Here is a 57671-nt window from a genome sequence, read left to right as displayed (position 1 = left end):
CCCATGTCGGGCGCGTCGGGCGCCATCAGGTGGGCGATCAGGTCGTCGGCGTAGGCCGGGTTGGGGTCCGGGTGCAGGCCGCCGAAATCTTCCTTCGGTTCGGCGTTCACCACGGTGCCGGCCGGGGCGCCCAGCTCGCCCTCGATGATGGCCTTGGCGTAGGGGCCACCGACGGCCCACATGGCGTCGTAGCGCAGCCGGAACCCGCCGGCGAACAGGCGGCGGATGGCCGCAAAGTCGAACAGTTCGCGCTGCACCGCGGCGTAGTCGGCCACCGGGTCGATCACCTCGATGGCCATGCCTTCCATCATGTGCGTGCCCAGGGTGTCGAGCGGGATGTCGGCGGCGTCGCTCAGCCGGTACTGGGTGAGCGCCTGCGTGCGCTCGTAGATGGCCTGGGTGAGTTTCTCGGGCGCCGGGCCGCCGTTGGTGGCGTTGTACTTGATGCCGAAGTCGCCGTCGGGCCCGCCGGGGTTGTGGCTGGCCGAGAGGATGACGCCGCCGCTGGCGCCACGGCGGCGGATCACCGCGCTGGTGGCCGGCGTGGACAGGATGCCGCCCTGGCCGACGAGCACCTTGCCGTAACCGCGCGCCGCCGCCATCTTCAGGATGGTCTGCACCGCCGCGCGGTTGTGGAAGCGCCCGTCGCCACCGAGCACCAGGGTCTGGCCCGCCGCGGGTGCGTCGCCGTGCAGCACGTCGAACAGGGCCTGGACGAAGTTCTCCAGGTAGTGCGGCTGCTGGAACACGGAGACCTTCTTGCGCAGGCCGGAGGTGCCGGGCAGCTGGCCGGCGAACGGGGTGGTGGCGACAGTCTGGATGCTCATGAGGGCTCCTGAGGGAATGGCAACAGCGTTCCGGCCGGCACGGGCCGGCCACAGCCGCCAGTGTCGCGCACTTCGGCGAAACGTCTGCGCTCAGGCGCGCCGCAGGTGCAGCCCTCCCCATGGGGTGCAGCGCACCGTGTCCCCGTTCAGCTGCGCGCCTTCCAGGCCGCTGCCGCCGAGCACGGTGGCGCCCTGCCACTCCGCGGGGAGCGTCAGTTCGGCCGGTTGGTCGCTGAAGTTGAAGACGCACAGCAGCGTCTGTTGCTCGTGCTCCCGGGTGAAGGCCAGCAGCTGGGGGTGCGGCGGCAGCAGCGAGAGCCGGCCGCTGCGCAGTGCGGGCTGGTCGCGGCGCCAGTGCAGCAGGCGCGTGACGAAGGAGAGCATCGACTCCGGCGCACCGGTCTGCTGGTCCACCGCCAGCGGCCGGTGGGTCTCGGCCACCGGCAACCAGGGCCTGGCGCCCGTGGTGAAGCCGGCCTGCGGTGCGTCGGCCGACCAGGGCATGGGCGTGCGGCAGCCGTCACGGCCCTTGAACTGTGGCCACATCGTGATGCCGTAGGGGTCCTGCAGGTCTTCGTAGCGCAGCTCGGCCTCGGGCAGGCCCAGTTCCTCACCTTGGTAGAGGCAGACCGTGCCGCGCAGGCTCACCTGGAAGGCAGCGGCCAGGCGCAGCAGGCGCGGGTCCGGGGCTGGTCCGCCCCAGCGCGTGGCCGAGCGCACCACGTCGTGGTTGGACAGGGCCCAGCAGGGCCAGCCATCGCCCACGATGGTGCTGAAGCGCTGCAGGAAGCCGTGCAGGAAGGGCGCGTCGTGCGCCTCGCCCAGCAGGTCGAAGCAGTAGGCCATGTGCAGCTTGTCGCCGCCCGCCGTGTATTCGGCCACGCGGGCCAGGCCGTCGTCGTCGCCGATCTCGCCCACCATGGTGGTGTCGGGGTACTGGTCGAGCAGGGCGCGCAGGCGCTGCAGGAAGGGCAGGTTTTCCGGCCGGCTCTTGTCGTAGACGTGGCGCTGCCAGCCGTAGGGGTTGAAGGGGTTGACCGCCGGGTCGGGGTTGTTCGGGTCGGGCGCGCCGCGGCCGGGGTTGTCGCGCAGCTGCGCGTCGTGGAAGAAGAAGTTGACCGTGTCCAACCGGTAGCCATCCACACCGAGGTCGAGCCAGAACTTCACCGTGGCCAGCAGCGCGTCCTGCACCTGCGGGTTGTGGAAGTTCAGGTCGGGCTGGCTGGTCAGGAAGTTGTGCAGGTAGTACTGGCAGCGGCGCGTGTCCCACTGCCAGGCGCTGCCGCCGAAGATGGAGAGCCAGTTGTTGGGCGGATTGCCGTCGTCCTTCGCATCGGCCCAGACGAACCAGTCGGCCTTGGGGTTGTCGCGGCTGCTGCGGCTTTCCACGAACCAGGGGTGCTGGTCGCTGCAGTGCGAGAGCACCTGGTCGATCATGACCTTCAGGCCGAGCTGGTGCGCGCGCGCCACCAGGGCACGGAAGTCGTCCAGCGTGCCGAACATCGGGTCGACGTCGCAGTAGTCGCTGACGTCGTAGCCGAAGTCCTTCATCGGGCTTTTGAAGAAGGGCGAGATCCAGATGCCGTCGGCGCCGAGCGCCGCGATGTGGTCCAGGCGCTGCGTGATGCCCGGCAGGTCGCCGATGCCGTCGCCGTTGGAGTCCTGGAAGCTGCGCGGGTAGATCTGGTAGATCACGCCGCCGCGCCACCAGCCGTTGTTGGGTGCCTTGTTGCTCATGTTTGCGGAGAAGAAATCAGTTGCTGGAGCCAGCGCGCGCTGGCCTTGGCCGTGCGCTGCTGGGTGGTGTAGTCGACGTGCACGACGCCGAAGCGCTGGGTGTAGCCGTGTGCCCACTCGAAGTTGTCGAGCAGGCTCCAGACGTAGTAGCCGCGGATGTCCAGGCCGCTGGCGACCATCTGCGAGAGCTGCTGCAGGTGCGACTGCAGGTAGCCCAGGCGCAGGCGGTCGTCGCACGCGCCATCGGTCACGGGCGTGTTGTCGGCGGCACCGTTTTCTGTGATCCAGATCGGGGGCAGCGGCCACTGCGCCAGCAGATTGCGCGTCACTCGCTCCAGCCCTTGCGGGTAGATCTCCCAGCCGATGTGGGTGAGGTCGGGGCGCTGCGGGTCGGGCGGCACGAAGCGGTAGCCGCGGCGCTGCTCGTCGGCACTCTGAGGCGCCTGCGCGATGGAGCGCGTGTAGTAGTTCAGGCCGATGAAATCCAGCGGCTGGGCGCAGATGGCGATGTCGCCGGGGCAGCGCTGCTCGGCGAGTGCGCCGATCTGTTCGATCATCTCGGCCGGCCATTCGCGACCGAACAGCGGGTTGAGGAACACATCGTTGCGCTCCAGCTCGGCCAGGCGCGCGGCGGCGATGTCGGCCGGTGCGTCGCTGGCCGGGTCGCACAGCTCGGGATTGAGCACGACGCCCAGCTGGGTGTCGCTGCGCACGCTGCGCCAGGCCTGCAGACCCAGGCCGTGGGCCAGCATCAGGTGGTGCGCGGCCAGCAGCGACGAGGGTCTGTCCTGCACGCCGGGCGCGAACACACCGATGTCGTGGCCCAGGAAGGCGCTGCACCAGGGTTCGTTGAGCGTGGCCACGCGCGGCAGCCGGTCGCCCAGTTCGCGGGCGACGATCTGCGCGTAGTCGGCGAAGCGCTGGGCGGTGTCGCGGTGCAGCCAGCCGCCGTGTGCGCGCTGCAGCTGCGCCGGCAGGTCCCAGTGGTAGAGCGTGGCGTTGGGCGTGATGCCTTTCTCGTGCAGCGCGTCGAGCAGGCGGCGGTAGAAGTCCAGCCCCTCGGGGTTGGCGCTGCCGTCCTCACGCACCACGCGGGTCCAGGCGATGGAGAAGCGGTAGTGCCGGAAGCCCAGGTCGGCCATCAGCGCCACGTCCTCGCGGAAACGGTGGAAGTGGTCGCAGGCCACCAGGCCGTCGCTGGCGTCCCGGATGCGGCCCGGCTGGGCGCAGAAGTCGTCCCAGATGCTGGGCCGCTTGCCGCCTTCGAGGGCACCGCCCTCGATCTGGAAGGCAGCGGTGGCACAGCCCCATTCGAACGAAGGGGGAAATTGGGGGGAGTCGGTCATGGGTTATTTGACGGAGCCTGAGAGCAGGCCGCGCACGAAGAAACGTTGCAGCGAGAAGAACACGGCCACGGGCACCGCGATGGAGACGAAGGCGCTGGCGGTCAGGATCTCCCAGCTCTCGCCGCGCGAACCCAGCAGGTCGTTGAGCTTGATGGTCAGCACCACCTGGTCGGGCGACTTGCCCAGGAACACCAGCGCCACCAGGAAGTCGTTCCAGACCCAGAGGAACTGGAAGATCGCGAAACTCGCCAGCGCCGGCACCGACAGCGGCAGCACGATGCTGGTGAAGATCTGGAAGTGCGTGGCGCCGTCCATGCGCGCGCTTTCGATGATGTCGCGCGGCAGCGAGGCGATGTAGTTGCGCAGCAGGTAGATCGCCAGCGGCAGGCCGAAGGCCGAGTGCGCGAGCCACACGCCCAGGTAGGACTTGGACGCCACGCCCATGGTCTCGCCCACATCGTTGTAGAGCCGCAGCAGCGGGATCAGCGACATCTGCAGCGGCACCACCAGCAGGCCCACCACCACCACGAACAGCCAGCGCCGGCCGGGGAACTCCATCCAGCTGAAGGCGTAGGCCGCAAACGCCGCGATCAGGATCGGAATGAAGGTGGCGGGAATCGTGACCTTGAAGGTGTTGAGGAAGGCGTTGCCCACGCCTTCGGAGTCGACCACCTTCTGGTAGTTGGTGGCGGTGAAGCTCGGTGGCGTCTCGGCCACGTAGAAGATGCGCACGCCGCGGTCGCTCTCGTAGGCCTGGCTCAGCACCAGCCGGTACTGGCCGTCGGCGGCCACGGTGATGGTGCCGTCGGGCTTGCCGTCTTCCTCGTCGAAGATCTGCGCATCGCCGAGCTCGATGGTCTGGCCCACCGGGTGCTCGCCGGGGCTGGACGACTTCATGGAGAAGCGCTGCAGCCGCGTGGCATTGCCTTCGGGGAACAGGCGGCCGGCGATCACGAAGCGCTCGCCGTCCTTGACCACGCTCTGCGCGCCAGCGGTGCGGCGCATGTCGGGGCGGGTCTGGGTGGACAGCGCGGTCCACCAGCCGGAGCTGACGATCTGCTCGCGGTCGCGGAAGCTGGAGACCAGCAGGCCGAAGGTGGGCAGCACCCAGGCCAGCACGATGGCCAGCAGCAGCGCGTGGGCGGCCAGCGTGGCCGGGGAGAACTTGAGTTTCATCGCTGGGCCTCCTCGGCACGGAAGCGGCGGATGTTGAAGGCCATCACCGGGATCACGGCGAGCATGAGCACCATGGCCAGGGTGGAGCTGCGGCCGTAGTCGCCGCCGCCACGGAACATCCAGTCGTACATCAGGTTGGCCAGCACCGAGGTGTCCCACTGGCCGCCGGTCATGGCCATGACGATGTCGAACACCTTGAGCACGGTGATGGTGATGGTGGTCCACACCACCAGGATGGTGGACATGACCTGCGGAATCATGATCTCGAAGAAGATCTGCAGTTCAGTGGCACCGTCGATGCGCGCGGCCTCGATGGTGTCGTTGGGCACGCCGCGCAGTGCGGCCGAGAGGATGACCATGGCGAAGCCGGTCTGGATCCAGATCAGGATGGCCATGAGGAAGAAGTTGTTCCAGAACGGCACCGTCACCCAGGCCTGCGGCGCCAGGCCCAGGCCCTGCACGATGGCGTTCAGGATGCCGATCTGCTCGTTCTCGGGGCCGCGGAAGTCGTAGACGAATTTCCAGATCACGCTGGCGCCGACGAAGCTGATGGCCATCGGCATGAACACCAGGGTCTTGGCGGCGTTGCCCCACCAGACGCGGTCGGCCAGCACGGCCACCACCAGCCCGAGTGCGGTGGACGCGGCCGGCACCACCAGCAGCCACAGGAAGTTGTTGCGGATGGTGATGAGGAAGTTCTCGTCGGTGAGCACCCAGGCGTAGTTGGACAGGCCGACAAAGCCCTCGCCCGTGGCGTCCATGAAGCTCAGGCGCAGGGTCTCGAAAAACGGGTAGACGAGGTACACGCCCAGCAACAGCAGGGCCGGTGCGATGAACAGCCAGGGCCGCACGCCCGCGCGCAGCCGCTCGCGCCGCTGCCGCGGCATGGACGGCCGCGCCAGGATGTTGTCCAGCAGCCAGTTGCTGCCCGCGAAATACAGCAGGCAGACACCGACACTGACCACCACGGCCAGAAGGGTCTGGAAGATTGAATCGCTCATGGTGGTTCGTCCGGTGTCTGCTGCGTGGCGCGGTTTACTTCAACGCGTCCCAGGATTTCTGGATGTCGTCGGCCACGGCCTGGGCGGACTTGCCACCCGAGTAGTCGACCATGCCTTTCCAGAAGCTGCCGGCACCCACGGCGCCGGGCATCAGGTCGGAGCCGTCGAAGCGGAAGGTGGTGGCGCCCAGCAGGATCTCGCCCTGCTTGCGCTGCGCCTTGGTCTTGTACTTGGCCAGGTCCGTGCCCTTGTGCGGCGTCAGGAAGCCGTCTTCGGCCATCCAGATCTCGTGGGCCTGCGGGTGCTGCAGGTACTCCATGAAGGCGCGGGCGCCCTTGCTGTCCTTGGTGATCGTCATGATCGTGCCGCCGCCGAGCACCGGGTTGCCCAGCTTCTTGCCGGCGTAGGACGGGAAGTAGAAGAAGTCGGCGTCGGCCGCCTTGCCCTCAGGGAAGAAGGCCGGGATGAACGAGGCCTGGCGGTGCATGTAGCACTTGGGCGGCGAGCCGAACAGGCCCTTGGGGCTGTCCTTGAAGCTCACCGTGGCCACGGCCTTGGCGCCGCCGTCCACGTAGGCGTCGTTGCGGGCGAACCAGCCGTAGGCCTCGATCGCTTCGACGACGCGCTTGTCGTTGAACTTCATCTTGTTGCTGGTCCACTCGTCGTAGACCTGCGGGCTCTGGGTGCGCAGCATCATGTCCTCGACCCAGTCGGTGGCGGGCCAGCCGGTGGCGGCGTCCGAACCCAGGCCGATGCACCAGGGCTTGCCGCCGTCCGCGGCGATCTTCTTGGTCAGGTCCTGCAGCTCTTCCATGGACTTGGGCACCTTGTAGCCCTTCTCCTTGAAGTTCTCGGGGATGTACCAGACCAGGCTCTTGACGTTGACGTTGAAGAACAGGCCGTAGAAGTTGCTCTTGCCGTCCTTGCCCTTGTAGGTGCCCAGGTCGGCCCAGGAGCTGCCCGCGGCGTAGTTGGTCTTGACCCAGTCGCGCGCCTTGTCGCCCAGCGGCACCAGACCGCCGATGGCGGCCATGTTGGCGGCCAGACCCGGCTGGGGGAACACCGAGATGTTGGACGGCGAACCGGCCTTGATGTCGATCACGATCTGCTGCTCCGAGCTCTGCGAGCAGGAGTGCTTCACCGTGGCGCCGGTGGCCTTCTCGAAGTTGGCGACCACCTTCTTGAAGAAGCCTTCTTCCGCACCCGTCCAGGGGCAGGTGACGGTGACCGTCTCGCCCTTGAGGTCGGGGCCCTTGTAGTCGGCGGCGTGGGCGGTGGCGCCCAGCGTGCCCAGCGCCAGTGCGGCGGCGCCGGCGATCGTGGTGGTCTTGAACATCGTGCTTGTCTCCAGGGTGAAGCTTCGCGGCCCATCCGCAAAGCGGGGTGAAAAGGGGGTGGTCAGAGTCGCAGGCCGGCGGCGTCGAAGCGGTACAGATGCTCGGGCCGGTGGCCCAGGCGCAGCGTCTCGCCCGGCTGCACCGAGACCGAGCCGTCGACGCGCGCCGTGAGTTCGCCCAGCGCGCCGGCGTCGATGTAGGCGAAGGTCTCGTTGCCCAGCTGTTCGGCGTGGCGCAGCGTGCCTTGTATGGGGCCGTCGGCCGCCAGGTGCAGGTGCTCGGGGCGCACGCCCACGCAGTGCGCGCCCAGGGCCTGGGCGTAAGGGCCTTCGATGAAGTTCATCTGCGGGGAACCGATGAAGCCGGCCACGAAGCGCGTGGCCGGGCGGTGGTAGAGCTCCAGCGGCGCGCCGACCTGTTCGATGCGGCCCTTGTTGAGCACCACGATCTTGTCGGCCAGGGTCATGGCCTCGACCTGGTCGTGCGTCACGTAGACCATGGTTGCGCCCAGGCGGCGGTGCAGCGTGGCCAGCTCCACGCGCATCTTGGTGCGCAACGCGGCGTCCAGGTTGGACAGCGGCTCGTCGAACAGGAACACCTTGGGGTTGCGCACGATGGCGCGTCCGATGGCCACGCGCTGGCGCTGCCCGCCCGAGAGCGCCTTGGGCAGGCGCTGCAGGTAGTCGGTGAGCTGCAGGATGCCGGCCGCCTCGCGCACCCGGCGGTCGATCTCGTCCTTGGGCAGCTTGGCGATCTTCAGGCCGAAGGCCATGTTGTCGTAGACCGTCTTGTGCGGGTAGAGCGCGTAACTCTGGAACACCATCGCCACGCCGCGTTCGCTGGGGGGCAGGTCGTTGACCACCTGCTCGCCGATGGAGAGTTCGCCGCCGGAGATGTCCTCCAGCCCCGCGATCATGCGCAGCAGGGTGGTCTTGCCGCAGCCCGAGGGGCCGACAAATACTGCGAACTCCCCGGGCTGGATGTCCAGGTCGACGCCGTGGATGACGTCCACACGCCCATAGCTCTTCTTGATGCCCCGCAAACGCAAACCGGACTGTGTCATGGATGGAAACCTTTCGTGTCGGCCGCCGGCAAACGACGGGCCAACACCCGCCGGCTCACTGGGCCGTCACAAAATTACAGCACCGATGCAAACGATTGCATGATGGGGTTTGCCCTATGTCTCCGGAACAAACCGGTTACGAAGCGAGGGGCGGTCGGAGGGGGGTCAGGCGCTGCTTTCCCGCCGGATCAGCTCGGCGGGCAGCACGATCGAGCGGCGCGGCTGGCCGGCGAGCGCCTCGAACAGCAGGTCCACCAAGGCGCGCCCGGCCTCGCCGGTGGGCTGGCGGATGGTGGTCAGGGTGGGGTGAACGTGCTCGGCCAGTGCGATGTCGTCGTAGCCGACCAGCTTGACGTCGGCCGGCACACTGAGGCCGCGCTCGTTGAGCGAGCCCATGAGCGAGATCGCGGTGACGTCGCTGGAGGCGAAGATGGCGTCGAAGGGCGTGGCCTGGTTGAGCCAGCCGTCGATCACTTCGCGGATGCGCGAGTCGCCGAACAGGAAGGACTGCAGCAGGCGGGGGTCCATCGCGATGCCGGCTTCCTGCAGAGCGCGGGTGTAGCCCTGGTAGCGCTGGCCGGCTTCGGGGTGGGTGATGTCGCCGAAGAAAGCAATGCGGCGGCAACCCTGTTCGATCAGGTGGCGCGTGGCCAGGTAGCCGCCCATGGCGTTGTCGCCGCCGACCACGGGGTACAGGGCATCGGGCAGCGGCGCACCCCAGACCACCATCGGGAAGCCGTTGCGCGTCAGCTCGTTGAGGTAGTCGTGCAGCGTCAGCTGGCCGATGACGATCAGACCGCCGACCTGGCCGCTTTCCACGAGGTCGGAAAGCACGTGCTGGCGGTCGGCCTTCAGGCGCGTCAGCAGCAGGCTCATGCCGCGCTCGTCCAGGGTGTCGGCCACCGAGCCGAGGATGCTCAGCAGGAACGGGTCCGAGATCATCTGCATGCTGTCGCCCAGGATGACGACGCCGATGGTCTGCACGCCACGCTTGCGCAGGTTGGCCGCACCGACGTTGACGCGGTAGCCCAGCGAATTGGCCAGCTCGGTGATGCGCTCGCGCGTGGCCTGCGGAATCAGCGGGCTGCCGCTGAGCGCGCGCGAGACGGTGGAGGCCGACACGCCGGCCAGCCGCGCGATGTCGGCCATCTGCATGCGCTTGCGGCCCCGGGCGGGTGCTTGTGCGGAGGGCGTGGAATCGTCGGGGGTGGGAGCGGCGGGCTGGCGGGGCATCGACAGATTATTTCACCCGATAACGATCGGGCGCTTGGAGAGGAAAAAAAGCCCGGGCGCCTTGCGACACCCGGGCCAACTCTGATTGCCGAGAGGAAATGGGATCGATCACCCTTTCAGGTTCTCTCACCCCGGAAAGATCGGGAACCCCCGATCAAAACGCGTAATTGATGCGCACGCGGGCCGCGGTCTGGCCCTTGGTGCCCGAGCCGCCCTTGGCGAAGCTCAGGGCCGGCGTGATGGTGGCGCCCTTGACGCCGAACAGGGGCAGCGAGTAAGCGGCGTAGAACGTGTTGTTCTTCGCGCCGCTGGCGCCCTTGTCCAGGATCAGGCCGAAACCGGCCGGGCCGAAGGTGCCGTTCAGGCCGACGGACTTGTCGTCTTCCATCTTGGCGAAGTTCAGGTTCATGCTGGCGTCCTTGCCCAGGGCGTAACCCACGGACACGCCGGCACCGTTGGTGCTCTCGGTGCCGCCGACCACCTTGACGGACTCGACACCGACGCGCACGGTGACGGGGCCAGAACCAAAGCTCACAGCCGGGCGGACGCCGCGGGCTTCACCGGCTTCCTTGCTGTAGACCAGGCCGACTTCGATGCGGGCCGGGCCGGCGTTGAAGCCGGGGGCAATGTGCACCGAGTCCTTGCCGAAGCGGCCGCGCAGCTTGTTGGCGCGGTAACCGCCATAGCCGCTGTTTTCGACCAGCACGTCCTTGCCCAGGGGGAACAGGTCCATGGCTTCGAAGCGGCCCATCTTGACGTCCATGCCGGCGTTGCCGAACTGCACCCACATGTCGTCGGTGCCGGTGTCGCCGTCCTTCTTGAGCAGCAGGCTGGCACGGGCGGCCACGAAGGCGTCACCGTTGGTGGCCTTGGCGCCGACGTTGAATTCGACGCGGCCGCCCATGTTCAGGTCGCTGTCGCGGGCGTTGGAGGCGCCTTCCACCTTGTTCTGGTAGGTGGTGTCCAGTTCCAGGTTGGCGTCCAGGGCCACGTCGGCGTGGGCGGCAAAGGCGGTGGCGCAGAGGGCGGCAGCGGCCGCGAGTTTGAAGCTGTGTTGCATGAGGTACTCCGGAGTGTGAATGTTGTGAACCACTCTCTCCTGTACCGATGTTTCATGCCGTGGGGCACATCATCGGTCGGGAAAGCCCCCGAATTCGACCATTGATGCAAACGGTTGCATTTGGTGAAAACCCTGAAGAAGTGCCCCGTAACCGTTACGTAACCGCGCCAAAACAACAGATTGACGGGGTCGGGAAAACCCGTCTGGTGCAAAGGTTTGCATCGTAATAAAGATACAAAAAATGCTAGCAACAGGGTCTTGTCGGCGGGTGCTGTTCCCGCGCATGGCCGACGGCGGTTCGCCACGGTGCCGCCGGGCGCATGTGAGACAATGGCGGGCTTTCCAAGCATGCGCGGCTGTAGCTCAGTGGATAGAGTATTGGCCTCCGAAGCCAAGGGTCGTGGGTTCGATCCCCGCCAGCCGCGCCACTTCAATGACCTGCGTGGGTCGTCCATGACCCGCGGCCCGATGAGTGGCCTTCTCTCATGAGCCAGCTCAGTTTCGAATTCGAGCCGCCGCAGGAGCGCCCCACGGCGCGCACCGACGACGCGGCCACCACGCCGCTCACCCCCGAAGACATGGCCCGGCGGCTGGAGCAGCACCCGGACTTCAAGGTGTTGCGCCGCCTGGTGCCCTTGCTGGACCACGGACCGCCCGCGTCCGCAGATGTCGACGCGCAGCCGCAGGCTGCTGCGGCGCGCGTGCTCATCCTCGACACCGAGACCACCGGGCTCTCCCACGCCAGCGACCGCATCATCGAGCTGGCCCTGCTGCTGGTGTCGGTGGACGTGGCCACCGGCCGTCCCTTCGGCCCGGTGGAGACCTTCGAGGGCTTTGAAGACCCGGGCGTGCCCATCCCGGAGGTGGCGAAACAGGTCACGGGCATCAGCGACGAGATGGTTCGAGGCCAGCGTCTGGACGAACACCGCGTGCAGGCCCTGGTCGACCGCGCCGACCTGGTGGTGGCGCACAACGCCGGTTTCGACCGGCCCTTTGTCGAGGCGCGTTTCCCGGGCTTCGCCGACAAACCCTGGGCCTGCTCGTTTGCCGACATCGACTGGAAGGCGCAGGGCGCCGAATCGGCCAAGCTCAGTGCGCTGGCGCAGGACCGGGGCTGGTTCTACGACGCCCACCGGGCGCTGGTGGACTGCCATGCCTTGTTGCAGGTCCTTGCCGGTGCGCAGACCGACGGGGGCACGACGGGACTGTTCCGCCTGATGGCCGCGGCCGCGCAGCCGGGCTACAGGCTTCGCGCCACCGGCGCGCCTTTCGAGGCGAAGGACCGGCTCAAAGCCCGCGGCTACCGCTGGGACGGCGAGGCCAGGGTCTGGTTCTGCAACCTGGGGAGCGACGCGGCGCTGGCCGACGAGCTGGCCTGGCTCAAGGCCGAGGTCTACGGCGCACGCCGTGCGCAGGTCGACGTGGAGGCCCTGGATGCGCGGACGCGCTATTCGCTGCGCTCGGGGCGCATGGAAAAACGCGCGCTCTGACGCGCATGGCAGCCCGAGGTCCGGCGGCGCCGGACTCAGGCGCCGAAGCGCGGGAACAGGACGTTGTTTTCCAGGTGGATGTGGCTGATCAGGTCGTTGGTCAGCTGCGCCGTGCCGGCGTAGAGCGCGCGCCAGGTGTTGCAGGCGCCTTGCGGTGGCGTGTGGTCGTTCGTCAGCGCGGCCAGCCGTTCCAGGTGTTCGCCATGGCCGGTGTGTTCTTCGCGCATGACGGTGATCGGGCCTTCCACGCCGGCACTGCCGTCCTCGATGGCGGGGAACAGCACCTGTTCTTCCTTCTCCATGTGCTCCAGCAGCTCGACCTCCATGATTTCCAGGTGCTCGGCGAGCCCGTGCGGTGCGTCAGGGTGGTCGCGGTGCACCGCCTCCACGCGGCGCGCCATGCGCACCAGTTCGGGCAGCTGTTCGCGGTGCACCGCGTGGTAGCGGGTGAGGATGTGGTCGATCAGGGCCACGGCGTCCGGCGACTCGGGCGCGGTGTCGTCGCGGCGCAGGCCGGCCAGCTCGGCCACCACGCGCGCCGTGTCCAGGCCCTTGCGCTCGCAGGCCTCGCCCAGACTGATCTGGCCGCCACAGCAGAAGTCCAGTTTGAGTCGGCGGAAGATGGCAGTGGCGCCGGGCAGGTCGACGGCGATCTGGCCAATGGCCTGCTGCTCGATGGGGCGGTCGGTGGTGAGGGTGGTCATGCTCGTCCTTTAAATATGCATTCGCAATGCATGTATTGAGCCATAAAACGCATCACGGGTGCATATTTCCTTCGGACGAGTCCGGGCTTCCGGAAGAACGAGCCGGGGGCCTCAGCGCGGCACGATGAAGACGGCGTCGACGCGCACCGGGCGGCCGCCCGTGTCCTCCGCGCCCTCGGGGATCACCGACACCGTGGCGTGCAGGGTCTGGCCGGCGTGCGCCTGGGCCGCTTCGGCCGGCAGCACCAGGCGCAGCGGCACCGAGGCACTGGCCGCCGCCTCCACCGGGACCGTGGTGGCCGAGTCGATGTGCAGGCCGGGCACGCCCTCCACCGCCAGCCGGAAGCGGCGCGCCACCTCCTGGCTGTTGGTCACCTGCAGGCGGTAGGTGTTCTCGATCGCGCCGCGGTCGACCATGCGTGCCAGCGCCCCGCGGTCCTTGATGAGCACGGCATCGACGTCGCTTCGGTGCCCCAGGCTCCAGAGCCAGGCCCCGGTGAGGCCGGCAAGCAGGGTGCCGTAGATCAGCACGCGCGGGCGCCACACGCGGCGCAGCATCTGGCGCGCGCTCCAGCCCTGGGCCACCGCGTTGCCGGTGGTGTAGCGGATCAGACCCTTGGGGTAGCCCATCTTGTCCATCACGTCGTCGCAGACGTCGATGCAGGCCGCGCAGGCGATGCATTCGTTCTGCAGGCCGTTGCGGATGTCGATGCCGGTGGGGCAGACCTGCACGCACAGCGTGCAGTCCACGCAGTCGCCCAGGCCGGCGGGGCGCTCCTCGGCCTTGCGCGAACGCGGGCCGCGGCGCTCGCCGCGCGCGCCGTCGTAGGCGATGACCAGCGAGTCCATGTCGATCAGCGCGCTCTGGAAGCGGGCGTAGGGGCACATGTACTTGCACATCTGCTCGCGCAGGTAGCCGGCGTTGCCGTAGGTGGCCGCGGCGTAGAACAGCACCCAGAACCACAGCCACGGCGACTGCGCCGGATTGAGCAGCGCCGGGGCCAGTTCGCGGATCGGGTGGAAGAAGCCGACGAAGGTGAAACCGGTGAGCAGCGCCAGGCCGATCCAGCCGGCCTGCTTGGCGCCCTTGCGCGAGAGCTTGTGCAGCGACCAGGGTTGGGCGTCCAGGCGCATGCGGGCCGAACGGTCGCCCTCGGTCTTGCGCTCGATCCACAGGAACATCTCGGTATAGACCGTCTGCGGGCAGCTGTAGCCGCACCACAGGCGCCCGGCGATGGCGGTGAAGAAGAACAGCGCCAGCGCGCAGATGACCAGCAGCGCCGCGAGGTAGATGAAGTCCTGCGGCTGCAGCACCAGGCCCAGCACGTAGAAGCGGCGCTGCTCCAGATCGAACAGCAGGGCCTGGCGCCCGTTCCACTGCAGCCAGGGCATGCCGTAGAAGAAAAGCTGCGTCACCCACACCATGACCCAGCGCCAGCGCGAGAAGACGCCGGTGACCGAACGCGGGTAGATCTTGATGCGGCTCTCGTACAGCGAGCCGGTGGCGGGCTCGCGGGGCGGGGTGTCGGTGACGCTCATGGGAAAGGGCCCGGGCCATCAAAAAGATGCAGATTCTATGAATCTTCTTCGCGACCGACGACAAGAACAGCTTGCCCCCGCCACCCGAACGGGTACAGTGCCGGGCCATGCGCCCCAGTGCTTCCCTGTCCACCAAACTGATCCGCATCGGTGCGGCGCTGCTGGTGCTGGCGCTGGCGTCCATCGGGCTCACTCTGTGGGTCACCTGGCAGCTCGAAGGCGGCGCGGCCGCGGTCAACGAAGCCGGGCGCATGCGCATGCAGACCTGGCGCCTGACCAGCGCGGTGCAGGCGCACCGGCCCACCGCGGAGGTGCAGGCCCTGGTGCAGCAGTTCGATCAAAGCCTGGGCGTGCTGCGCGAAGGCGACCCGGCCCGCCCGCTGTTCGTGCCCTGGGACCCGGACGTGCGGCGCGAGTTCGCCGCGGTGGAACGGCACTGGAAAGCGCAGAGTGCCCTGTGGTCCTCGCCGCCGCAGGCGGGCGACCCGGTGCTGCTGCGCTCGGCCGACGAATTCGTCATGGCCATCGACCGCCTGGTGCTGGCCATCGAGCACCAGCTCGCCGGCTTCACCGCGCTGCTCAACCTGTTCCAGTTCGCCATGATGGCGCTGGCCATCGCCGGTGCCGTGGTCATGCTCTACACCGGCTACCTGTACGTCATCAACCCGCTGGCGCACCTGCGCCGCGGCCTGGCGCAGGTGGAGGGCGGGCAGTTCGGCGCCCGCATCGACGTGGACACGCAGGACGAGTTCGGCCAGGTGGCGGCCGGCTTCAACCGCATGGCGGCCACGCTGCAGTCGCTCTACCAGGGGCTGGAGGCCAAGGTACAGGCCAAGACGCAGCGCATCGAGGCGCAGCGCGCGCGACTCGAAGCGCTCTACGAAGTCAGCGCCTTCCTGGCCAAGGCCAACACCATCGAGGAGCTGTCCCGGGGCTTCTCGCAGCGCGTGCGCTCGGTCATGAAGGCCGACGCGGTGGCGGTGCGCTGGTCCGACGAGGCCAACCAGCGCTACCTGATGCTGGCCTCCGACTGCTTCCCGCAGGAGATGCAGGCCGAGGAGCGCAGCCTGATCGCCGGGGCCTGCGCCTGCGGCAGCCTGCAGCCCGACGCGCGCACCCGCGTCATCCCCATCCACAGCCACGAGGCCGCGCCCATGCGCCACTGCGCGCGCGTGGGCTACCAGAACCTGGTGAGCGTGCCGGTGCGGCTGCAGCAGCGGCTGATCGGAGAGATCGACCTGTTCTTCCGCAGCGAGGTGCAGCTCAACGCCGACGAGACCGAGCTGCTGGACGCACTGGCCAGCCACCTGGCCAGCGCGCTCGAGGGCCTGCGCGCCGCGGCGCTGGAGCGCGAAGCGGCGGTGGGCGAGGAACGCGCGCTGCTGGCGCGCGAGCTGCACGACTCCATCGCCCAGTCGCTGGCCTTCCTGAAGATCCAGGCGCAGCTGCTGCGCGGCGCGGTGCAGAAGCAGCAGCCCGAGAAAGTGCAGTCCACGCTCGACGAGCTGGACGCGGGCCTGAAGGAAAGCATCAACGACGTGCGCGAGCTGCTGGTGCACTTCCGCACCCGCACCAACAACGTCGACATCGAGGCCGCGCTGCAGGAGACACTGCAGAAGTTCCAGCACCAGACCGGCCTGCCGACGCTGCTGCAGATCGATGGCGAGGGCCTGCCGCTGCCGGCCGATGTGCAGGTGCAGGTGCTGCACGTGGTGCAGGAGGCGCTGTCCAATGTGCGCAAGCACGCCGATGCCAGCCATGTGAGCCTGGACGTGCACAAGGGCGAGCAGTGGCGATTTGTGGTGCGCGACAACGGCAGCGGCTTCGACACCACGCAGCAGCGTGGCGAAACCCATGTCGGCACCAAGATCATGCGGGAGCGGGCCGAGCGCATCGGTGCCACCGTGCAGATCGAATCCCGCAGCGGCCAGGGCACCGCCGTCACGCTCACGCTGCCACCGAATCCGGTGACCGCCGTCGGCTCGGGCACAGCGGGCCTGGACTTTTCCGAATCCGTACTGACCACCCCATGACCACTTCCATCGAGCTGCTGCTGGTCGACGACCACACCCTGTTCCGCCGCGGCCTCAAGGCGCTGCTGGAGCAGGACGAGCGCTTCACCGTCACGGCGGAGGCCGGCGACGTGGGCGAGGCCCTGCGCTGCCTGCAGCGGCGGCCGCCGCAGGTGATCCTGCTGGACAACCACCTGCCCGGCGTGCACGGGGTGGATGCGATTCCCGCGCTCAAGGAAGCGGCGCCGGCCGCACGCGTGCTGATGCTCACCGTCAGCGAGAACGAGAACGATCTGGCCGCGGCGCTGCAGGCCGGGGCCGACGGCTACCTGCTCAAGACGGTGGAGTCGGACCAGCTGTGCGAGACCATCGTCAAGGTGATGGACGGCGAGTCGGTCATCAGCCCCGAGATGATGACCAAGCTGGTGGCGGTGTTCCGCTCCCGGCCGTCTGCGGCGCCCGCGGCAGCGCCCGTCACAGCAACCGTGGCGGTGCCGGCCGGGGCGCCGGAGCCGCTGGAGGCGCCGCGCGAGCCCGCTCCAGGGGTGGGCCTGCTCTCGCCGCGCGAGCGCGAGATCCTGCTGCTGATCGCACGCGGCGACTCCAACAAGCTGATCGCCCGCGAACTGGACATCGCCGAGACCACGGTGAAGATCCATGTGCAGCACATCCTGCGCAAGCTCGGCCTGAGCTCCCGCGTGCAGGCCGCGGTGTTCGCCACCAGTCAGGGACTGGCCTGAGGGCGGCCGGATCCGCTTTGATCTGGCGCAAAGCCGCCTGAGAAACCCGAAGGAGTAGTTCTTCCGGACGATGGCGCCGCCGCGGCGCATCGTCCTTCTGCGCTGGCCGCATGTGCCACCGGCGGATGTTCAGCCCTGCGCGGAAAAAGGACATTCATGCCATGTCTTTCGGAGAGAAAACATGGCTTCAGAACTGAGAAATGAAAGAAAGGCCTGGTCGGTCCTGATCGTCAGCACGCTGGCGTTCACGGTCTGCTTCATGGTCTGGATGATGTTCGGCGTGATCGGCATCCCGATCAAGAAGATGCTGAACCTCAACGCGACCGAGTTCGGTCTGCTCACCGCCACGCCGGTGCTCACCGGCTCGCTGATCCGCGTGCCCCTGGGCATCTGGACCGACAAGTACGGCGGCCGCATCGTCATGGCGATCCTGATGGCGATCACCGTGCCGGCCATCTGGCTGATGAGCTACGCCACCGAGTACTGGCACTTCCTGACCATCGGCCTGTTCGTGGGCCTGGCCGGCGGCTCCTTCTCGGTGGGCACGCCCTATGTGGCCCGCTGGTTCCCCAAGCAGCGCCAGGGCATGGCCATGGGCGTGTACGGCGCGGGCAACTCGGGCTCGGCGGTCAACAAGTTCGTGGCCCCGGTCCTGCTGGTGGCCTTCGGCTGGACCATGGTGCCCCAGGTGTACGCGGCCATCATGCTCGGCACCCTGGTGCTGTTCTGGCTGTTCAGCCACAGCAACCCCGACCACCTGGTGCCCAGCAACGTCAGGTTCACCGACCAGCTCAAGGCACTCAAGGACCCGCGGGTCATCAAGTACTGCCAGTACTACAGCATCGTGTTCGGCGGCTACGTGGCGCTGGCCCTGTGGATGGTGCAGTACTACGTGGGCGAGTTCGGCCTGGACATCCGCGTGGCCGCGCTGCTGGCCGCCTGCTTCTCGCTGCCCGGCGGCGTGCTGCGCGCCATCGGCGGTGTGCTCTCCGACAAGTACGGCGCCCACAAGGTCACCTGGTGGGTGATGTGGGTGAGCTGGATCTGCCTGTTCCTGCTGAGCTACCCGCAGACCGACTTCACGGTGCAGACCGTCAACGGCCCCAGCACCTTCCACATCGGCCTGAACGTCTACGTCTTCACCGGCCTGATGTTCGTGCTGGGCGTGGCCTGGGCCTTCGGCAAGGCCAGCGTCTTCAAGTACATCAGCGACGACTACCCCAAGAACATCGGCGCCATCAGCGGCATCGTCGGCCTGGCCGGCGGCCTGGGCGGCTTCATCCTGCCGATCCTGTTCGGCGTGCTGATGGACCTGACCGGCATCCGCTCCAGCGCTTTCATGCTGATGTACGGCGTGGTCTGGGTCTCGCTGATCTGGATGTACTGGACCGAGGTCCGCAAGACCCCCGTCATGGGCGCCGACGCCAAGGCCTTCTCCCTGCAGAACTGATCACTTCGGGCCATCCCTATGAACACCCACACCCAACCCATCGCCTCCTCCGGCGCCTCCTCGGGCGCGGACGTCCAGGACTGGCGCCCCGAAGACGAGCGCTTCTGGGCCACCACCGGCAGCCGCATCGCCTACCGCAACCTCTGGATCTCGATCCCCGCGCTGCTGTGCGGCTTCGCGGTCTGGGGCATGTGGGGGATCATCACCGTGCAGATGCTCAACCTGGGCTTCCCGTTCACCCAGGCCGAGTTGTTCACGCTCACCGCCATCGCGGGCATCTCCGGCGCCACCATGCGCATCCCGGCCTCGTTCCTGATCCGCCTGGCCGGTGGCCGCAACACCATCTTCCTGACCACCTCGATGCTGCTGGCCCCGGCGATTGGCACCGGCATCGTGCTGCAGCACCCCGAGTGGCCGCTGTGGTCCTTCCAGCTGATGGCGCTGTGGTCGGGCGTGGGCGGCGGCAACTTTGCCAGCTCGATGTCCAACATCAGCACCTTCTTCCCCAAGCGCCTGCAGGGCACCGCGCTGGGCCTGAACGCCGGCCTGGGCAACTTCGGCGTGACCACGATGCAGATCGTCATCCCCGTGGTGATGACCCTGCCGCTGCTGGGCGGTTTCGGCGGTGAGCCGATGACGCTGGTCAAGGACAGCGGCTGGCTGTTCGGCAAGATCGCCGCCGGCACGCCGACCTGGGTCCAGAACGCCGGCTTCGCCTGGGTGTTCTCGCTGGTGCCGCTGGGCGCGCTGTGCTGGTTCGGCATGCACAACCTCAAGACGGTCTCGCCCCACACCGGCAACGCCTTCACCGCGTTCGCCAAGATCACCTACCTCTACACCCTGGCCTTCGTGCCCACGGTGTTCATGCTGTACCTGTACCTGCCCAAGCCCACCGGCCTGGGCGTGCTGAGCATGTGGGTCGCGATCCCGCTGGACATCGTGATGGCGCTGGCCGTGATGCGACTGGCCGCTTTCGGCGAGATGAAGGAGGGCGTGAAGAAGCAGTTCGCCATCTTCGGCAACAAGCACACCTGGTCGCTGACCGCGCTCTACATCGTCACCTTCGGCTCCTTCATCGGCTTCTCGATGGCGCTGCCGCTGGCCATCACGGTGATCTTCGGCTTCCAGCACATCCCCGACGCCGCCGGCGTCATGCAGCACACGCTGAAGAACCCCAACGCCCCCTCGGCCCTGACCTACGCCTGGATCGGCCCCTTCGTCGGCGCGGCCGTGCGGCCCATCGGCGGCTGGATCAGCGACAAGATCGGTGGTTCCATCGTCACCCAGGTGATCACCGCGGTCATGGCCGCCGCCGCCGTGGCCGTGGGCTACGTGATGATGCAGGCCTACGGCTCGGCCACACCCGAGCAGTACTTCCCGATGTTCCTGGGCCTGTTCATGGTGCTGTTCTTCGCCAGCGGCATCGGCAACGGCTCCACCTTCCGCACCATCGGCGTGATCTTCGATCGCGCCCAGGCCGGCCCCGTGCTGGGCTGGACTTCGGCGGTCGCCGCCTACGGCGCCTTCATCGCGCCGGTGCTGATCGGCCAATACATCAAGGCCGGCACCCCGCAGCTCGCCTTCTACGGCTTCGCCGTCTTCTACGCCCTGTGCCTGGTGCTGAACTGGTGGTTCTACCTGCGCAAGGGCGCCGAGATCCGCAACCCCTGAGCGCCCCCCGACACGTTTTTTCGGAGACCCCACGATGAGTCACTTCCTCGACCGCCTGAGCCATTTCTCGGCTCCCAAAGAAAGCTTCTCCGGTTCGCACGGCATCACCACCGGCGAAGACCGCACCTGGGAGGACGCCTACCGCGACCGCTGGGCACACGACAAGATCGTGCGCTCCACCCACGGCGTGAACTGCACGGGCTCCTGCTCGTGGAAGATCTACGTCAAGGGCGGCATCGTCACCTGGGAAACCCAGCAGACCGACTACCCGCGCACCCGCGCCGACCTGCCCAACCACGAGCCGCGCGGCTGCGCGCGTGGCGCGTCCTACAGCTGGTACCTGTACAGCGCCAACCGCGTGAAGTACCCCATGGTGCGCGGCAAGCTGCTGCAGCACTGGCGCGCCGCGCTGGCCGTGGCCAGGAGCCCGGTCGACGCCTGGGCCAGCATCGCCGAGAACCAGGAGGCGCGCCGCTCGTGGCAGCAGCAGCGCGGCCTGGGCGGCATGGTGCGCAGCACCTGGGATGAGGTGAACCAGCTCATCGCGGCGGCCAACGTCTACACCGCCAAGAAATACGGCCCGGACCGCGTGATCGGCTTCTCGCCCATCCCGGCCATGTCCATGGTCAGCTACGCCGCCGGTTCGCGCTACCTGTCGCTGATCGGCGGCGTGTGCATGAGCTTCTACGACTGGTACTGCGACCTGCCGCCGGCCAGCCCGCAGGTCTGGGGTGAGCAGACCGACGTGCCCGAATCGGCCGACTGGTACAACTCCACCTACATCATCGCCTGGGGTTCCAACGTGCCCCAGACCCGCACGCCCGACGCCCACTTCTTCACCGAGGTCCGCTACAAGGGCGCGAAGACGGTCGCGATCACGCCCGACTACGCCGAGATCAGCAAGCTCTGCGACCTGTGGATGCACCCCAAGCAGGGCACGGATGCGGCGATTGCCATGGCCATGGGCCACGTGATCCTCAAGGAGTTCTATTTCGACAAGCGCTCGTCGTACTTCGACGACTACGTGCGCCGCTACACCGACATGCCCAACCTGGTGCAGCTCGAAGAGCGCACCCTGCCCGACGGCCGCCAGGTGGTGGTGCCCGGCCGCTACCTGCGCGCCAGCGACTTCAACGGCAAGCTCGGCCAGGACAACAACCCCGAGTGGAAGACCGTCGCCATCGACCAGGACGACAAGGTCGTGCTGCCCAACGGCTCCATCGGCTTCCGCTGGGGTGCCGAAGGCCGTGCCGACGCCGGCAAGTGGAACCTGGAAGACAAGGAAGCGCGCGGTGACGAGCACGTCAAGCTCAAGCTCAGCCTGATGGAAGGCGAGGGCAGTGAGTACGAAGTGGGCTCCGTGGCCTTCCCGTACTTCGGCGGCATCGACACGCCCAACTTCACGGCCAACAAGCAGGCCGGCGCGGCCGACGACGTGCTGGTGCGGCAGGTGCCGGTGCGCCGCATCAAGCTGGGCAAGGCCGGTGAAGAGCGCTACGCCCTGGTCGCCACCGTGTTCGACCTGACGGTCGCCAACTACGGTGTCAACCGCGGCCTGCCGGGTGACACCGGTGCCACCGGCTACGACCAGGACGTGCCCTATACCCCTGCGTGGCAGGAAAAGATCACCGGCGTCAAGCGCGACCAGGTGATCGCCGTGGCGCGCCAGTTCGCCGACAACGCCGACAAGACCAAGGGCAAGTCCATGGTCATCATCGGTGCGGCCATGAACCACTGGTACCACAGTGACATGAACTACCGCGGCATCATCAACATGCTGATGATGTGCGGCTGCATCGGCCAGAGCGGCGGCGGCTGGGCGCACTACGTGGGCCAGGAAAAGCTGCGCCCGCAGACCGGCTGGACCGCGCTGGCCTTCGCGCTGGACTGGGTGCGCCCGCCGCGCCAGATGAACTCCACCAGTTTCTTCTACGCCCACACCGACCAGTGGCGCTACGAGAAGCTGGGCGTCGATGAAATCCTCTCGCCGCTGGCCGACAAGTCCAAGTTCGGCGGCAGCCTGATCGACTACAACGTGCGCGCCGAGCGCATGGGCTGGCTGCCCAGCGCACCGCAGCTCAAGACCAACCCGATGCAGGTGGTCAAGGACGCGCAGGCCGCCGGCATGGACCCCAGGGATTACGCCGTCAAGGCCCTGAAGGACGGCTCGCTGCAGATGAGCTGCGAGGACCCGGACCACCCCGACAACTGGCCGCGCAACCTCTTCGTCTGGCGCTCCAACATCCTGGGCTCCAGCGGCAAGGGCCACGAGTACTTCCTCAAGCACCTGCTGGGCACCACCCACGGGGTGCAGGGCAAGGACCTGGGCGCCGACGAGGCCAAGCCCACCGAGGTCAAGTGGCACGACCAGGCGCCCGAAGGCAAGCTGGACCTGGTGGTCACGCTGGACTTCCGCATGAGCACGACCTGCCTGTACTCCGACATCGTGCTGCCCACGGCCACCTGGTACGAGAAGAACGACCTCAACACCAGCGACATGCACCCCTTCATCCACCCGCTGTCCACCGCGGTGGACCCGGCCTGGCAGAGCAAGAGCGACTGGGAGATCTACAAGGGTTTCGCCAAGGCCTTCAGCGAGGTCTGCGTCGGCCACCTGGGCGTCGAGAAAGAGCTCATGCTCACGCCGCTGATGCACGACACCGCGGCCGAACTGGCCCAGCCCTTCGACGTGAGGGAATGGAAGAAGGGCGAGTGCGATCTGATCCCGGGCAAGACCGCGCCGCAGATCAGCGTGGTCGAGCGCGACTACCCCAACACCTACGCCCGCTTCACCGCCCTCGGCCCGCTGATGGACAAGGCCGGCAACGGCGGCAAGGGCATCGGCTGGAACACGCAGACCGAGGTCGGCCAGCTCAAGGAGCTCAACGGCACGGTGCACACCGAGGGTGTCACCAAAGGCCTGGCCAGGATCGACAGCGACATCGACGCCTGCGAGGTGGTGCTGCAGCTCGCACCCGAGACCAACGGCCACGTGGCCGTGAAGGCCTGGGAGGCGCTGTCCAAGATCACCGGCCGCGACCACACCCACCTGGCCCTGCACCGCGAGGACGAGAAGATCCGCTTCCGCGACATCCAGGCCCAGCCGCGCAAGATCATTTCTTCGCCCACCTGGTCCGGTCTGGAGTCCGAGAAGGTCTCGTACAACGCCGGCTACACCAACGTGCACGAGCTGATCCCATGGCGCACCCTCACCGGCCGCCAGCAGTTCTACCTGGACCACCCCTGGATGCTCGCTTTCGGTGAAGGCCTGTCCAGCTACCGCCCGCCGGTCGACCTGAAGACGGTGGACGAGATGATCGACCGCCGCCCCAACGGCAACAAGGAGATCTCGCTCAACTTCATCACGCCGCACCAGAAGTGGGGCATCCACAGCACGTACAGCGACAACCTGCACATGCTCACGCTCAACCGCGGCGGTCCGGTGATCTGGCTCAGCGAGGACGACGCGAAGAGCGCCGGCATCGCCGACAACGACTGGGTCGAGCTGTTCAACACCAACGGCGCCATCGCGGCGCGCGCGGTGGTGAGCCAGCGCGTGAACCCCGGCATGGTGCTCATGTACCACGCGCAGGAAAAGATCATCAACACCCCCGGTGCCGAGATCACCGGCACGCGCGGCGGCATCCACAACTCGGTCACCCGCATCGTGACCAAACCGACCCACATGATCGGCGGCTACGCGCAGTTCAGCTACGGCTTCAACTACTACGGAACCATCGGCACCAACCGCGACGAGTTCGTCATCGTGCGCAAGATGCGCAAGATCGACTGGCTCGACGGCGAAGGCCGCGACACGGTCCAGGCCTGAAGAAGAAAGAGAGAACCACGATGAAAGTACGTGCCCAAATCGCGATGGTGCTGAACCTGGACAAGTGCATCGGTTGCCACACCTGTTCGGTCACCTGCAAGAACGTCTGGACCAGCCGCCCCGGTGTGGAATACGCCTGGTTCAACAACGTCGAGACCAAGCCCGGCATCGGTTACCCCAAGGAGTGGGAGAACCAGGACAAGTGGAACGGCGGCTGGGTCCGCAAGGCCGACGGTTCCATCGTCCCGAAGCAGGGTGGCAAGTGGTCGCTGCTGATGAAGATCTTCAGCAACCCCAACCTGCCGCAGATCGACGACTACTACGAGCCCTTCACCTTCGACTACGACCACCTGCAGTCGGCGCCGGAAAGCAAGGCCGCGCCCACCGCCCGCCCGCGCAGCCTGATCACCGGCCAGCGCATGGAGAAGATCGAGTGGGGCCCGAACTGGGAAGAGATCCTGGGCGGCGAGTTCAGCAAGCGCAGCGTGGACGCCAACCTCGCGAACTTCGAGCAGGTCCAGAAGGACATGGTCGGCCAGTTCGAGAACACCTTCATGATGTACCTGCCGCGCCTGTGCGAGCACTGCCTGAACCCGGCGTGCGTGGCGTCCTGCCCCTCGGGCTCGATCTACAAGCGCGAGGACGACGGCATCGTGCTGATCGACCAGGACAAGTGCCGCGGCTGGCGCATGTGCGTCAGCGGCTGCCCCTACAAGAAGATCTACTACAACTGGCAGACCGGCAAGGCCGAGAAGTGCATCTTCTGCTACCCGCGCATCGAGGCAGGCCAGCCCACCGTGTGCAGTGAAACCTGCGTGGGCCGCATCCGCTACCTGGGCGTGGTGCTGTACGACGCCGACCGCATCGCCGAGGCCGCCAGCGTGCCCGACGAGAAGGACCTCTACCAGGCCCAGCTCGACCTCTTCCTCAACCCCAACGACCCGGCCGTGATCGAGCAGGCCCGTGCCGACGGCATCCCCGAGAGCTGGCTGGAAGGCGCGCGCAAGAGCCCGGTCTACAAGATGGCGATCGAATGGAAGATCGCGCTGCCGCTGCACCCCGAGTACCGCACACTGCCCATGGTCTGGTACGTGCCGCCGCTCTCGCCGATCAGCGCCGCCGCCAACGCCGGCCAGATCGGTGCCAACGGCGAACTGCCCGATTTCAGCCAGATGCGCATTCCGCTGCAGTACCTGGCCAACCTGCTGACCGCTGGCGACACCGCGCCGGTGGTGCGCGCCCTCGAACGCATGCTCGCCATGCGCGCCTACCAGCGCGGCAAGCACGTGGACGGCGTGGAGAACGTGAAGGTGCTGCAGCAGACCGGCCTGACCCGCGCCGAGGTCGAGGAGATGTACCAGATCATGGCGATTGCCAACTACGAAGACCGCTTCGTCATCCCCAGCTCGCACCGCGAGTACGCCGAGAACGCCTTCGACCTGCGCGGCGGCTGCGGCTTCTCGTTCGGCAACGGCTGCTCGGACGGCGCCACGGACACCAGCCTGTTCGGCGGCAGCAAGCGCCGCACCATCCCGATCCAGTCGGTGGTCTGAAAGGAAACGCCATGAAGAACACCCGCTATTCCCTGCGCGCGCTGGCGCGCCTGCTGGCCTACCCCGATGCGCAGCTGCGCAGCGAACTGGCCCCGCTGATCGCCGCCATCGACGAAGAGGCTTCTGTGCCCGCGCCGCGACGCGCCGAGCTGCGCTCGCTGGCGGCCGACCTGGTGCGCCGCGACCCGCTGGAGGTGGAAGCCCGCTACGTCGAGACCTTCGACCGCGGCCGCGCCACCTCGCTGCACCTGTTCGAGCACGTGCACGGCGACTCGCGCGACCGCGGGCCGGCCATGATCGACCTGGTGCAGACCTATGAAAAGTCGGGCCTCTACCTCGGCCCCGAGGAGCTGCCCGACCACCTGGGCGTGGTGCTGGAGTTCGCCTCCACCCAGCCGCCCGCGCTGGCCAAGGCCTTCCTCGGTGAGGTGGCGCACATCCTGAACGCCATCTTCAGCGCCCTGCTCAAGCGCGAGAGCCCCTACGCCGTGGTCGTGGCCGCCGTGCTGGAGCTGGCCGGCCAGAAGGCCCAGGCCGTGCCGTTCAAGGCCGACGAGGCCCTGGACGAGAGCTGGGCCGAACCCGAAGCTTTTGACGGCTGCGCCACCCGTGGCCAGAACCGGCCCGGCCAGGCCCAACCGATCCACATCGTCCGCAAGAACACCAACGCTTCTCAAGGAGTCGCAGCATGAACGGCTTCCACCACTTCGTCTTCGGAATCTATCCGTACATCGCGCTCACCATCTTCCTGCTGGGCAGCCTGATCCGTTTCGACCGCGACCAGTACAGCTGGAAGAGCGACTCCTCGCAGCTGCTGCGCAAGGGCCAGCTGCGCTGGGGCAGCAACCTGTTCCACGTCGGCGTCCTGTTCCTGTTCTTCGGCCACACGGTGGGCATGCTCACGCCGCACGCGGTGTACGAGCCCTTCATGACCGCGGGCGCCAAGCAGCTCATGGCCATGGTCTCGGGCGGCCTGTTCGGCCTGTTCGGCTTCGCGGGCGTGAGCCTGCTGCTGCACCGCCGGCTGTCGGATGCGCGCATCCGCGCCACCAGCAAGACCAGCGACATCGTGCTGCTGTGGCTGCTGTGGGCGCAGTTCGCGCTCGGCCTGGCGACCATCCCGCTGTCGGCCCAGCACCTGGACGGCGGCATGATGATGAAGCTGGCCGAATGGGCACAGCGCATCGTCACCTTCCGCGGTGGCGCGGCCGAGCTGATCGCCGACGCCAGCTGGGTGTTCAAGGCCCACATGTTCCTGGGCATGAGCATCTTCGTGATCTTCCCGTTCACCCGCCTGGTGCACGTGTGGAGCGGCTTCGGCACGCTGGCCTACGTCACCCGCCCCTACCAGGTGGTGCGCAGCCGCCGCGTGGGCATGACGCCCCGGCAGCCCCTGAGCCAGCGGGGCCGTTGAACATGCAGCAAGGAATCACCATGAGCGACAGCACTTCCCACGGCTGCGGCAGCGCGCACTGCGCCTGCTCGGGCCAGCTGCAGATCGTGCCCGCCAGCATCAACGGCATCGCACTGCACGAACCCGGCGAGGCGCTGGACGCCGAGACCCTGCGCGAACGCGCCTTCACCGAGCTGCTGCGCCAGCGCGCCGTGCACCAGGGCCTGCTGCCGCGCTTCAGCGGCCTGGTGGCGCCCAGGCTCAACGAGGCCGAGCGCCACGTGATCGAGGCCATGACCGACGACGAGGTGCGCTCGCCCGAGCCCACCGACGAGGAGTGCCAGCGCTACTACGAAGCCAACAAGGCCCACTTCATTGCCGGCCAGGCGCTGCACGTGCGGCACATCCTGTTCGCCGTCACGCCCGGCGTGAACGTGCATGCGCTGACGCAGCGCGCCGAGGCCGCGCTGCTGGAGCTGATCCGCAAGGACGTGGCGCCCGGCCGCTTCGAGCAGCTGGCGGCCGAACTGTCCAACTGCCCCTCCAGCGCCGAAGGCGGCGACCTGGGCTGGGTCACACCTGAGGACTGTGCGCCCGAACTGGCCAACGAGCTGTTCTTCCAGAGCGACTCGCGCTGGGGCATGGGCGTGCACCCGCGCCTGGTGCACACCCGCTTCGGCCTGCACATCATCGAAGTGATCAGCCGCAAGAAGGGCACGCTGCCGGCCTACGAAGAGGTGGCCGACGCGATCCGCCAGCGCCTGCAGCACCAGTCGCGCGCCACCGCACTGCGGCAGTACATGCGGCTGCTCGTGGGACAGGCCCGGGTGGAAGGCATCGAACTCGAAGGCGCGGGTTCCCCGTTGGTACAGTGACGCACTGAACCGGAGTCCGCCATGCCCGACGACCTGCTGCTGCGCCTGCGCGATTTCCACGAGGATTACTTCCCGCGCCACCAGCAGCGCTTCCAGGACCTGGTGGCCCAGGGCCAGCACCCCAAGACCCTGTTCATCGGCTGCAGCGACTCGCGCCTGGTGCCCTACCTGCTCACCGGCGCGGCGCCGGGCGATCTGTTCATCGTGCGCAACGTGGGCGCCTTCGTTCCGCCGTACGACCAGTCGCACGGGCTTCATGGAACGATGGCGGCCATCGAATTCGGTGTGCTCGGCCTCAAGGTCGAACGCATCATCGTCTGCGGCCACAGCCACTGCGGCGCCATCCGCACCGCCTACGAAGGCGCGCCGGAAGAGGCCGTGGCCCTCAAGGCCTGGCTGCGGCTGGCCGACGAGGCCCTGCTGCCGGTGCAGCCCAGCCCCGAGGCGCTGTGCCGCACCGAACAGCGGGCCGTGGTGCTGCAGCTGATGCGCCTGATGGACTACCCCATGGTGCGCCGCGCCGTCGAGGCCGGCCACCTCACGCTGCACGGCTGGCACTACGTGATCGAACAGGGCGAGGTGCATGTGTTCGACGCCGTGCGCGGCGCCTTCGTGCCCGCCTCGGAATCCGACCACAGCGGCACCGGCCCCTACCTGCCCTACGTGGAACACGACGGACAGGTGCTCGAATGATCCCTTTGCTGGAGCTGATGCAGACCCGGCGCACCACGCTGCCCAAACGCCTGGTCGAACCCGGCCCCTCGGAAGAGCAGCTGCGCCAGTGCCTGGCCGCCGCGGCCACCGCGCCCGACCACAACCAGCTGCTGCCCTGGCGCTTCGTGCGCATCCCCAGAGACCAGCGCGGGCGGCTGGGTGATGCCCTGGCACGCGCCCTGATCGAACGCGACCCCGACGCCACCGTCGAACAGCAGGCGCAGGCGCGCGAGAAGGCCGAACGCGCGCCCGAGCTCTTGCTGCTGGTGGTCGACGACGACCGCGGCGACTCCGAGGTGGACGTGCTGGAGCGTACCCTCTCGGCCGGCTGCGCGGTGCAGAACCTGCTGCTGATGGCCACCGAGCTGGGCTACGGCTCGGCGCTGACCTCGGGCAAGGGACTGAAGTCCAGGGCCGTGCGCGAACTGTTCGGCCTGGGGCCGGGGGAGCACGCGGTCTGCTTCGTGAGCCTGGGCACGCCGACGCGGGCACCGCAGGGGCGGGCGCGGCCGGATGTGGAGGCGTTCACTGAGACGTTGCCAGCGCAGGCTCTTTGAGTCGCGCCGGTGAAGCATGCGGCGAACAACGGATCTATGGGCGAATGGCCAAGAAGATCGATACCAGGGCTGATCGATCATCTGAAGTAAGCCAAGCCGGGCGAACCTGCTCAATGCATGAAATCAGTGAATCGATGACAGTACGGACTCTGGGTTTGTGTCGTTGTCGCCTCCACTGCTGAGGGTCCAACCAAGCAGACGCAAACACGTGGTTCTCTGAATGTCGATGCGACAGCTTGCAGGAGAAGTTTTGGGGTGAACCAATTTCGTTCAGGTACGGACTGAAAGTGAGCTGCTTCAGGCGAGATTGGAACGTATGCTGGTCGGTGACCTCAATGAAGTGATCCTTGAGGTATGAGCAGATTGCGGGGAGATCACCACTCATTCCATAGGAAATGACAGGGAAGGTGGCGAACACCAAACTGCGCCCTTCTTGCCTAAGGTCCAACGGAATTCCGGCTCTGCTGAGCAGCTGCAGGACAGAGGACTTTTCTTCGGGCATTCGATGCGTCATGAATCTGCACCGACTTCCCCGAACCGAAAACTCGAAGCCGCCACCACCCCCATGAACAGGTCCTCGTGGTAGACGCAGGCGCCGGCCTCGTCATGCGCCGCGCCCACCGCCACCATCAGCGGGATCAGGTGGTCTTCGCGCGCATGGGCGATGCGGGCCGAGGGGGCGCGTTCCCATTGCAGCAGCTGCGCTTCGCGTTCTTCGGGCGTTGACGCGGTCAGCGTCTGCTGCAGCCAGGCGTCGAACTGCTGTGAGGGCACGGTGCCCGCCGCGTTGAGCAGGCGCAGGTTGTGGTAGCTCAGGCCGCTGCCGATGATGAGCACGCCTTCGTCGCGCAGCGGTGCCAGCAGGCGGCCGGCGGCGATGTGGGCGGCGGGGTCGAAGCTTTGCAGCACCGAGAGCTGCACCACCGGGATCTGCGCCTCGGGGTAGGCGGCCTGCAGGGCCGAGAAGGTGCCGTGGTCGAAGCCGCGTTCGGGGTCCAGGCGGGCCTCCACGCCGCCCGCCTGCAGCAGCTCCAGCGCATGCTGTGCGAGCTCGGGCGAGCCGGGGGCGCGGTAGTGGACCTGGTAGGTGTGGGGCGGGAAGCCGTAGTAGTCGTAGAGCATGCCCGGCTGGGGCGAGGACGACAGCGTGAAGTCGGGCGTCTCCCAGTGCGCGGTGACCATCAGGATGGCGCGCACCTGGCCCTGGTGGGCTTGGGCCATGGCCTGCAGCGAGGCTTCGAGGCGGTCGTAGCGGCCGCCGGTCTGATCGCGCATCCAGGGCCAGGGGCCGCCGCCGTGTGAGACGTAGTAGGTGGGCAGACGGGACATGGTGCAGCTCCTTGTGTCGGGGGCCGATCCAGCCGTCGGCCAGCACCGATGCTACCGGTCAACGACGAACAAGGGGTCAGCGCTGCGGCATGTCCTTGGCGCCGTAGCCCAGGCTCACCGAGGCGTCGGCCGGAATCGGCGGCAGGCCCGCGTCCCAGTCCAGCCAGCGCTGGCGCATGTGTGCCAGGCGCTGCGGTTCCAGCGGCGCGCGGTTGGCGCGCTCGCGCGCGTCGGCGGCGATGTTGAACAGGTACTCGTGGCCGTCCACCATCAGGTACTTCCAGTCGCCCTCGCGCAGCGCGCGCTGGCCGCGGTGGTTCATGCGCCAGGCCATGGGCCGTTCGAAGCGGTGCGCCGGGTCGTGCAACAGTTGGGCCAATGACACGCCGTCCAGGGGGTAATCGGGGTGCGGCTGCCCGCCGCCAAGCTCCAGCATCGTCGCTGACCAGTCCATGGTCAGGCAGTGTTGGCCGCTCACCGAGCCCGGCGGGATCACGGCGGGCCAGTGCGCGATCCAGGGCACGCGGATGCCGCCTTCGGTCAGGTCCATCTTGCCGCCCACCAGCGGCCAGTTGTCACTGAAGCGCTCGCCGCCGTTGTCGCTGGTGAAGACGATCAGCGTGTCCTCCAGCAGGCCTTCATCGACCAGCGCCTCCGTGATCCAGCCGATGCCTTCGTCCATGTGGTGGATCATGCGGCGGTAGGCCTCGACGCTGCCGCCGTGCAGGTGGAACAGGTTCTTCGCCACCTCTGGCGCCACGTGGGCGTCGTCGCGCGTCTCCCAGGGCCAGTGCGGTGCGGTGTAGTGCAGGCTGAGGAAAAACGGTGTGCCGCTGCGCGCTTCGGCGGCGCGCGCCTTCACATGCTCCACCGCCTTGTGTGAGAACACGTCGGTCAGGTAGCCGACCTCCTTGTGGGTGTCGTCGCCGATGTAGAGGTCGTGGTCGCCATTCGATGAGCAGTGGGTGAAGTAGTCCACCCCGCCGGCCATGATGCCGAAGAACTCCTCGTAGCCCGAGCGCAGTGGGCCGAAGTGCGGCGGGTAGCCCAGGTGCCATTTGCCGATCAGCGCGGTGCGGTAGCCGGCCTCTTTCAGCAGCGAGGGCAGGGTGGGGATTTCGGGCGGCAGGCCCAGGGTGCTGCTGCCTTTGCTGCGGCTGTTGATCGGTTCCTCCAGCGCACCGCGCAGGCGGTACTGCCAGCGCATGGTCGCCATCGCGAAGCGCGTGGGCGAACACACGGGCGAGTTGCTGTAGCCCTCGGTCAGGCGCAGGCCACCGGCCGCCAGCGCGTCGATGTTGGGCGACACCGCGCCGAATCCGGCGGGCCGGCCGCCGTAGCAGCCGAGGTCTGCGTAGCCCAGGTCGTCGCTGACGATGTAGATGATGTTGGGGCGTTTCGCGGCCATCTCAGTCCGCCTTCATGCCGGTGGCGCGCACGACCTGGCTGTAGCGCGTGTTCAGGTCGGCCAGCCTCTTGGCCGCGGCGGCGCCGGTCTGGCCTTCGAAGAACAGGTCCAGGCCCTTCATGCGCTCCTTCACCTCCGGCCGCTGCAGCGCGTCGGTGATGCCCTTGGCCAGGGTCTGCACCACCGCGTCGGGCGTGGCGGCGGGCACCATCACGAGGTACAGCACCTCGGATTCGAGGGCCTTGAGCCCGAGCTCGCCCACGGTGGGCAGCTGGGGCGCGAGCTGGGAGCGGCGTGCGCTGGTCACGGCCAGCGCGGTGATCTTGCCGCTCTGCACGTGCGGCAGCATGCCCGGCGTGGCCAGGATGCCGCCATCCACCTCGCCGCCGAGCACCGCGGTCACGGCCGGTGTGTTGCCGCGGTAGGGCACGTGCTGGGTCTTGACCGGTGTGCTGCTGGAGAGGATGGCGGCCGCCAGATGCCCCGGGCTGCCGTTGCCGCCGGAGCTGAAGTTCAGCGGCTGCTGCCGCCCCTTGCTCATCAGGTCGCCGAAGGTCTTGATGCCGGTGGCCGGGTTCACGCCGATCAGCAGGCCCGAGGAGGCCATGATCACCACCGGTTTCAGGTCGCCCGGCTTGAAGGGCATGGTCGGGTAGAGGTGCGGGTTGATGGTGAACGCGGTGTCGATGCCGAACAGCACGGTGTGGCCGTCGGGCGCGGCCTTGGCCACCTGGGCCGCGCCCACGTTGCCGCCCGCGCCGGCCTTGTTCTCCACCACGAAGGGCTGTTTGAAGCCCTCCTGCAGCACCGCGGCGACCGAGCGCGCCAGCAGGTCCGACGGGCCGCCGGGCGGGAAGTTGTTGACGAAGGTGACGGGCTTGGCGGGCCAGGCGGGGGCCTGGGCGTGCGACGCGGCGAAGGGCAGGAGGGCGGCGCAGGCGAGCGCGGCCACGGTGTGGCGACGGAAGCGGTTCATGGCGGTGCGGAAGGAGAAAAGAGTCAGTCGAGTTGCACGCCGGTGGCCTTGATCGGGCCCTCCCAGCGCCTGAGGTCGGCGGCCTGCGCGGCGGCCAGTTCGGCGGGTGTGGACCCCACCGGTTCATAGCCCTGCTCGATCAGCTTGGCGCGCAGCGCGGGCGTGCGCACCGCCTTCGCCACGGCGGCGCTGATCGCATCGCGCACCTCGGGCTTGAGCCCGGCCGGGCCGTACATCGCGAACCAGGCGGTGGCCACCATGTCCACGCCCTGTTCCTTGAGCGTGGGCACCTCGGGCACCTGCGGGTCGCGCTGGGCGCCGGTCACGGCCAGGATGCGCACCTTGCCGGCGCGGTGCAGCTCGGCGGTCTCGGTGACGACGTCGAACTTGTACTGGATATGGCCGCCCAGCAGCGCGGTGTTGGCCGGGCCGCCGCCCTGGAAGGGCACATGGGTCAGCTCGGCGCCGGCCTTCTGGCCGAACATCACGCCCATGAAGTGCGGCAGCGTGCCCGAGCCGGGCGTGCCGTAGGTGGCGCTGCCGGGCGCGGCCTTGGCCTTGGCCAGCATCTCGGCCACGGTCTTGGCGCCCGCGGACGGGCCGGCCACCACGCTGAACTGGAAGTGCGCGATCTGCGAGATGGGCGTGAAGTCGGCCACCGCGTCGTAGTCCAGCTTTTTGTAGACGTGGGGGAACAGCACCATCGGCCCGCTGGGCAGCAGCACCACGGTCTGGCCGTCGGCCGGTGCGCGCTTGACGTGCGAGAGCGCGATGCGGCCGCCCGCGCCGGGCTTGTTCTCCACGATCACCGACGAGAAGTCGTTCTTCAGGCCTTCGGCCAGCAGGCGCGCGAGCAGGTCGGCCGAACCGCCGGGCGGAAAGCCCACGACGATCTTCAGCGGCGGCTTGTCCTGCGCCAGCGCGGGCAGGGCGCTGAGGGCGGCGAGTGCGGCGGCGGCGCCGAGCAGGGTGCGTTTGTTCATGGCGTGTCTCCGGTTTGTCGTATGTCAAACGGGTTTGCCCCGCTGCAGGGCCGCATGCTAGGCAGGGACAATCAATTGCAGAAATCAATCGTTCCCGGTGTTTTCCCTGACCCGTTTCCAGCCATGAGTGCCGACGACCGGCTTCTGCACCCGCAGCAGCAGAACGACCTGCTGCTCTACCGCCTCTACCGCATCCACGCCACCGCCGGGCCGCTGGTGGTGCGCATGTGCGAGCGCGACTACGGCATCACGCGGCGCGAATGGCGCGTGCTGTCCTGCCTGGCCGATGTGGAGGGCGTGCAGTCGTCCGAGCTGGCGGTGCGCGCCATGCTCGACCGCGCCCGCACCTCGCGCGCCATCACCAGCCTGGCCGACAAGGGCCTGCTGCGGCGCGAACCCAAGCCGTCGGACCGGCGCGAAGTGCATGTGTTCCTGACCGACGAAGGGCGGCGCGTGTACGGCGAGGTGTTTCCGCGCATCGCGGCGATCCAGCGCGAGCTGCTCTCGCCATTCAGCGACGAAGAGCGGCAGCAGTTCGGCGACCTCATGGCGCGGCTGCAGGCCAGCGCTTCGCGCTTGAATCCGGGCGGTGAACTGCTGCAGCCCCTCGAAGACGCGCCCGACTGACCCGCCTCGGGTCAGCCGGTTTTGAGCGCCGCCTCGATCGCCTGTGTCAGCGGGGCACTGCCCGGCTCCACCTCGCTGGCGAAGCTGCGCACGGTCTGGCCGTCGCGCGCCACCAGGTACTTGTGGAAGTTCCAGCGCGGCACGGTGCCGGTGGCCTTGGCCAGCTGCTCGTAGAAGGCGTTGCGGCCGGCGCCCTTGACCACGGTCTTGGCGAACATCGGGAACTTCACGCCGTAGGTGTTGAAGCACAGCTCGGCGATCTGCTTGGCGTCGCCCGGCTCCTGCTGGCCGAAGTCGTTGGACGGAAAACCCATCACCACCAGACCGCGCGCGGCGTACTTCGCGTGCAGCGCTTCCAGCCCTTCGTACTGCCGTGTAAAGCCGCAGTAGCTGGCGGTGTTCACCACCAGCAGCACCTGGCCCGCGTACTGGCAGAGGTCTTGCGGCGCCTCGTCCTGCAGGCGCGGGAAGCGGTGCGCCAGCAGGGGCGGGCAACCGGACGGGCGGGCGGCCTGTGCCCGGGTCACGGACCCGAGCGGGGCGGTGAGGGCGGCACCCAGTGCCAGGACAGTGCGGCGGTTCAGCGTCATGGCGGCATTGTCCGGTCGGCTCCTTGACCCTGCGGCCAGCGCGGGTGACGGGCTCAGCCGCGCGACTCGCTCACCAGGATGGCCGCGGCCAGGTCTTCCAGCGCGTTGCCGACCGACTTGAACACCGTGCGCTCGCCCGGGCTCTTGCGGCCGACCGCGACCCCGCGCGAGAGCGTGGTCAGCGTGCCGCGCACCTCGTTGGCGCTGAACACGCCATGCTGCATCGGCACCAGCAGGTCGCCGCTCTTGGCCAGCGCCTCGTCGGTGTCGACGAAGATGCGCGCGTGTTCGAAGCACGCGTCGTCGGCCTCGCGCATGGCGGGCGTGAAAGAACCGATCAGGTCCAGGTGCGCGCCCGGCGCGAGCCAGCTGCCGCGCACCACCGGTTCGTTGGCCATGGTGGCGCAGCTGACGATGTCGGCCGAGGCGCAGGCGCTGGGCAGGTCGGTGGTGGCGCTGGCCGAGAAGCCTTCGCGCGCCAGCTGCGCCGCGAGCGCCTTCGCCTCGCTCTCGCGCCGCGCCCAGACGGTGACGTGTTCGATCGGGCGCACGGTTTTCCAGGCCGCGGGCAGCAGCCGCGCGACGCGGCCTGCGCCCACGAGCACCAGGTGCTTGGATTCCTCGCGCGCCAGGTAGGACCCCGCCAGCGCCGAGGCGGCCGCGGTGCGGCGTGCGGTGATCACGTCGCCGTCCATCTGCGCCAGCGGCACGCCGGTGCGGGCGTCGAACAGCAGGTAGGTGGCGTGCAGGCCGGGCAGGTTGCGGCGCGCATTGCCGGGCGCGATGTTGACGATCTTCACGCCGTAGTGCTTGCCCGGAATCCAGGCCGGCATGATCAGCGAGGTCACGCGCCGGCCGGCGGCGTCCTGGCCGGCCTCGCCCAGCGGGTTGACGATCTCGTGCACATGGCGGGGCGGGGCCTCGCAGCCACCGGCGAAGCGTTCGCGCAGGGCGGGGATGAGGCGGTCGAAGGGCAGGGCGGTACGGGTGGCGTCGGCGTCGAAGAAGTGCATGCGGCGATGGTAGCGGGGCCGGCTGCCACAAAGATGACGCGGGATAATCCGGCGCTTCTCCGCGGCTTGTCCGCGCAGGCCGAGTCCCCATGAAACGCCACACCACCCTGGCCGCTTCGGCGGCTTTTCTTTTGGCCGCGGTCGGCCCTGTGCAGGCCGCCGACCCCAAGGGCTACACCCTGCCCACGCACGACGGCCGCTGCGCAATGTGGATCGCTGCCGAGGCCGAGCCCCAGCCCGGCGAGAGCACCACCTGGAGCGGTGCGTGCCGCAATGGTCTGGGCCAGGGCTTCGGCATCCAGGAGCTGGCGCGCGCCGACCGCAGCCGCCTGCGCTACACCGGTCCCGTGCGCGACGGCCGCTGGCACGGCCGGGGCCGTCTGCAACACTGGGCCGCCGACGGCGGGCTGCTGCATGTGGTCGAAGGTGTGTTCGAGCACGGCGTGGAGCAGGGCGTGTTCGACGAGCTGTTGCTGGAGCATCCCCAGAACGGGTCGCTCGACGCCATCCGCCAGACCGGGCGGGCGGTCGGGTCCAATGGGGTGCGGGTGCAGCAGTTCTATGTCGACGGTGCCGCCGTGCTGATGTGCGCGCCCGACGCCGACTGCCTCCGGGAGGCGGTGGCCGAAGGCTACGAACCGCGGGATGCCGCGCCGGGCGCGGCGCCCCGCTGAAGCAGCAGACCCCCCAGCGCCAGCGCGCTGAACACAGCACCGGCGTAGAAGGTGAACGCGGCGCCCAGCCGGTCCCACAGCAGGCCGGCCACCACGCTGGCCAGCAGCAGGGCCAGACCGCTGACCAGGTTGAAGAAGCCGAAGGCCGTGCCGCGCAGATCGGCCGGCGCCGTGTCGGCCACCATGGTCGCCAGGAGGCCCTGCGTCATGCCCATGTGCACGCCCCACAGCGCCACGCCCGCCAGCAGCGTCGCCCAGTGCGTGCCGCTGGCCAGCACCAGGTCGGCCGCGACCAGCACCACCAGGCCCAGCGCCAGCAGCCTGCGGTGGTTCATTCGGTCGGCCAGCCGGCCGAAGGGGTAGGCCGAGGCCGCGTAGACCGCATTCATGGCCACCATCACCAGCGGCACCAGGGCCAGCGGCACGCCGCTCTGTTCGGCCCGCAGCACCAGAAAGGCCTCGCTGAAGCGCGCCAGCGTGAACACCGCGCCCAGCGCCACCACCCACCAGTAGCCGCGGCCCAGGCGGCGCAGGTTCTCGCGGCGGATCGGGTTGCGACGCGGGGCATCGGCTGGCCGGTCGGGCTCGCGCACCCCCGCCACCAGCAACAGCACCGCCAGCAGGCCCGGCACCACGGCCACCCAGAACACGGCGCGGAAATCGTTGGCCCACAGCAGCATCAGGCCCACGGCCAGCAGCGGTCCGAGAAAGGCGCCCACCGTGTCGAGCGACTGGCGCAGGCCGAAGGCGGCCCCGCGCATCTCGGGCGGCGCGAGGTCGGCCACCAGTGCGTCGCGCGGCGCTCCGCGCACGCCCTTGCCCACACGGTCCAGCAGCCGTGCGGTGAGCACCAGGCCCATGCCCGGCGCCAGCGCGAACAGCGGCTTGGTCAGCGCCCCCAGGGCGTAGCCGAACACCGCCAGGCCCTTGCGCTTGCCCCACCAGTCGCTGAGCACGCCCGAGAACACCTTCACCACCAGCGCCGTCGCCTCGGCCAGCCCTTCCACCAGACCCACCACCAGCGCGCTCGCGCCCAGCGTGCCCACCATGAACAGCGGCAGCAGGCTGTGGATCATCTCGGACGAGATGTCCATGAGCAGACTCACGAAGCCCAGCACCCAGATGGCGGCGGGCAGCTTTGCAGGGGCGGCGGTGTGTGGGTGCATCGGCCGGATTGTCGTGCCATGACCGGCTAGACTCGCTGACCGCCCGTGCAACGTCCCATGAAGAACCACCTGCCCACCCACCCGGCCGCCGTGCTGGCACTGGCGTTTCTGGCCACCATCGGCGTGGGCACGCTGCTGCTGATGCTGCCCTGGGCCAGCGCCAGTGGCGAGAGCGCGCCGTGGCTGACGGCCCTGTTCACCGCCACGTCGGCGGTGTGCGTGACCGGGCTGGTGGTGGTGGACACGGGCACCTACTGGAGCCCGCTGGGCCAGGGGCTGGTGATGGCGCTGTTCCAGCTGGGCGGCTTCGGCATGATGACGTCGGCCACCCTGATGGGTCTGCTGATCGGCGGGCACATGAAGCTGCGCACGCGGCTGTTGCTGCAGTCGGAAACGCACGCGCTGTCGCTGGGCGATGTGCGTTCGGTGGCGCGCATGGTGCTGGTGGTGACGGTGGTGGTCGAAGGCGTGGTGGCCTTGTGGCTGGCGGCGCGCTTCGCCATGACCATGGGCCTGGGCTGGCGCGAGGCGCTGTGGCAGGGCGCCTTCCATTCGGTCTCGGCCTACAACAACGCGGGTTTCTCCACCTGGCCCGACAGCGTGATGCGCCATGTGACCGACGGCTGGGTGCTGGGTCCGCTGATGCTGGCCATCGTGGTGGGCGGGCTGGGGTTTCCGGTGATCACCGAGCTGTGGGCCAACCGCCGCAAGCGGCACACGCGCTGGTCGATCCACACCACGCTCACGGTCTGGGGGTCTGCGGCGCTGGTGCTGCTGGGCACGCTGGCGCTGTGGCTGGTGGAGCACAACAACCCCAGGACGCTTGGCCCTCTGGGGTTTGTGGACCAGTGGCTGGCGGCGCTGTTCACCTCGGTCTCGGCGCGCACCGCGGGCTTCAACGCGGTCGACATCGGCGCACTGGAGCTGGAGTCGCTGGTGCTGCACTGCGTGTGGATGTTCATCGGCGGCGGCAGTGCGGGCACGGCGGGTGGCGTGAAGGTGACCACGGTGTTCCTGCTGCTGCTGATCGTCTGGAGCGAGATCCGGGGCCGGGCCGATGTGGAGCTGCGCGGGCGGCGCATCGGCACCCAGGTGCAGCGCCAGGCGCTGTCGGTCCTGGTGCTCAGTGGCGCGGCGGTGTCGCTGGGCCTGCTGCTCATCATTCCGCTGGCCGACCACCTGCCGCTGGAGAAACTGATGTTTGAAGTGGTGTCGGCGTTTGCCACGGTGGGCCTGTCCACCGGCATCACGGCCGAGCTGCCGCCCGGCGCGCAGGGCGTGATCATTGCGCTCATGTACGCGGGACGCGTGGGCGTGGTCACGCTGGCGCTGGCGCTGGCGATGAACCAGGTGCCCCGGGCCTACCGTTACCCAGAGGAGAAACCGATTGTTGGCTGATTCCAAACTGAAAAAGGGCGACAGCGTGGTCGTCATCGGGCTGGGGCGTTTTGGTGCCGCCGTGGCGCGCTCGCTGGTGGCCGCGGGCCACGAGGTGCTGGCCATGGACGCCAGCGAGGAGGTGGTGCAGGACCTCGCGCACGAGCTGCCCCATGTGGTGAAGGCCGATTCGACCGAACTGGTCGCGCTGCAGCAGCTGTCGGTGACCGACTTCTCCCACGCGGTGGTGAGCATTGGTGCCAACCTGGAGGCCAGCGTGCTGACAGTGCTGAACCTGGCGCAGATGGGCATGAAGGACATCTGGGCCAAGGCCAACAGCCCGCAGCACGGCCGCATCGCCGAGCGGGTGGGCGCGCACCACGTGATCTACCCCGAGGCCGACATGGGCGAGCGCGTGGCGCACCTGGTGACGGGCAAGATGATGGACTTCATCGAGTTCGACGACGGTTTCGCGATTGCCAAGACCCGCGCGCCGATGGAGACGCACAACAAGATCCTGGCGGTGTCGAACGTGCGCAAGAAGCACGGCATCACGGTGGTGGGCATCAAGCGGCGGCATCAGGACTTCATCTACGCCAAGCCCGAGACCGAGATCAAGCCGGGCGACCACCTGATCGTGGCCGGGCCGACACCCCTGATCGAGAAGTTCGCGGCGCTGTATTGATTCGGGCTGGCTGCACCGGCCGGATCGAGAGCGCAGCCAAGATTCTCAAGGCCTTGCCTTGCGCAGGAGGATCGCGCCCCCATCGCGCTCGATCCGCTGCCCCCGTTCCAGCTCGGCCAGCGCCCGGTACAGCGCTTCGTGGGTGACGGCCAGTTGCCGGGCCAGTTGCTTGAGCGTGCAGTCGAGTGTGTAGCGGCCCTGGCTGCCTTCGGTTTCGATGAGGTGCAGGAGCCGGTCCTGCACTTTGGGCAAGCTCAGGCGTTCATTGCTCAGGCGCAGTCTGCGCACTTCGCCGCTGAGCATCGCGATCCAGCGCTCGGAAAAATCCCGGTCGTCCCTGAGCGCCTGGCGCAAGGCTTCGACGGGGATGCGCGTGACGGTGGTGGGTCGGGTGGTTCGCGCGTCGCAGTGGTAGCGGCCGGAGGTGAGGCTGGCCTCACCAACAAAACCGTGCTGGCAACGCTGAAGGGAGGCGGTTTCGCCGTTTTCTCCGTGCCGTTCCAGCACCACCTCGCCTTCGTTCACAAAGTACATCCAGCGTGGCTTGTGCCCGCTGAGGAACAGCGACGCGCCCGCTGGGTGGGACTGGCCCTTGCACAAGGGGTGCAAGGATGGCGGGAGCAAGCGGTCGAGTGGGGGCGGTGCGGGCATGGCGGCGGCAGGGATATGACATCAATCATATTCATCGGGGTCTCGCCAGACCACACTGGCGCCTCTGCGGAACCCGATCAACAAAGGAAGGTGTGGGGATGATCAAGAGACATTGGCTGGGCGCGCTGGCCCTGGTTGCGGGGCTGGCCTGGGCGCAGCCCATGGGGTTTCAGCACCACGGCAACTTCACGCAGATGATGCGTTCGGGCCAGGCGGCCGGTCAGGTGGCGTTGTCGCCACTGGAGGGTGTGCCAGGGGGCTGGGGCGTGGGCGCGCTGGCGGACCTCAGGGGCGAGGTGATCCAGATCGACGGGCGTGTGCTGGTGAGTCACGGTTCGGACCCGCAGGGCCGGGTGCAACCGCCGGGTGCGCAGGCCTCTGCCACGCTCTGGGCGAGCGCACGGGTGAGCGGGTGGGCGCAAGTGCCAGTGCCGGCGACCATGGGCCAGCCGCAGTTCGAGGTCTTCGTCCAGGAGCAGGCGCGGGCGCGGAAGCTCGATCTGGAACAGCCCTTCGTGTTTCGTGTGACGGGTGGCTATTCGCACCTGATCTGGCATGTGGTGACCGGCGAGAAGCCGGTGGCTGCTGCTGGCGGGCACACGCCACAGGGAGACGGCGGCCACGGCAGCCACGTCAGTGGCCACGCCAATCAGGCATCGGGCCAGACGGTGTTTCGCAACCCGCAGGCCAGTGGTCAGCTGGTCGGGGTCTACAGCGGTGCCCAGCTGGAGGGCGTGGTGTCGCACGCGGGCGAGCGCTTTCACCTTCACTACATCGACGACGGGATGAACGTCTCCGGACATGTGGACCAGTACACGGTGCGCGCCGGATCGATGCTCTGGGTGCCGCTGAAGTAGTGGTGGGGCCGGACAGGCGTGAGGCCAGCACTGGCCTTGCGGTGGCATCGGCTGGCCTTGCACCCATAAAATCCAGGGCTGTGAAATCCGCCCTGACCACCTGGCTCCTGCTGTTCGGACTGCTGTTGCAGTCCGTGGCCTGGGCGCTGCCCGCCCAGCGGGCCGAACAGGCCGAGCGCCTGTCGCACGAGGTGGCGCACGCGCTCGATCATGGTCACCACCAGCACCTCTCGTCTCACGACGGGCAGGGCCACGAGGTGGATGCAAGCTTGCTGATCGTCGACGCCCAGGACGACAGCGAACCCGGCCCCCACCACTCGCACGCCGCCGAGGGCATGCAGTCCCCGGGGCTTCCGGTGGCGTCGGCCATGTTGCCGCTCACCTCGCCCGCGGGCGCCCCTCCGGCGTGGGGTGAGGCGCTGCCCGTCTCTGCAGACCTCGACGGTCTGCTGCGCCCGCCCCGGGCCACCGCCTGACGCCCCTGCGGGCGCGCTGTGTGGACCGACCGGCCTGCAGGCCGGTCATGTGGCTTCAATCCTCATTTCCGGAATCTCATGAACCTTCCCTCTCCGGGGCGGGCGGCCGCTGCGCTGCTCGCGACCCTCACCCCGCTCGTGGCCCTGGCCCACGGCATTTCCGACGAAGACCGTCAGCGCATGCTGGACGGCGGTCATCTCCAGTACGTGGGCCTGGGCGCCAGCCACATGCTCACCGGCTACGACCACCTGCTGTTCCTCTTCGGCGTGGTGTTCTTCCTGGCCTCGTTCAAGGACGTGGTGAAGTTCGTCTCGATCTTCACGCTGGGACACTGCATCACGCTGATCGCCGCGACCTTCTTCCAGATCACCTGGAACTACTTCCTGATCGACGCCATCATTGCGCTGAGCGTGATGTACAAGGCCTTCGACAACAACGGCGGCTTCCAGAAACACTTCCAGATGGCGTCGCCCAACCTGCTGTGGATGGTGTTCGGCTTCGGCCTGCTGCACGGCTTCGGCCTGTCGACCCGGCTGCAGCAGCTGCCGCTGGGCGACGACCCGATGCAGATGCTCTGGCGCATCCTGAGCTTCAACGTCGGCGTGGAGCTGGGCCAGATCGCGGCGCTGGTGGTGATGGTCGGTCTGCTGGCGCTGTGGCGGCACCGGGCCTCGTTCAAGCGCTTTGCCTACATGGCCAACCTGGCCCTGTTCTACGCCGGGGTCTACCTGCTGTTCGTGCAGCTGCACGGCTACCAGCACGACGCCGACCCGGACAGCTTCCGCTTCCCGGCCGCCGAACACCGCCACGCGCACGAGGACCTCGATGTTGAAAACACCGAAGATCCGAGCCGCGACGGCCTCTGATGCTCTGTTCCTGTCACTGTTTCAGCACCTCCAAGGATTGCCCATGAAAGCCCTTTTCACCATCTCCACCCTGGTCTCGACCTTGTTCGCCGCGCCCGCCGCCGTGGCCGACGCGGGCGGCAACTGCCACTTCCACGGCAGCAAGCCCGCCACCGAAGCCGTGGTCACCGATTGCGCGGCCAAACGCAAGGCCGCCCTGGTCAAGGCGGGCAAGCTCGACGCCTCCTGGCAGGCGGTCCCGCAGGACAAGCTGGAACTGATCGACGGCAAGAAGGGCAAGGAGTGGAAAGTCAGCTTCAAGAACCCGGCTGTCGCCGACGCCGGCAAGCAGACGCTCTACATCTTTTTCTCCCAGCCGGGCAATTTCATCGTCGCCAACCACACCGGCCAGTGAACGCCATGGCCTCGCCCGTTCTGCGCGGCGGCCTGCTGGCCCTGCTGGCCGCGGCCCTGTTCGGCCTGAGCACGCCGCTGGTGCAGCGCTTCGGCCTGGGGCTGGGGCCGTTTTCCACGGCCGCCCTGCTGTACGCGGGCGCGGCGCTGGTGGCGCTGCTGCAGCGGCGCGGCGCCCAGGTGGAGGCGCCCCTGCGCCGCAGCGATGCTCCGCGCCTGCTGGCCATGGTGGCGGCGGGTGCGGTGCTCGGGCCGGTGGCACTGGCCTGGGGGCTGCAGCGCACCAGTGGCGCCAGCGCCTCGCTGCTGCTCACGCTCGAAGCCGTGTTCACGGCGGTGCTGGCCTGGCGCTGGTACGGCGAGGTGCTGGACGGTCGGGTGAAGTCGGCGGTGGCCCTGCTGCTGGCCGGCGGCGCGCTGCTGGTGATCGACCAGGGCCTCACGGGCCAGGTGCAGTTGCTCGGCCTGCTGGCGGTGGCCGTGGCCACGGTGGCCTGGGGCGTGGACAACACGCTTTCGCGCGGCGTGGCCGACCGCGACCCGGGCCAGGTGGTGCTGGCCAAGGCGGCGCTGGGAGCGGCGGTCACGAGCGCGCTGGCGCTGGCCTGGGGCGAGCCGCGGCCAGGGTGGCCCGCGGCGCTGGCGCTGCTGGCCGTGGGCGCCACCGGCTACGGCCTGAGCCTGCGCTTCTACCTGCTGGCGCAGCGCCATTTCGGCGCCGCGCGCACCGGCTCGGTGTTCGCCTTCGCGCCTTTCATCGGCGCGCTCGGTGCGTTCGCGCTGGGCGAACGCTCGGCCAGCGTGCTGCTGCTGGTGGGCGGTGCACTGATGGTGGCGGGCGTGCTGGTGCACCTGGCCGAAGACCACGGGCACGAACACGCGCACGAGGCGCTGGACCACGAACACGCCCACACCCACGACGACGGGCACCACAGCCACACCCACGAGGTGATGCCCGAGGGCGCGCACAGCCACCCGCATCACCATGCACCGCTGCGCCACACCCACCCGCACGCGCCCGACCTGCACCACCGGCACGGCCACTGAGCCCGGCGGGCGCCGGCTGCTCAACTTGCGGCGCTCCGTGACGAAATGAACGGGATGCAGACGCTGGTATTGGCTGCGCGTAAGGTCCGCGCGCCAGAATCGTGCAAGCCTGCCACCCGCCTGGAAGGTGGCCCTTCATACATACAGAGACCGTCGTTGTGGATTGGTGCATTGCAGCAACGCGCCCCGTGTGGCGCCTGGGTCGTCGCGTGAGGGCGTTCCGTTGAAGGCGCTTTCCCGCTCCTTTGCGCTGCTGGTGGCGCTGTTCACCGTGGTCGCGGCCGGGGTGTTGTGGTGGCAGGCGCTGCGCGCCCAGAACCAGCTGCGCGAGCAGGTGCTGCTGCAGGCCGAGCAGCGCAGCCTGCATGTGGCCGATGCGATGGCCGGCCAGGTGCGGGCGCATCTGAGCACGATGGACGTCACGCTCAGGACGCTGCGAGACCACTGGGCGCGCGAGCCGCGTGAGCGCTTCGACGTGCTGACCAAGGACGCCCTGGCCAGTCTGCCGCCGGGCCTGGTCTCGCACGTGTCGGTGGCCGACGCGAGTGGCCATCTGGTCTACAACAGCCTGGGGCTGGAGACCGGCCGCTATGTGGGCGACCGCGACAGTTTCCGGGTGGCGAGCCAGGGCCCCGACGCGATGCGGGTGTCGGCCACGGTGCGTTCGCGCCTGACCGGGCGCTGGGTGTTCGCAGTGGACAGGCCCATGCTGCGCCAGGGGCGTTTCGACGGGGTCATCTACATGGTGGTGGAGTCGGTGTACCTCGCCCGCGAGCTGGGCAAGCTGGAACTGTCGGACCAGGACGTCGTGTCGCTGGTGCACCCGGACGGACACTACCTCGCGCGCAGCGAAGGCAACGAGGCGTCGATGGGCAAGCAGGTGCCGGCCGACAGGCCCTACCGGGCGCTGCCGACGCTGTTGCACGGTACCTACCGCGTGGGCGACGTGGTGGATCACGCACCGCGCACCTACGGCTGGCACCGCCTGCCCGACTCGGGGCTGGTGGTGTCGGTCGGTCTGGCCGACGACTCGGTGCTGGCGCCGCTGGCGCCGGCGCTGCGACGCAACCTGCTGGTCACCGGGGTGCTGTCCCTGCTGCTGCTCGGTTTTGGGGGCGTGATCGTGCGCGACCAGCTGCGCATGACCCGCGACCAGCGCGCGCTGGCGCGCAGCGAGGCAGGGCTGAAGGAGGCCCAGCAACTGGCGGGCCTGGGGAGCTGGGAGTGCGATCTGGCCACCGGCCGGCTGCACTGGTCCGACGAGGTGTACCGCATCTTCGAAGTCGACCCCGCCATAGTGCAGCCCTCGTTCGAGCGTTTCCTGGAGTGGGTGCATCCGGACGACCGGCGGATGGTGCAGCAGGCGTTCGACGCCTCGATCCGCGACCGCCGGACCTACAACGTGGTGCACCGCCTGCTGCTGCCCGGGGGGCGCATCAAGTACGTGCGCGAGCGCGGAGTGACCGAATACGAAGGCGACCGCCCGGTGCGCAGCATGGGCACGGTGCTGGACATCACCGAGGTGCGGGAAGCGCAGCTGGCCCTGCAGCAGCTGAACGAGGAGCTGGAGTCGCGTGTGAGCCGGCGGACCGGCGAACTGGCCCAGGCCAACCGAGAACTGGAAGCCTTTGCCTACAGCGTCTCGCACGATCTGCGCACGCCGCTGCGCAGCATCCACGGCTTTGCCTGCGTGCTGGAAGAGGAGGAGTCGGACCGGCTCTCCGACGCCGGCCGCCGGCACCTGCGGCGCATCCAGGACGGTTCGCGCCGCATGGGCCAGCTCATCACCGACCTGCTGTCGCTGGCGCACCTGGGTCGCGCGAAGATGAACCTGGCACGGGTGGACCTGAGCGAGCTGGCTCTGCAGCTGGCGGCCGACCTGCACCGCGCGGAACCCGGGCGCGAGGTGGACTGGGACATCGAGGAGGGTCTGCACGCCATGGCCGACCCGGGCCTGATGCGGGTGGTGCTGCAGAACCTGCTGGGCAACGCCTGGAAGTACACCGGGCAGACGCCGCAGCCGCGCATCAGCCTGAGCCGGACACACAGCGCCGACGGCCTTGTGACCTTCTGCGTGCGCGACAACGGCGCGGGCTTCGACATGGCCTACGCCGCCCAGCTGTTCCAGCCCTTCCGGCGCCTGCACGCCCACCACGAGTTCGAGGGCTCGGGCGTGGGCCTGGCCACTGTCAGCCGGGTGGTCCGCCGCCACGGCGGGCAGGTGCGCGGTGAAGGCGTGGTGGGGCAGGGCGCCGCGTTCTATTTTTCTCTGCCCAAGGCGCCTGCGTTGGCGCCCGTGACAGCCTGGTGAACCCAGACCGGCCAAAAAAGAGTACAAATCGATACATGTCCGATGGGGCCACCCGCCGCCAGAGCCGAGGGGTCACCGTCTTGCGCGGACGCAACAGGGGGTGTCTTGATTTCTCGCCTGCGATCCATGGTCACGGCCGTGGCGCTGTTCACAGCGCTGGCCGTGCTGCTGCTCTGGGGGCTGAGCCTGCAACTGCAGGGGCAGTTGCGCGACCAGATGCTGGAGCGCGCGCAGCTGCGCAGCCAGCAGCTGGCCAACGCCATGGCGGGGCAGATGGAGAGCAGCCTGGCGGTGCTGGACCTGGGGCTGCTGGGTCTTCGCTCGGCCTGGCCCAAGTCCCGCGCAGCCTTTGACGAGGTGGAGCAGGAGGTGCTCGCCGGCCTGCCCAAGGGCCTGGTGTCCCACCTGTCGGTGATTGATGCCGGCGGCACGGTGATCCACAACAGCCTGGGGGTCGTTCCGGGCACTTTCGTCGGCGACCGGCCCCATTTCCAGGCCCTGCGCCAGGGCAGCGACCGGCTGGTGGTGGGCGAGCCGGTGCGCTCGCGGCTGACCGGGCAGTGGCAGATCATCGTGGGGCGGCCGATGTTCCGGGACGGGGCGTTTGCGGGGGCGGTGCACTTCAACGTGTCGTCCGAGCACCTGGCCCGGCTGCTGGGGCGGCTGGCGCTCTCGGACAACGACCTGGTGGCCCTGGTGCACCCGGGTGGCTCGTTCCTGGCGCGCAGCCTGGACAACGCCGCAGCCATGGGCCAGAACCTGCCGCCCGAAAGGCCCTTTCTGCAGAACCCCACGGCCCATCGCGGAACATACCGGATCGGCGGCGCCGTCGATGGCGTGCCGCGGCTGTTCGGCTGGCAGCGCCTGCCCGGCAGCGGCGTGGTCGTGGTGGTCGGCCTGTCGCAGGCCTCGGTGCTGGCCCCGCTGGAAAACACGCGCCGCCGGGCGTTGCTGCTGACGGCGCTGCTGTCGATGGCGCTGCTCGCGGTGGGTGCCTGGATCGGCTGGCTGCTGAGAAACCTAGAGCGTCGTCAGGACGAGGCGCGGGCGAGCCAGCAGCGGCTGGAGGTGGCGCAGCGCCTGGCGCGCGTGGGCCACTGGACCTACAACCCCGACAGCGGGGTGATGGGCTGGTCGCAGGAGGTCTTCCGCATCTTCGGCCAGGACCCGGCGGTGTTCAAGCCCGGCTTCGACGGCTACTGGCAGCAGGTGCATCCGGAGGACCGAGGCACGCTGGAGGCGGCGATTGCCCGCTCGCGGGCCGAGCACGCGGACATCGACCAGGTGCACCGCATCGTGCGGCCCGACCGCAGCGTGCGCTGGGTGCGCCTGCTCGCGCAGCGCGATCCGGTCGCGCATGAAAGGTCCTACAGCGGCACCCTCCAGGACATCAGCGAGCTGCGCGAGGCGCAGCGCGCGCTGGAGCAGCTCAACACCGAACTGGAGCGGCGGGTGAAGACGCGCACGCGCGAGCTGACCATGCTCAACCGCGACCTGGAGTCGTTCACCTATTCGGTCTCGCACGATCTGCGCACGCCGCTGCGCAGCATCCACGGCTTTGCGAGCCTGCTGCAGGAGAGCGATGCGGACAAGCTCAGCGACGACGGACTGGACGCGCTCCAGCGCATCCAGAGCAGCGCGCGCCGCATGGGGCTGCTGATCAACGATCTGCTGTCGATGGCGCAGCAGAGCCGGGCCGAACTGCGCACGCAGCATGTCAACCTCAGCGAGCTGGCGCGTTCGGTGGCGCGGGAGCTGGAGCAGACCGACCCGGCGCGCCAGGTGCGCTGGGAGATTGCCGAGGGTTTGTCGGCACAGGCCGACCCCGTCCTGATGACGGTGGTGATGCAGAACCTGCTGGGCAACGCCTGGAAGTACACCGGCCGCACCGAGGCGGCGCACATCGAGTTCTTCGGGCTGGAAGAGGCCGACGGCATGCTGAATTTCTGTGTGCGCGACAACGGCGCGGGCTTCGACATGGCCTACGCCGACCAGCTGTTCCAGCCCTTCAAGCGGCTGCACCGGCTGGACGAGTTCGAGGGCACGGGCGTTGGGCTGGCCAGTGTGCAGCGCATCCTGCAGCGCCATGGCGGCAGCGTGCGTGGCGAAGGCGTGGTCGGCCAGGGTGCGACCTTCTGCTTCAGCCTGCCGCTGGAGCCGGTGCGGCAGTTCCTGGACTCCGCGCCAGACCCCCGGTAAGGCGCCGCCTCAGCCCGAATGCGTCGGTGGCAGCTGGCAGGTCGAGCGCAGGCCGATGTCCTTGCCGTGGGCGAGCAGCCAGTCGTCCGCCGCCTGGCGGCCGATGCGGTGCAGCTCCAGCAGCAGGCCGCGCCCGGTCTGCAGCTTGCTCCAGGCGCCGAACGGCGACAGCGCCGCGTCGGCGTCCAGCCGGTGCAGGCGGAGGTCGTCGATGCGACGGAACAGCGGCCGCCGGTAGCAGGCGTCGGGCCGGCCCACGTCGTCCAGCAGCTCCTTGATCAGTGCGATGGTGCGCAGCTCCTTGAGCAGGCTGGCGTTGAAGGTGACTTCGTTGGTGCGGTCGAGGATGTCGCTGGCCTGGGTCGGCACGGACTCGCGCCGGCTGGGGTTGATCGGCACCAGCAGCAGGTCGTCGGCGTCGGTGTCGCTGATCAGCGGCATCAGGGTCGGGTTGCCCGCGTAGCCGCCGTCCCAGTAGGCCTCGCCGTCGATCTCCACCGCCTGGAACAGGAGCGGCAGGCAGGCCGAGGCCAGCACCATGTCGGCGGTGAGTTCGTTCTGCTGGAACACGCGCAGCTCGCCGGTGGCGACATGGGTGGCTGCGATGAAGAGCTGGGTGCGGTGGCAGCCGCGCACCCGGTCGAAGTCGATCGTGCGCTCCAGGATGTCGCGCAGCGGGTTGAGGTTCAGCGGGTTGAGCTGGTAGGGCGAGAACTGGCTGCCCAGGGCCTGGGCCACCCGGTGCCAGGGGGTGATCCAGGGCCGCAGCCAGGGGTTGCCGGCGCCGAACAGCCCGGCCAGTGGGGCGAATGGCGAGGCGTCCGCCACCTTTTCCCAGAAGCGCCGCAGCGCGGCCTGCGCGCCCACGCGGCCGCCCTCCATCAGGCCGGCCGCCAGCGCCACGGCGTTCATCGCACCCGCGCTCGTGCCGCTGACGCCCGCGATCTCCAGCCACTCCTCTTCGAGCAGGCGGTCGAGCACCCCCCAGGTGAAGGCGCCGTGCGAGCCGCCGCCCTGCAGGGCGAGATCGATGCGGCGTCGGGGCGTGGGTCGGCGGGTGGCGGTGCGGGCCATGGAATCCTCCTGAATGTGGCTTCGCGGCCATTGTGTCGCGGGGCCGCGCGGGCCTCTGGGAGAATCGCGCTTTGCCCGCCATTTCCATGCCCGATTCCGACACCTCCTTCGACCCCGCCAGCCCGCCGCGCGGCCCGCTGGCGCGCGAGGCGCTGGCGCTGGGGGCGTTCGACCATGTGGTCTCGCGGCTGGACGGTTTTCGCGCGCGCGCCGGCCAGCGCGAAATGGCGGCGCACATCGCCGAAACCCTGAGCGTGGTCGACTGGCCCGCCAAACCCGAGAAAGGGGAAGACCCGCCGCCCGCCGGCCCGCGCGCCATCGCGGTGGTGCAGGCCGGCACCGGGGTCGGCAAGTCGGCCGCCTACGCCTCGACCGTGATCCCGCTGGCGCTGGCGCAGGGCAAACGCGTGATGATCTCCACCGCCACCGTGGCGCTGCAGGAGCAGCTGATCGCCAAGGACCTGCCGGCGCTGGCCGCGGTGCTGCCCCAGCCCTTCGTGTTCACGCTGGCCAAGGGGCGCGGGCGCTACGTCTGCCGTCTCAAGCTCGACCAGATGGCCGGTGGCGACGTCGCCACCTCGGACCTGTTCGGCGACGAGCCGGACGACAAGCCCCGGGGCGACGCGCTGGAGCGCGTGTGGGCCGAACGCGGACGGATCTATGAGCGCTGGGGCCAGATGCTCGACAGCGGCGACTGGGACGGCGACCGCGACCGCCTGGCCGAGCCGCCCGAGGGCGACGTGTGGACCCCGGTGGCGGCCGAGCGCCACACCTGTACCGCGCGCCACTGCCCCAGCTACAACGGCTGCAGCTACTACCGCTCGCGCGCCAGGCTGGCGCAGTCGCAGGTGATCGTGGTCAACCACGACCTGCTGCTCTCGACGCTGGGTTTGCACGCGCTGCCCGACCCGTCCGACTGCTATCTGGTGTTCGACGAGGCGCACCACCTCGGGTCCGTGGCCCAGGGCCAGTTCACCGAGAGCATGGACCTGATGCGCGGCGGCTGGCTGGACAAGCTGCCCCGCGCCGTGACCGACGTGGCCGGCGCGATTGCCCACCCGCTGGGCGTCGACGTGGCGACCCTGGCGCGCGAGCTCAAGGCCGCGCAGGCCGAGCTGGCGCGCCGCGCGATGGCGCGGCTGGCCGAATCGCCCGAGTGGCTGGCGCTCTCGGGCAAGCAGGGCGGCATGCGCCCGCGCAACGGCCGCGACGGCGGGGCCGGCTTCGAGTTCAACGTGCCCAACGCCACCGAGCGGCTCGAAGGCGGCCTGCTGCCGGCCGACTGGGCCGAGACCGTGGGCCAGATCGCCAGCCGGGCCGGCGCCCTGCTCAAGGAATTCGAACTGATCGCGGCGCAGCTCAAGGTGCTGGCGCGCGACGACCCCGGCGATGCACCGCGCTGCGCCCAGCTCTACAGCCGCATCGGCACGTTTGCGCCTCGCCTGCAGCACATGGCCGCCACGGCCGAGCTCTGGCTGCAGGCCCCGGTGGACGGCCAGGCGCCGCTGGCCAAGTGGCTCGAGGCCGGCATCCAGAACGGCCTGGTCACGCTCAGCGCCCACGCCTGCCCGCTCAACCCCGGCGGCCTGCTGCGCGCCCACCTGTGGAGCAAGGTGCGCGCCGCGGTCGCGACCTCGGCCTCGCTGGTCACCTGCGGCGGCTTCGACCACTTCCTGCACGAAAGCGGCCTCGCCTTCGACGAGGACGTGAGCGCGCGCGAGGTGCAGAGCCCCTTCGACCACGCGACGCAGGGCCGGCTGGTCGTGGTGCAGACGCAGAACGACCCGAAAGACGTCGAGGGCTACTCGCGCGAGATGCTCGACCTGCTGATGGACGACCTTCGCCACGTGAAGCGAGGCGCGCTGGTGCTGTTCACCTCCAAGGCGCTGATGAAGCGCGCACAGGACCTGCTGGAGCGCGGCGCGAACAGCGACCTGCGCGAGAAGGTGCTGGTGCAGGGCGAGTCCTCGCGCACCCAGCTGCTCAGGCGGCATGCCGAGCGCGTGGCCGACGGCGGCGCCTCGATCCTGTTCGGACTGCAGTCGTTCGGAGAAGGCCTGGACTTGCCGGGCGAACTCTGCGAGTGGGTGTTCATCACCAAGCTGCCGTTCGCCTCGCCCAGCGACCCGGTCGGCCAGGCGCGCGCCGACTGGCTCAAGGCCCAGGGCCGCGACCCCTTCAGCGAACTCGTGGTGCCGGCCACCGGCGCGCGCCTGCTGCAGTGGACCGGCCGCGCGCTGCGCACCGAGACCGACGAGGCCGTGGTCATCTGCTACGACGCGCGCCTGCTGCGCCAGAGCTACGGCCGCCGCATGCTCAAGGGCCTGCCGCCGTACCGGCTGCAGCGGCGCGACGCGGGCGGTATGCTGTCCGACGTCAACCGATGACCCCGTCAGGAGACCCCATGCTCTACGCCACCCTCAAACTGCTGCACGTGCTGTCCATCGTCGTCTGGGTCGGCGGCATGGTGTTCGCTGCCTTCTTCCTGCGCCCGGCCGCGATGCAGCTGCCGCCGCCGCAGAGCATCCCGCTCATGCACGGGGCCCTGCAGCGCTTCTTCCGTGCTGTGGTGGGTGCGGTGCTGGTGGTGCTGGTGACGGGCGGCTGGATGATCGGCCGCGCCGCGAAGGAAAGCGTGCAGGCCGGGCTGGCGTTCAACATGCCGCTGGACTGGACCCTGATGGCCGCGCTGGGCGTGCTGATGATGGCCATCTTCGCCCACATCCGCTTCGCGCTCTACAGGCGCCTGGACAAGGCCGTGGCCGCCCGGGACTGGCCGGCCGGTGGTGCGGCGCTGGCTTCGATCCGCACCTGGGTCGGCGTCAATCTCGCCATCGGTGTCGTCATCATCGCCTTCACCCTGCTGATGGCCTGACCGTGCCCGGCCACGGCGGCGCCACCTCCAGCCCCCACATCCGCTGGCCGATCCAGCGCAGCGCAGGCCCCACCGGCGGCCGCTGGCTCACCTGGGTGGGCCGCACCGAACCCACGGCGCCCGGTGCGCCGAGGTCGAAGTTGAACACGTAGTCCGGCTCCTGGCCCATGCGCAGGTCGGTGATGCGCAGCTGGCCTTGCGGCGTGGTGGACAGCTTCACGAAGCCGCCGGCGAAGGCCGTGAGCCGCGCCACCGGAGCGGCCTGGCCGTGGCGGGCCATCAGCGCGGCGCCCCGGTCATGCGCCGCGAACCGCACCGGTGCCGGGCCGTCGAACAGCGAGACATAGGCCTCGAGGAAGTGGGGGTTGGCCGGGTCGTCCGGCAGGGCGACCACGCGCCAGAGCAGCGTCTGGAACGGCGCCGGTGTCACCAGCACCCGCTCGGCCGCGAAGCCCTGGTCGCGCAGTGAGGCCCTGGCCTGCAGCGCCACATGGGTTTGCGCGAGGGCGCTCCAGGCGAGGTAGGCGGTGGACAGCACCAGCCCGACCGCGTTCCAGTGCAGGCCACGGGTGGTGTCCTTCATGCGCAGCGCGGCGGCCACGCACACCAGCAGCGGCAGGGTGTAGGCCGGGTCGATGATGAACACGCTGCCCACGCCAAAGGGGCGGTTGGTGAACGGCAGGAGCAGCTGGGTGCCGTAGACCGTCATCGCGTCCAGCAGCGGGTGCGTGATGAGCACCAGCCACAGTGCGAGGGTCCAGTGCCTGAAAAGGTGGCCTTCGCGGTGGAGGTGCGACACCCCCCAGGCCAGCAGCGGTGCGAACAGCGTGAGCCAGAACAAGGAGTGGCTTTCCGCGCGGTGCAGCACCATGTTGAGCAGGGCATCGCCGTGGTCGATGACCACGTCCAGGTCGGGCAGGGTGCCGGCGATCGCGCCCCAGGTGGCGGCCTTCCACACCGAGGTGCGGCGACCCATGGCGGCGATGGCGACCGCCGAGCCGAGGACGATTTGGGACAGGGAATCCATGCGCCGAGCTTAGGGGCGGGCGCGTCACGCACGGATTCGTGGGGTCATGTCTCGACCACCACCGCGTATTCCGCCTTCAGCCCATCCGAACCCTTTACAAAGGGACGCGTCAGCGCCGCCTGCCCCTCCTCGCCCAGGCGCCGCCACAGGAAGTCGCGCGCGTTGCCCGGGTCGCCCTGCACATAGAACTGAGTGGTCAGCAGTTCCCGGCCGCCCAGCTTGATCTTCACGTGGATGTGCGGCGTGCGGCCGCTGTAGGGCGCGGGTTGGAGGGTGCGGAAGCGGTAGCCACCGTCCCTGCCCAGCGTGACCTTGCCGAAGCCCTGGAACGCGGGGTCGGCCTTGCCGCCGTCGCCGGGGTGGTGGTAGTGACCGTCCTGGTCGCACTGCCAGATCTCGATCACGCCGCCAGCCAGCGGTGTGCCGCGCGTGTCGGTGACGGTGCCCATGACCCAGGCCGGCTGTCCCTTGCCGTAGGCGGCAGCGCCGTTGCGCAGCAGGTCGAAGTCGGTGTCGGCGGGAAACGCCACCGGGTAGTAGGGGCCTTCGGTCTGGGCGGGCGTGGGGCGCAGATCCTTGCCCTGGGCCAGGGCGGGCGTGAGCCAGGCGGGTGTGGCGGTGGCGGCGATCAGGCCGGCGCCGCCTTTGAGCAGCGCGCGGCGCGCGGACAGCGGGGTGGTTGGCATGGCGGGCTCCAAAAGAGGCGGCCCGCCACCGGTTCAGGCGCGGGACGGGGGCTGCAGGTCCAGCGAGACGAAGCGCAGGCTGCGGTCGTCCGGTTCGCCGGGGGCGGCGCTTTCTTGGAAACCCAGCGCGCGCGCAAGTTCCAGCATGCCGGTGTTTTCCCGCAGCACGGTGCCTACCAGGCGCTGCGTGCCGCGCTGGCGCAGGTGTGCGGTCATCTTGTCCATCAGCCGGCGCCCCAGGCCGCCGCCCTTGAGGTCGCTGCGCACGATGACACCGAACTCGGCGTCGCGGTTGTCCGGGTCGATCACCACCCGCACCGCACCCAGCGTTTCCTCGCCGCCGCCGTCCAGCGGCCGGGTGGCGATGAAGGCCATTTCGCGCGCGTAATCGATCTGGGTCAGTCGCGCGAGCTCGCTGTGCTCGATGTGGCGCCGGCTGTGGAACACGCGCAGGCGGATGTCTTCGGGGTCCAGCCTTTCCAGGAAGGCGCGGTGCTGGGGCTCGTCTTCCGGCCGGATCGGCCGCAGGGTGACGGTCTGACCTTTCCAGTCCCAGGTCTCGACCAGCTCGACCGGGTAGGGCTGGATGGCGAAGTTCGCCGCGCCGGCCGGACGGGCAGCCGAGACCCGCACCCGCGCGTCCAGCGCGATGGCGCCCTCGTGGTTGGTCAGCAGCGGGTTGATGTCCAGCTCGGCGATCTCGGGCACCTCGGCCAGCAGCTGCGAGACGCCCACCAGCACGCGCGCCACCGCGTCGATGTCGGCCGCCGGCTCGTCGCGGTAGCCCTGGAGCAGGCGGTGGATGCGGGTGCGCTCGATCTGGGCCAGCGCCAGCGGCGTGTTCAGCGGCGGCAGCGCCAGCGCGCGGTCGGCCAGCACCTCCACCGCCGTGCCGCCCGCGCCGAACAGGATCACCGGGCCGAACAGGGGGTCGACACTGGCCCCCACGATCAACTCGTGCGCGTGCTTCTTGCGCACCATGGGCTGCACGGTGAAGCCCTGCACATCGGCGTCGGGCCGCAGCTCGCGCACGCGCTGCAGCATGGATGTGCAGACCTCGGCCAGCTCGCTCGCGCCGCCGATGTTCAGCCGCACGCCGCCCACGTCGCTCTTGTGCGTGATGGTGTGCGAGAGGATCTTGAGCACCACCGGGTAGCCCAGCGCCTCGGCCGCGGCTTCGGCCTCCGCGGCGCTCGGCCCGACCACCCGCGTGGGCACCACCGGCAGGCCGGCGGCGGCCAGGAAGGCCTTGGCTTCGGGTTCTGTGAGCAGCTCGCGGCCCTCGGCGAGCACCGTCTCCACGACCGCCCGCACGGCCGGCAGATCCATGGCGTGCGACGCGTCGCGCGCCGGCGGTGTCTGCAGCAGTTCGGTCTGGTGCCGGCGGTAGCGGCGCAGCAGGGCGAAGGCGCGCACCGCGTCCTCGGGCGTGGCGTAGTCGGGCACGCCGGCGTCGCGGAAGGCCTGGCGCGCCTGCGCCACCGCGCTGTCGCCCAGCCAGCAGCCGAGCACACGCCGCGGCCGGGCCGACACGAACGGCAGCACCGCCTGCGCAATGTCGCGGCTGGGCACGATGGCGGTGGGGGCGTGGATGAAGAGCACCGCGCTGGCCGGGTCGCTCGCCAGAGCGTCCAGCGCTGCGACATAACGTGCGGCCGGCGCGTCGCCGATGATGTCCACCGGGTTGGCGCGCGACCAGTGGGCAGGCAGCACCGCGTCCAGCCGCGCGAGCAGGGGCTCGGCCAGCGGTGCCAGGGGCACGTCGTGGGCGGCGGCTTCGTCGGCCGCCATCACGCCGGCGCCACCGCCGTTGGTCAGCACCACCAGCCGCTCCGACGGCCCGTCCCGGAAGCGCGCCAGCGTCTCGGCGCCCAGAAACAGGTCGTCCAGCGTGAGCACGCGCAGCATGCCCGCGCGCGCGATCGCGGCGTCGAACACCGCATCCGACCCGGCGAGCGCGCCGGTGTGCGAGGCGGCCGCGGCCTGTCCCGCGGCCGAGCGCCCGGCCTTGACCACGATCACCGGCTTGTTGCGCGCGGCGGCGCGCGCCGCCGACATGAACTTGCGGCTCTCGTCGATGCTTTCTATGTAGAGCAGGATGGCGCGCGTGCGCGGGTCGCTGCCCAGGAAATCGAGCATGTCGCCGAAGTCGACGTCCGCATGTTCGCCCAGCGAGACGAAGTGCGAGAAACCGATGCCGCGCGCCGAGGCCCAGTCCAGCATGGCCGTGACCAGGGCGCCCGACTGCGACACGAAGGCCAGCTCGCCGGGCTGGGCGCCGATGTGGGCGAAGCTGCCGTTCAGGCCCAGGTGCGGCACCAGCATGCCGATGCAATTGGGGCCGAGGATGCGCAGCGTGTGGGGCCTCGCGGCGTCCAGCATGGCCTGTTTGAGGGCCTTGTTCAGGCCCGCGGTGACCACCACCGCTGCGCGCGTGCCGCGTTCGCCGAGTTGTGCGATCAGGTCGGGCACGGTGGCGGCCGGGGTGCAGATGACGGCCAGGTCCGGCGCCTCGGGCAGTGCGGCGACGCTGGCATAGGCCCGCGCGTCGCCGATGTGGCGGTGCTTGGGGTTGACCGGATAAAGCCGGCCCTTGAACCCGCTGGACAGGTTGCGCCACACCGTCGAGCCCACGCTCGCAGCCCGCTCGGAGGCGCCGAACACCGCCACCGAAGCCGGCGAAAAGAGGGCGTCGAGGTGGCGGATGCTCATGATTTGCCCGAGGACATGAAAGCGATCAGGGCCAGACGCATGGCCTCTTCGACCGACATGTCCACCGGCGTGGTCCAGCTGCGGGGAACGAACACGGTGTAGCCGCCGATCATGTAGCCCATGGGCAGGTAGACCGCGACCTGGTCCTCCAGTTCGGCCAGACCCCGCGGCAGACCCTTCATGTTCTGTCGCGTGACCAGCCCGACCGTGCTCAGCTCGTGCCCGGGCATCTTCAGCAGCACCACCTGCTGCGCGTCCTGTTCGTGCGGCGCGAAGTAGTCGGCGAAATTCTTGAGCGAGGAGTAGATGCTCTTGACCACCGGCAGGTTCGTGAAGGGCAGCTCGACCAGGGACAGCAGCC

Annotated in this window: 47 protein-coding genes, 1 tRNA gene and 1 pseudogene (2 of these 49 only partly in view); 25 read left to right on the top strand and 24 right to left on the bottom strand. The window is 68.9% G+C overall.

What is annotated here, in order from left to right:
• The 9 genes from RCO38_RS13290 to RCO38_RS13250 form a co-directional block, all read right to left on the bottom strand.
• A protein-coding gene (locus RCO38_RS13290) for an alpha-D-glucose phosphate-specific phosphoglucomutase (RefSeq protein ID WP_308328787.1) crosses the window boundary here: on the bottom strand, positions 1-827 show its 5' portion. Its footprint begins 814 nt before the window's first position; only the first 827 of its 1641 coding nucleotides appear in the window; the start codon lies at positions 825-827; its stop codon lies beyond the left edge, outside the window.
• A gap of 90 nt (positions 828-917) precedes the next feature.
• Positions 918-2564 (bottom strand): alpha-glucosidase family protein, encoded by a 1647-nt coding sequence (locus tag RCO38_RS13285; RefSeq protein WP_308328786.1) that lies wholly within the window; start codon positions 2562-2564, stop codon positions 918-920.
• Positions 2561-3910 carry a GH1 family beta-glucosidase gene (locus tag RCO38_RS13280; RefSeq protein WP_308328785.1) on the bottom strand — a complete coding sequence of 450 codons (1350 nt, stop codon included), beginning with the start codon at positions 3908-3910 and terminating at the stop codon, positions 2561-2563. The genes RCO38_RS13285 and RCO38_RS13280 overlap by 4 nt, the downstream gene beginning before the upstream one ends.
• A 3-nt stretch (positions 3911-3913) precedes the next feature.
• Positions 3914-5086, bottom strand: coding sequence for a carbohydrate ABC transporter permease (locus RCO38_RS13275; protein ID WP_308328784.1), 1173 nt, complete (start codon positions 5084-5086; stop codon positions 3914-3916).
• Positions 5083-6087, bottom strand: a complete 1005-nt coding sequence (locus RCO38_RS13270) for a carbohydrate ABC transporter permease (protein ID WP_308328783.1) — start codon at positions 6085-6087, stop codon at positions 5083-5085. Before RCO38_RS13270 ends, RCO38_RS13275 begins: the two co-directional genes overlap by 4 nt.
• Positions 6088-6121: 34 nt before the next feature.
• Positions 6122-7423, bottom strand: coding sequence for an ABC transporter substrate-binding protein (locus RCO38_RS13265; protein WP_308328782.1), 1302 nt, complete (start codon positions 7421-7423; stop codon positions 6122-6124).
• A 62-nt stretch (positions 7424-7485) separates the two neighbouring features.
• Positions 7486-8487, bottom strand: coding sequence for an ABC transporter ATP-binding protein (locus tag RCO38_RS13260; protein WP_308328781.1), 1002 nt, complete (start codon positions 8485-8487; stop codon positions 7486-7488).
• A 165-nt stretch (positions 8488-8652) separates the two neighbouring features.
• The gene (locus RCO38_RS13255) at positions 8653-9720 is read right to left on the bottom strand and encodes a LacI family DNA-binding transcriptional regulator (protein WP_308328780.1); all 1068 of its coding nucleotides are present in this window, start codon (positions 9718-9720) and stop codon (positions 8653-8655) included.
• Between the two features lie 154 nt (positions 9721-9874).
• Positions 9875-10780 (bottom strand): carbohydrate porin, encoded by a 906-nt coding sequence (locus tag RCO38_RS13250; RefSeq protein ID WP_308328779.1) that lies wholly within the window; start codon positions 10778-10780, stop codon positions 9875-9877.
• Positions 10781-11132: 352 nt separating this feature from the next.
• On the opposite strand from RCO38_RS13250, the gene RCO38_RS13245 reads away from it, so the two are divergent.
• Positions 11133-11208: transfer RNA gene (locus tag RCO38_RS13245), tRNA-Arg, on the top strand.
• Between the two features lie 57 nt (positions 11209-11265).
• The gene (locus RCO38_RS13240) at positions 11266-12270 is read left to right on the top strand and encodes a 3'-5' exonuclease (RefSeq protein WP_308328778.1); all 1005 of its coding nucleotides are present in this window, start codon (positions 11266-11268) and stop codon (positions 12268-12270) included.
• Positions 12271-12305: 35 nt separating this feature from the next.
• Here RCO38_RS13240 and ytfE read toward each other — a convergent pair whose 3' ends face one another.
• Positions 12306-12974, bottom strand: a complete 669-nt coding sequence (gene ytfE / locus RCO38_RS13235; protein WP_308328777.1) for an iron-sulfur cluster repair protein YtfE — start codon at positions 12972-12974, stop codon at positions 12306-12308.
• Positions 12975-13085: 111 nt separating this feature from the next.
• Positions 13086-14513, bottom strand: coding sequence for a cytochrome c oxidase accessory protein CcoG (gene ccoG, locus RCO38_RS13230; protein ID WP_308328776.1), 1428 nt, complete (start codon positions 14511-14513; stop codon positions 13086-13088).
• Between the two features lie 107 nt (positions 14514-14620).
• On the opposite strand from ccoG, the gene RCO38_RS13225 reads away from it, so the two are divergent.
• From RCO38_RS13225 to RCO38_RS13175, 10 genes and pseudogenes are all read left to right on the top strand, one after another.
• Positions 14621-16546 (top strand): type IV pili methyl-accepting chemotaxis transducer N-terminal domain-containing protein, encoded by a 1926-nt coding sequence (locus RCO38_RS13225; RefSeq protein WP_308328775.1) that lies wholly within the window; start codon positions 14621-14623, stop codon positions 16544-16546.
• Positions 16543-17265, top strand: a complete 723-nt coding sequence (locus tag RCO38_RS13220; protein WP_308328774.1) for a response regulator — start codon at positions 16543-16545, stop codon at positions 17263-17265. The genes RCO38_RS13225 and RCO38_RS13220 overlap by 4 nt, the downstream gene beginning before the upstream one ends.
• Positions 17266-17335: 70 nt before the next feature.
• Positions 17336-20386 (top strand): annotated as a pseudogene (locus tag RCO38_RS24280) (nitrate/nitrite transporter).
• Positions 20387-20420: 34 nt separating this feature from the next.
• Positions 20421-24215, top strand: coding sequence for a nitrate reductase subunit alpha (locus RCO38_RS13205; RefSeq protein WP_308328771.1), 3795 nt, complete (start codon positions 20421-20423; stop codon positions 24213-24215).
• Positions 24216-24235: 20 nt separating this feature from the next.
• Positions 24236-25768, top strand: coding sequence for a nitrate reductase subunit beta (gene narH, locus RCO38_RS13200; protein WP_308328770.1), 1533 nt, complete (start codon positions 24236-24238; stop codon positions 25766-25768).
• A gap of 11 nt (positions 25769-25779) precedes the next feature.
• A complete protein-coding gene (gene narJ, locus RCO38_RS13195) occupies positions 25780-26460 on the top strand; it encodes a nitrate reductase molybdenum cofactor assembly chaperone (RefSeq protein WP_308328769.1) in 681 nt (226 codons plus the stop codon).
• Complete coding sequence (narI, locus tag RCO38_RS13190) at positions 26457-27182, top strand: respiratory nitrate reductase subunit gamma (protein ID WP_308328768.1); 726 nt, start codon at positions 26457-26459, stop codon at positions 27180-27182. Before narJ ends, narI begins: the two co-directional genes overlap by 4 nt.
• A 20-nt stretch (positions 27183-27202) precedes the next feature.
• A complete protein-coding gene (locus tag RCO38_RS13185; protein ID WP_308328767.1) occupies positions 27203-28036 on the top strand; it encodes a peptidylprolyl isomerase in 834 nt (277 codons plus the stop codon).
• Between the two features lie 21 nt (positions 28037-28057).
• Positions 28058-28729, top strand: coding sequence for a carbonic anhydrase (locus tag RCO38_RS13180; RefSeq protein WP_308328766.1), 672 nt, complete (start codon positions 28058-28060; stop codon positions 28727-28729).
• Positions 28726-29307, top strand: a complete 582-nt coding sequence (locus tag RCO38_RS13175; protein WP_308328765.1) for a nitroreductase family protein — start codon at positions 28726-28728, stop codon at positions 29305-29307. The genes RCO38_RS13180 and RCO38_RS13175 overlap by 4 nt, the downstream gene beginning before the upstream one ends.
• Before the next feature lie 510 nt (positions 29308-29817).
• Here the strand turns inward: RCO38_RS13175 and RCO38_RS13170 are convergent.
• The 4 genes from RCO38_RS13170 to RCO38_RS13155 all read right to left on the bottom strand — a co-directional run bounded on the left by RCO38_RS13170 (position 29818) and on the right by RCO38_RS13155 (position 34003).
• Positions 29818-30636, bottom strand: a complete 819-nt coding sequence (locus RCO38_RS13170) for a DODA-type extradiol aromatic ring-opening family dioxygenase (RefSeq protein WP_308328764.1) — start codon at positions 30634-30636, stop codon at positions 29818-29820.
• Positions 30637-30712: 76 nt separating this feature from the next.
• On the bottom strand, positions 30713-32044 hold the full coding sequence (locus RCO38_RS13165) for a sulfatase family protein (protein WP_308328763.1): 1332 nt from the start codon (positions 32042-32044) through the stop codon (positions 30713-30715).
• A 1-nt stretch (position 32045) separates the two neighbouring features.
• The gene (locus RCO38_RS13160; protein ID WP_308328762.1) at positions 32046-33020 is read right to left on the bottom strand and encodes a Bug family tripartite tricarboxylate transporter substrate binding protein; all 975 of its coding nucleotides are present in this window, start codon (positions 33018-33020) and stop codon (positions 32046-32048) included.
• Positions 33021-33043: 23 nt separating this feature from the next.
• Positions 33044-34003 (bottom strand): Bug family tripartite tricarboxylate transporter substrate binding protein, encoded by a 960-nt coding sequence (locus RCO38_RS13155; RefSeq protein ID WP_308328761.1) that lies wholly within the window; start codon positions 34001-34003, stop codon positions 33044-33046.
• Between the two features lie 123 nt (positions 34004-34126).
• Here RCO38_RS13155 and RCO38_RS13150 point away from each other — a divergent pair, with 123 nt between their 5' ends.
• On the top strand, positions 34127-34630 hold the full coding sequence (locus tag RCO38_RS13150; protein ID WP_308328760.1) for a MarR family winged helix-turn-helix transcriptional regulator: 504 nt from the start codon (positions 34127-34129) through the stop codon (positions 34628-34630).
• A gap of 11 nt (positions 34631-34641) precedes the next feature.
• On the opposite strand, the gene RCO38_RS13145 is transcribed toward RCO38_RS13150, so the two are convergent.
• Positions 34642-35220 (bottom strand): glutathione peroxidase, encoded by a 579-nt coding sequence (locus tag RCO38_RS13145; RefSeq protein WP_308328759.1) that lies wholly within the window; start codon positions 35218-35220, stop codon positions 34642-34644.
• A gap of 53 nt (positions 35221-35273) precedes the next feature.
• Positions 35274-36233 (bottom strand): ornithine cyclodeaminase family protein, encoded by a 960-nt coding sequence (locus RCO38_RS13140; protein WP_308328758.1) that lies wholly within the window; start codon positions 36231-36233, stop codon positions 35274-35276.
• An 89-nt stretch (positions 36234-36322) separates the two neighbouring features.
• Here RCO38_RS13140 and RCO38_RS13135 point away from each other — a divergent pair, with 89 nt between their 5' ends.
• Complete coding sequence (locus RCO38_RS13135; RefSeq protein WP_308328757.1) at positions 36323-36907, top strand: hypothetical protein; 585 nt, start codon at positions 36323-36325, stop codon at positions 36905-36907.
• On the opposite strand, the gene RCO38_RS13130 is transcribed toward RCO38_RS13135, so the two are convergent.
• Positions 36865-38073, bottom strand: coding sequence for an MFS transporter (locus RCO38_RS13130; protein WP_308328756.1), 1209 nt, complete (start codon positions 38071-38073; stop codon positions 36865-36867). The genes RCO38_RS13135 and RCO38_RS13130 overlap by 43 nt on opposite strands.
• A 57-nt stretch (positions 38074-38130) precedes the next feature.
• On the opposite strand from RCO38_RS13130, the gene RCO38_RS13125 reads away from it, so the two are divergent.
• Complete coding sequence (locus RCO38_RS13125) at positions 38131-39471, top strand: TrkH family potassium uptake protein (protein WP_308328755.1); 1341 nt, start codon at positions 38131-38133, stop codon at positions 39469-39471.
• Positions 39464-40135, top strand: coding sequence for a potassium channel family protein (locus tag RCO38_RS13120; protein ID WP_308328754.1), 672 nt, complete (start codon positions 39464-39466; stop codon positions 40133-40135). Before RCO38_RS13125 ends, RCO38_RS13120 begins: the two co-directional genes overlap by 8 nt.
• Positions 40136-40180: 45 nt before the next feature.
• Here RCO38_RS13120 and RCO38_RS13115 read toward each other — a convergent pair whose 3' ends face one another.
• The gene (locus RCO38_RS13115; RefSeq protein WP_308328753.1) at positions 40181-40759 is read right to left on the bottom strand and encodes a Crp/Fnr family transcriptional regulator; all 579 of its coding nucleotides are present in this window, start codon (positions 40757-40759) and stop codon (positions 40181-40183) included.
• A 125-nt stretch (positions 40760-40884) separates the two neighbouring features.
• Between RCO38_RS13115 and RCO38_RS13110 the strand changes: the two genes are divergently transcribed.
• The 7 genes from RCO38_RS13110 to RCO38_RS13080 all read left to right on the top strand — a co-directional run bounded on the left by RCO38_RS13110 (position 40885) and on the right by RCO38_RS13080 (position 48936).
• On the top strand, positions 40885-41643 hold the full coding sequence (locus RCO38_RS13110) for an acetolactate decarboxylase (RefSeq protein WP_308328752.1): 759 nt from the start codon (positions 40885-40887) through the stop codon (positions 41641-41643).
• Between the two features lie 80 nt (positions 41644-41723).
• Positions 41724-42119 carry a hypothetical protein gene (locus RCO38_RS13105; RefSeq protein ID WP_308328751.1) on the top strand — a complete coding sequence of 132 codons (396 nt, stop codon included), beginning with the start codon at positions 41724-41726 and terminating at the stop codon, positions 42117-42119.
• 78 nt (positions 42120-42197) lie between these two features.
• On the top strand, positions 42198-42986 hold the full coding sequence (locus RCO38_RS13100) for a HupE/UreJ family protein (protein WP_308328750.1): 789 nt from the start codon (positions 42198-42200) through the stop codon (positions 42984-42986).
• Between the two features lie 43 nt (positions 42987-43029).
• A complete protein-coding gene (locus RCO38_RS13095; RefSeq protein WP_308328749.1) occupies positions 43030-43380 on the top strand; it encodes a DUF6488 family protein in 351 nt (116 codons plus the stop codon).
• 5 nt (positions 43381-43385) lie between these two features.
• Positions 43386-44426, top strand: a complete 1041-nt coding sequence (locus RCO38_RS13090; RefSeq protein WP_308328748.1) for a DMT family transporter — start codon at positions 43386-43388, stop codon at positions 44424-44426.
• Between the two features lie 223 nt (positions 44427-44649).
• Positions 44650-46737, top strand: a complete 2088-nt coding sequence (locus RCO38_RS13085) for an ATP-binding protein (RefSeq protein ID WP_308328747.1) — start codon at positions 44650-44652, stop codon at positions 46735-46737.
• A gap of 126 nt (positions 46738-46863) precedes the next feature.
• Entirely contained in the window at positions 46864-48936 is a 2073-nt protein-coding gene (locus tag RCO38_RS13080; RefSeq protein ID WP_308328746.1) for an ATP-binding protein, read from the top strand.
• Between the two features lie 9 nt (positions 48937-48945).
• Here RCO38_RS13080 and RCO38_RS13075 read toward each other — a convergent pair whose 3' ends face one another.
• Positions 48946-50010 carry a patatin-like phospholipase family protein gene (locus RCO38_RS13075; protein ID WP_308328745.1) on the bottom strand — a complete coding sequence of 355 codons (1065 nt, stop codon included), beginning with the start codon at positions 50008-50010 and terminating at the stop codon, positions 48946-48948.
• Between the two features lie 86 nt (positions 50011-50096).
• On the opposite strand from RCO38_RS13075, the gene dinG reads away from it, so the two are divergent.
• Both dinG and RCO38_RS13065 read left to right on the top strand, forming a co-directional pair.
• The gene (gene dinG, locus RCO38_RS13070) at positions 50097-52397 is read left to right on the top strand and encodes an ATP-dependent DNA helicase DinG (protein WP_308328744.1); all 2301 of its coding nucleotides are present in this window, start codon (positions 50097-50099) and stop codon (positions 52395-52397) included.
• 17 nt (positions 52398-52414) lie between these two features.
• Positions 52415-52885, top strand: a complete 471-nt coding sequence (locus tag RCO38_RS13065; protein ID WP_308328743.1) for a CopD family protein — start codon at positions 52415-52417, stop codon at positions 52883-52885.
• On the opposite strand, the gene RCO38_RS13060 is transcribed toward RCO38_RS13065, so the two are convergent.
• The 4 genes in view from RCO38_RS13060 to RCO38_RS13045 are tightly spaced (at most 44 nt apart) and all read right to left on the bottom strand, a layout consistent with a single transcriptional unit that may run on beyond the window.
• The gene (locus RCO38_RS13060) at positions 52866-53912 is read right to left on the bottom strand and encodes a metal-dependent hydrolase (RefSeq protein ID WP_308328742.1); all 1047 of its coding nucleotides are present in this window, start codon (positions 53910-53912) and stop codon (positions 52866-52868) included. The two genes, RCO38_RS13065 and RCO38_RS13060, sit on opposite strands and share 20 nt — an antisense overlap.
• A 44-nt stretch (positions 53913-53956) precedes the next feature.
• Positions 53957-54598, bottom strand: a complete 642-nt coding sequence (locus tag RCO38_RS13055; RefSeq protein ID WP_308328741.1) for a dioxygenase family protein — start codon at positions 54596-54598, stop codon at positions 53957-53959.
• Positions 54599-54631: 33 nt separating this feature from the next.
• Complete coding sequence (locus RCO38_RS13050) at positions 54632-57310, bottom strand: bifunctional acetate--CoA ligase family protein/GNAT family N-acetyltransferase (RefSeq protein ID WP_308328740.1); 2679 nt, start codon at positions 57308-57310, stop codon at positions 54632-54634.
• A protein-coding gene (locus RCO38_RS13045; RefSeq protein WP_308328739.1) for a DUF502 domain-containing protein crosses the window boundary here: on the bottom strand, positions 57307-57671 show its 3' portion. 265 nt of this gene lie beyond the right edge of the window; the window shows 365 of its 630 coding nt (coding positions 266-630); its start codon lies off the right edge, out of view — the gene reads right to left on this strand; the stop codon is at positions 57307-57309. The genes RCO38_RS13050 and RCO38_RS13045 overlap by 4 nt, the downstream gene beginning before the upstream one ends.

It is taken from the genome of Hydrogenophaga pseudoflava (genome assembly GCF_031020795.1).
Lineage (GTDB): Bacteria > Pseudomonadota > Gammaproteobacteria > Burkholderiales > Burkholderiaceae_C > Hydrogenophaga > Hydrogenophaga pseudoflava_A.
Note: the sequence above shows the minus strand (reverse complement) of the source record. Positions and strands in the feature narration are given on the sequence as shown.

Coding starts and splice junctions, on each gene's coding strand:
- narH (WP_308328770.1), top strand. CDS start 24,236: ATGAAAGTACGTGCCCAAATCGCGATGGTGCTGAACCTGGACAAGTGC.
- RCO38_RS13255 (WP_308328780.1), bottom strand. CDS start 9,720: ATGCCCCGCCAGCCCGCCGCTCCCACCCCCGACGATTCCACGCCCTCC.
- RCO38_RS13225 (WP_308328775.1), top strand. CDS start 14,621: ATGCGCCCCAGTGCTTCCCTGTCCACCAAACTGATCCGCATCGGTGCG.
- RCO38_RS13135 (WP_308328757.1), top strand. CDS start 36,323: ATGAAACGCCACACCACCCTGGCCGCTTCGGCGGCTTTTCTTTTGGCC.
- RCO38_RS13110 (WP_308328752.1), top strand. CDS start 40,885: ATGATCAAGAGACATTGGCTGGGCGCGCTGGCCCTGGTTGCGGGGCTG.
- RCO38_RS13160 (WP_308328762.1), bottom strand. CDS start 33,020: ATGAACCGCTTCCGTCGCCACACCGTGGCCGCGCTCGCCTGCGCCGCC.
- RCO38_RS13250 (WP_308328779.1), bottom strand. CDS start 10,780: ATGCAACACAGCTTCAAACTCGCGGCCGCTGCCGCCCTCTGCGCCACC.
- RCO38_RS13075 (WP_308328745.1), bottom strand. CDS start 50,010: ATGGCCCGCACCGCCACCCGCCGACCCACGCCCCGACGCCGCATCGAT.
- RCO38_RS13280 (WP_308328785.1), bottom strand. CDS start 3,910: ATGACCGACTCCCCCCAATTTCCCCCTTCGTTCGAATGGGGCTGTGCC.
- RCO38_RS13260 (WP_308328781.1), bottom strand. CDS start 8,487: ATGACACAGTCCGGTTTGCGTTTGCGGGGCATCAAGAAGAGCTATGGG.
- RCO38_RS13060 (WP_308328742.1), bottom strand. CDS start 53,912: ATGGATTCCCTGTCCCAAATCGTCCTCGGCTCGGCGGTCGCCATCGCC.
- RCO38_RS13100 (WP_308328750.1), top strand. CDS start 42,198: ATGAACCTTCCCTCTCCGGGGCGGGCGGCCGCTGCGCTGCTCGCGACC.
- RCO38_RS13150 (WP_308328760.1), top strand. CDS start 34,127: ATGAGTGCCGACGACCGGCTTCTGCACCCGCAGCAGCAGAACGACCTG.
- RCO38_RS13275 (WP_308328784.1), bottom strand. CDS start 5,086: ATGAAACTCAAGTTCTCCCCGGCCACGCTGGCCGCCCACGCGCTGCTG.
- RCO38_RS13065 (WP_308328743.1), top strand. CDS start 52,415: ATGCTCTACGCCACCCTCAAACTGCTGCACGTGCTGTCCATCGTCGTC.
- RCO38_RS13175 (WP_308328765.1), top strand. CDS start 28,726: ATGATCCCTTTGCTGGAGCTGATGCAGACCCGGCGCACCACGCTGCCC.
- dinG (WP_308328744.1), top strand. CDS start 50,097: ATGCCCGATTCCGACACCTCCTTCGACCCCGCCAGCCCGCCGCGCGGC.
- RCO38_RS13165 (WP_308328763.1), bottom strand. CDS start 32,044: ATGGCCGCGAAACGCCCCAACATCATCTACATCGTCAGCGACGACCTG.
- RCO38_RS13145 (WP_308328759.1), bottom strand. CDS start 35,220: ATGACGCTGAACCGCCGCACTGTCCTGGCACTGGGTGCCGCCCTCACC.
- RCO38_RS13180 (WP_308328766.1), top strand. CDS start 28,058: ATGCCCGACGACCTGCTGCTGCGCCTGCGCGATTTCCACGAGGATTAC.
- RCO38_RS13155 (WP_308328761.1), bottom strand. CDS start 34,003: ATGAACAAACGCACCCTGCTCGGCGCCGCCGCCGCACTCGCCGCCCTC.
- RCO38_RS13055 (WP_308328741.1), bottom strand. CDS start 54,598: ATGCCAACCACCCCGCTGTCCGCGCGCCGCGCGCTGCTCAAAGGCGGC.
- RCO38_RS13265 (WP_308328782.1), bottom strand. CDS start 7,423: ATGTTCAAGACCACCACGATCGCCGGCGCCGCCGCACTGGCGCTGGGC.
- RCO38_RS13240 (WP_308328778.1), top strand. CDS start 11,266: ATGAGCCAGCTCAGTTTCGAATTCGAGCCGCCGCAGGAGCGCCCCACG.
- RCO38_RS13095 (WP_308328749.1), top strand. CDS start 43,030: ATGAAAGCCCTTTTCACCATCTCCACCCTGGTCTCGACCTTGTTCGCC.
- RCO38_RS13050 (WP_308328740.1), bottom strand. CDS start 57,310: ATGAGCATCCGCCACCTCGACGCCCTCTTTTCGCCGGCTTCGGTGGCG.
- RCO38_RS13220 (WP_308328774.1), top strand. CDS start 16,543: ATGACCACTTCCATCGAGCTGCTGCTGGTCGACGACCACACCCTGTTC.
- narJ (WP_308328769.1), top strand. CDS start 25,780: ATGAAGAACACCCGCTATTCCCTGCGCGCGCTGGCGCGCCTGCTGGCC.
- RCO38_RS13185 (WP_308328767.1), top strand. CDS start 27,203: ATGAGCGACAGCACTTCCCACGGCTGCGGCAGCGCGCACTGCGCCTGC.
- RCO38_RS13140 (WP_308328758.1), bottom strand. CDS start 36,233: ATGCACTTCTTCGACGCCGACGCCACCCGTACCGCCCTGCCCTTCGAC.
- narI (WP_308328768.1), top strand. CDS start 26,457: ATGAACGGCTTCCACCACTTCGTCTTCGGAATCTATCCGTACATCGCG.
- RCO38_RS13170 (WP_308328764.1), bottom strand. CDS start 30,636: ATGTCCCGTCTGCCCACCTACTACGTCTCACACGGCGGCGGCCCCTGG.
- RCO38_RS13090 (WP_308328748.1), top strand. CDS start 43,386: ATGGCCTCGCCCGTTCTGCGCGGCGGCCTGCTGGCCCTGCTGGCCGCG.
- RCO38_RS13125 (WP_308328755.1), top strand. CDS start 38,131: ATGAAGAACCACCTGCCCACCCACCCGGCCGCCGTGCTGGCACTGGCG.
- RCO38_RS13080 (WP_308328746.1), top strand. CDS start 46,864: ATGGTCACGGCCGTGGCGCTGTTCACAGCGCTGGCCGTGCTGCTGCTC.
- RCO38_RS13205 (WP_308328771.1), top strand. CDS start 20,421: ATGAGTCACTTCCTCGACCGCCTGAGCCATTTCTCGGCTCCCAAAGAA.
- ccoG (WP_308328776.1), bottom strand. CDS start 14,513: ATGAGCGTCACCGACACCCCGCCCCGCGAGCCCGCCACCGGCTCGCTG.
- RCO38_RS13130 (WP_308328756.1), bottom strand. CDS start 38,073: ATGCACCCACACACCGCCGCCCCTGCAAAGCTGCCCGCCGCCATCTGG.
- RCO38_RS13270 (WP_308328783.1), bottom strand. CDS start 6,087: ATGAGCGATTCAATCTTCCAGACCCTTCTGGCCGTGGTGGTCAGTGTC.
- ytfE (WP_308328777.1), bottom strand. CDS start 12,974: ATGACCACCCTCACCACCGACCGCCCCATCGAGCAGCAGGCCATTGGC.
- RCO38_RS13285 (WP_308328786.1), bottom strand. CDS start 2,564: ATGAGCAACAAGGCACCCAACAACGGCTGGTGGCGCGGCGGCGTGATC.